The sequence below is a fragment of the Streptococcus suis genome (assembly GCF_902702775.1).
GTDB lineage: Bacteria > Bacillota > Bacilli > Lactobacillales > Streptococcaceae > Streptococcus > Streptococcus hashimotonensis.
In genome coordinates this window covers 980,414-1,038,084 of the sequence record NZ_LR738724.1, presented here as the reverse complement: position 1 = coordinate 1,038,084, position 57,671 = coordinate 980,414, and the positions used below count along the sequence as shown (strand labels likewise).

50 protein-coding genes and 6 pseudogenes (2 of these 56 running past the window's edge) are annotated in these 57,671 nt (G+C 36.9%); 4 read left to right on the top strand and 52 right to left on the bottom strand.

Features of this window, described 5'->3' with window-relative positions; genetic code table 11:
• The 21 genes from GPW69_RS05160 to GPW69_RS05060 all read right to left on the bottom strand — a co-directional run.
• A protein-coding gene (locus tag GPW69_RS05160; protein ID WP_074391124.1) for an FtsX-like permease family protein crosses the window boundary here: on the bottom strand, positions 1–1,445 show its 5' portion. Its footprint begins 526 nt before the window's first position; 1,445 of the gene's 1,971 nt are visible here — the first part of the coding sequence; it begins with the start codon at positions 1,443–1,445; its stop codon lies off the left edge, out of view.
• Positions 1,446–2,198 (bottom strand): ABC transporter ATP-binding protein, encoded by a 753-nt coding sequence (locus tag GPW69_RS05155; RefSeq protein ID WP_024407069.1) that lies wholly within the window; start codon positions 2,196–2,198, stop codon positions 1,446–1,448.
• A 2-nt stretch (positions 2,199–2,200) separates the two neighbouring features.
• A complete protein-coding gene (locus tag GPW69_RS05150; protein WP_074391123.1) occupies positions 2,201–2,596 on the bottom strand; it encodes a NisI/SpaI family lantibiotic immunity lipoprotein in 396 nt (131 codons plus the stop codon).
• A gap of 12 nt (positions 2,597–2,608) precedes the next feature.
• Positions 2,609–2,749 (bottom strand): hypothetical protein, encoded by a 141-nt coding sequence (locus GPW69_RS05145; protein WP_044683303.1) that lies wholly within the window; start codon positions 2,747–2,749, stop codon positions 2,609–2,611.
• A 140-nt stretch (positions 2,750–2,889) separates the two neighbouring features.
• Positions 2,890–4,056: an ATP-grasp domain-containing protein gene (locus GPW69_RS05140; protein WP_074391122.1), complete on the bottom strand. Its 1,167-nt coding sequence runs from the start codon at positions 4,054–4,056 to the stop codon at positions 2,890–2,892.
• 17 nt (positions 4,057–4,073) lie between these two features.
• Positions 4,074–4,820 (bottom strand): esterase family protein, encoded by a 747-nt coding sequence (locus tag GPW69_RS05135; RefSeq protein ID WP_024376612.1) that lies wholly within the window; start codon positions 4,818–4,820, stop codon positions 4,074–4,076.
• A 30-nt stretch (positions 4,821–4,850) separates the two neighbouring features.
• Positions 4,851–5,678, bottom strand: coding sequence for an alpha/beta hydrolase (locus GPW69_RS05130; RefSeq protein WP_024385230.1), 828 nt, complete (start codon positions 5,676–5,678; stop codon positions 4,851–4,853).
• Between the two features lie 113 nt (positions 5,679–5,791).
• Positions 5,792–6,796 (bottom strand): DNA glycosylase AlkZ-like family protein, encoded by a 1,005-nt coding sequence (locus GPW69_RS05125; protein ID WP_074391121.1) that lies wholly within the window; start codon positions 6,794–6,796, stop codon positions 5,792–5,794.
• 77 nt (positions 6,797–6,873) lie between these two features.
• On the bottom strand, positions 6,874–8,208 hold the full coding sequence (gene trmFO / locus GPW69_RS05120; RefSeq protein ID WP_074391120.1) for a methylenetetrahydrofolate--tRNA-(uracil(54)-C(5))-methyltransferase (FADH(2)-oxidizing) TrmFO: 1,335 nt from the start codon (positions 8,206–8,208) through the stop codon (positions 6,874–6,876).
• A gap of 195 nt (positions 8,209–8,403) precedes the next feature.
• On the bottom strand, positions 8,404–9,153 hold the full coding sequence (locus tag GPW69_RS05115) for an HAD family hydrolase (RefSeq protein WP_074391119.1): 750 nt from the start codon (positions 9,151–9,153) through the stop codon (positions 8,404–8,406).
• Between the two features lie 182 nt (positions 9,154–9,335).
• Complete coding sequence (locus GPW69_RS05110; protein WP_024401217.1) at positions 9,336–10,538, bottom strand: tyrosine-type recombinase/integrase; 1,203 nt, start codon at positions 10,536–10,538, stop codon at positions 9,336–9,338.
• Positions 10,539–10,560: 22 nt separating this feature from the next.
• A complete protein-coding gene (locus tag GPW69_RS05105; RefSeq protein WP_001258320.1) occupies positions 10,561–10,788 on the bottom strand; it encodes a DUF3173 family protein in 228 nt (75 codons plus the stop codon).
• 277 nt (positions 10,789–11,065) lie between these two features.
• The gene (locus tag GPW69_RS05100) at positions 11,066–11,290 is read right to left on the bottom strand and encodes a helix-turn-helix domain-containing protein (protein WP_002935042.1); all 225 of its coding nucleotides are present in this window, start codon (positions 11,288–11,290) and stop codon (positions 11,066–11,068) included.
• Between the two features lie 165 nt (positions 11,291–11,455).
• Positions 11,456–12,190 (bottom strand): ABC transporter permease, encoded by a 735-nt coding sequence (locus GPW69_RS05095; protein WP_002935043.1) that lies wholly within the window; start codon positions 12,188–12,190, stop codon positions 11,456–11,458.
• Entirely contained in the window at positions 12,174–12,938 is a 765-nt protein-coding gene (locus tag GPW69_RS05090) for an ABC transporter permease (RefSeq protein ID WP_024394868.1), read from the bottom strand. The genes GPW69_RS05095 and GPW69_RS05090 overlap by 17 nt, the downstream gene beginning before the upstream one ends.
• A gap of 1 nt (position 12,939) precedes the next feature.
• Positions 12,940–13,848: an ABC transporter ATP-binding protein gene (locus GPW69_RS05085; protein ID WP_074391118.1), complete on the bottom strand. Its 909-nt coding sequence runs from the start codon at positions 13,846–13,848 to the stop codon at positions 12,940–12,942.
• A gap of 109 nt (positions 13,849–13,957) precedes the next feature.
• Positions 13,958–16,030: a cysteine peptidase family C39 domain-containing protein gene (locus GPW69_RS05080; protein ID WP_024394870.1), complete on the bottom strand. Its 2,073-nt coding sequence runs from the start codon at positions 16,028–16,030 to the stop codon at positions 13,958–13,960.
• Between the two features lie 22 nt (positions 16,031–16,052).
• Entirely contained in the window at positions 16,053–18,833 is a 2,781-nt protein-coding gene (locus GPW69_RS05075; protein ID WP_024394871.1) for a type 2 lanthipeptide synthetase LanM family protein, read from the bottom strand.
• A gap of 18 nt (positions 18,834–18,851) precedes the next feature.
• Positions 18,852–19,019, bottom strand: a complete 168-nt coding sequence (locus GPW69_RS05070) for a lacticin 481 family lantibiotic (RefSeq protein ID WP_074391117.1) — start codon at positions 19,017–19,019, stop codon at positions 18,852–18,854.
• Positions 19,020–19,557: 538 nt separating this feature from the next.
• The gene (locus GPW69_RS05065) at positions 19,558–19,713 is read right to left on the bottom strand and encodes a lacticin 481 family lantibiotic (RefSeq protein ID WP_002935048.1); all 156 of its coding nucleotides are present in this window, start codon (positions 19,711–19,713) and stop codon (positions 19,558–19,560) included.
• 28 nt (positions 19,714–19,741) lie between these two features.
• Positions 19,742–19,897, bottom strand: coding sequence for a lacticin 481 family lantibiotic (locus GPW69_RS05060; protein WP_002935049.1), 156 nt, complete (start codon positions 19,895–19,897; stop codon positions 19,742–19,744).
• A 354-nt stretch (positions 19,898–20,251) separates the two neighbouring features.
• On the opposite strand from GPW69_RS05060, the gene GPW69_RS05055 reads away from it, so the two are divergent.
• Both GPW69_RS05055 and GPW69_RS05050 read left to right on the top strand, forming a co-directional pair.
• Positions 20,252–20,950, top strand: a complete 699-nt coding sequence (locus GPW69_RS05055) for a response regulator transcription factor (protein WP_002935052.1) — start codon at positions 20,252–20,254, stop codon at positions 20,948–20,950.
• A gap of 15 nt (positions 20,951–20,965) precedes the next feature.
• Positions 20,966–22,321 carry a sensor histidine kinase gene (locus GPW69_RS05050; protein WP_002935054.1) on the top strand — a complete coding sequence of 452 codons (1,356 nt, stop codon included), beginning with the start codon at positions 20,966–20,968 and terminating at the stop codon, positions 22,319–22,321.
• Positions 22,322–22,443: 122 nt separating this feature from the next.
• On the opposite strand, the gene GPW69_RS05045 is transcribed toward GPW69_RS05050, so the two are convergent.
• The 31 genes and pseudogenes from GPW69_RS05045 to GPW69_RS04890 form a co-directional block, all read right to left on the bottom strand.
• A complete protein-coding gene (locus tag GPW69_RS05045) occupies positions 22,444–24,303 on the bottom strand; it encodes an SAG1250 family conjugative relaxase (protein ID WP_024394872.1) in 1,860 nt (619 codons plus the stop codon).
• Positions 24,290–24,655, bottom strand: a complete 366-nt coding sequence (gene mobC / locus GPW69_RS05040; RefSeq protein ID WP_018163914.1) for a plasmid mobilization relaxosome protein MobC — start codon at positions 24,653–24,655, stop codon at positions 24,290–24,292. The genes GPW69_RS05045 and mobC overlap by 14 nt, the downstream gene beginning before the upstream one ends.
• A 9-nt stretch (positions 24,656–24,664) precedes the next feature.
• Positions 24,665–25,024 (bottom strand): SAG1252 family conjugative relaxosome accessory protein, encoded by a 360-nt coding sequence (locus GPW69_RS05035; RefSeq protein ID WP_002935059.1) that lies wholly within the window; start codon positions 25,022–25,024, stop codon positions 24,665–24,667.
• 334 nt (positions 25,025–25,358) lie between these two features.
• Positions 25,359–27,866: a Spaf_1101 family AAA-like ATPase gene (locus GPW69_RS05030; RefSeq protein ID WP_002935064.1), complete on the bottom strand. Its 2,508-nt coding sequence runs from the start codon at positions 27,864–27,866 to the stop codon at positions 25,359–25,361.
• 35 nt (positions 27,867–27,901) lie between these two features.
• Entirely contained in the window at positions 27,902–28,669 is a 768-nt protein-coding gene (pezT, locus tag GPW69_RS05025) for a type II toxin-antitoxin system toxin PezT (protein WP_074391115.1), read from the bottom strand.
• Positions 28,669–29,145: a type II toxin-antitoxin system antitoxin PezA gene (gene pezA / locus GPW69_RS05020; protein WP_074391114.1), complete on the bottom strand. Its 477-nt coding sequence runs from the start codon at positions 29,143–29,145 to the stop codon at positions 28,669–28,671. Before pezA ends, pezT begins: the two co-directional genes overlap by 1 nt.
• Positions 29,146–29,214: 69 nt before the next feature.
• Entirely contained in the window at positions 29,215–29,505 is a 291-nt protein-coding gene (locus GPW69_RS05015) for a hypothetical protein (protein WP_171841453.1), read from the bottom strand.
• Positions 29,506–29,554: 49 nt separating this feature from the next.
• Positions 29,555–29,944: a DUF5945 family protein gene (locus GPW69_RS05010; RefSeq protein WP_002935071.1), complete on the bottom strand. Its 390-nt coding sequence runs from the start codon at positions 29,942–29,944 to the stop codon at positions 29,555–29,557.
• Positions 29,941–30,168 carry a DUF5965 family protein gene (locus GPW69_RS05005; RefSeq protein WP_002935073.1) on the bottom strand — a complete coding sequence of 76 codons (228 nt, stop codon included), beginning with the start codon at positions 30,166–30,168 and terminating at the stop codon, positions 29,941–29,943. Before GPW69_RS05005 ends, GPW69_RS05010 begins: the two co-directional genes overlap by 4 nt.
• A gap of 53 nt (positions 30,169–30,221) precedes the next feature.
• A complete protein-coding gene (locus GPW69_RS05000; RefSeq protein ID WP_002943343.1) occupies positions 30,222–31,298 on the bottom strand; it encodes a toprim domain-containing protein in 1,077 nt (358 codons plus the stop codon).
• A 39-nt stretch (positions 31,299–31,337) separates the two neighbouring features.
• Positions 31,338–31,976, bottom strand: a complete 639-nt coding sequence (locus GPW69_RS04995; RefSeq protein WP_074391112.1) for a peptidylprolyl isomerase — start codon at positions 31,974–31,976, stop codon at positions 31,338–31,340.
• A gap of 95 nt (positions 31,977–32,071) precedes the next feature.
• Positions 32,072–32,362 carry a DUF5966 family protein gene (locus GPW69_RS04990; protein WP_074391111.1) on the bottom strand — a complete coding sequence of 97 codons (291 nt, stop codon included), beginning with the start codon at positions 32,360–32,362 and terminating at the stop codon, positions 32,072–32,074.
• A gap of 13 nt (positions 32,363–32,375) precedes the next feature.
• The gene (locus tag GPW69_RS04985) at positions 32,376–32,675 is read right to left on the bottom strand and encodes a DUF5962 family protein (RefSeq protein ID WP_024401832.1); all 300 of its coding nucleotides are present in this window, start codon (positions 32,673–32,675) and stop codon (positions 32,376–32,378) included.
• Positions 32,676–32,745: 70 nt separating this feature from the next.
• Positions 32,746–32,943 (bottom strand): annotated as a pseudogene (locus tag GPW69_RS10930) (helicase SNF2); the annotation flags it as partial.
• The gene (locus tag GPW69_RS04975; protein WP_074391109.1) at positions 32,931–33,119 is read right to left on the bottom strand and encodes a peptide-binding protein; all 189 of its coding nucleotides are present in this window, start codon (positions 33,117–33,119) and stop codon (positions 32,931–32,933) included. The pseudogene GPW69_RS10930 and the gene GPW69_RS04975, both read right to left, overlap by 13 nt.
• A 91-nt stretch (positions 33,120–33,210) precedes the next feature.
• Positions 33,211–34,107 carry a ParA family protein gene (locus GPW69_RS04970; protein ID WP_001809760.1) on the bottom strand — a complete coding sequence of 299 codons (897 nt, stop codon included), beginning with the start codon at positions 34,105–34,107 and terminating at the stop codon, positions 33,211–33,213.
• A gap of 74 nt (positions 34,108–34,181) precedes the next feature.
• Positions 34,182–34,442: pseudogene (locus tag GPW69_RS04965) on the bottom strand (topoisomerase DNA-binding C4 zinc finger domain-containing protein); the annotation flags it as partial.
• Positions 34,443–34,611: 169 nt separating this feature from the next.
• Positions 34,612–35,349: a 23S rRNA (adenine(2058)-N(6))-methyltransferase Erm(B) gene (erm(B), locus tag GPW69_RS04955; protein ID WP_001038796.1), complete on the bottom strand. Its 738-nt coding sequence runs from the start codon at positions 35,347–35,349 to the stop codon at positions 34,612–34,614.
• A 124-nt stretch (positions 35,350–35,473) separates the two neighbouring features.
• Positions 35,474–35,556 (bottom strand): annotated as a pseudogene (locus GPW69_RS04950) (23S rRNA methyltransferase attenuation leader peptide).
• Between the two features lie 48 nt (positions 35,557–35,604).
• Complete coding sequence (locus GPW69_RS04945; protein WP_000635249.1) at positions 35,605–35,844, bottom strand: peptide-binding protein; 240 nt, start codon at positions 35,842–35,844, stop codon at positions 35,605–35,607.
• 133 nt (positions 35,845–35,977) lie between these two features.
• Positions 35,978–38,122, bottom strand: coding sequence for a type IA DNA topoisomerase (locus tag GPW69_RS04940; RefSeq protein WP_074390962.1), 2,145 nt, complete (start codon positions 38,120–38,122; stop codon positions 35,978–35,980).
• Complete coding sequence (locus tag GPW69_RS04935; protein WP_002321671.1) at positions 38,122–38,739, bottom strand: recombinase family protein; 618 nt, start codon at positions 38,737–38,739, stop codon at positions 38,122–38,124. The genes GPW69_RS04940 and GPW69_RS04935 overlap by 1 nt, the downstream gene beginning before the upstream one ends.
• 379 nt (positions 38,740–39,118) lie before the next feature.
• Positions 39,119–39,308 (bottom strand): annotated as a pseudogene (locus GPW69_RS04930) (cysteine-rich KTR domain-containing protein).
• Between the two features lie 51 nt (positions 39,309–39,359).
• Positions 39,360–41,279 (bottom strand): tetracycline resistance ribosomal protection protein Tet(O), encoded by a 1,920-nt coding sequence (gene tet(O), locus GPW69_RS04925; RefSeq protein WP_000691759.1) that lies wholly within the window; start codon positions 41,277–41,279, stop codon positions 39,360–39,362.
• Positions 41,280–41,645: 366 nt separating this feature from the next.
• On the bottom strand, positions 41,646–42,020 hold the full coding sequence (locus GPW69_RS04920; RefSeq protein WP_001140406.1) for a TnpV protein: 375 nt from the start codon (positions 42,018–42,020) through the stop codon (positions 41,646–41,648).
• Positions 42,001–42,513 (bottom strand): annotated as a pseudogene (locus GPW69_RS04915) (hypothetical protein); the annotation flags it as partial. The gene GPW69_RS04920 and the pseudogene GPW69_RS04915, both read right to left, overlap by 20 nt.
• Before the next feature lie 92 nt (positions 42,514–42,605).
• The gene (locus GPW69_RS04910) at positions 42,606–44,384 is read right to left on the bottom strand and encodes a reverse transcriptase/maturase family protein (RefSeq protein WP_024402041.1); all 1,779 of its coding nucleotides are present in this window, start codon (positions 44,382–44,384) and stop codon (positions 42,606–42,608) included.
• A gap of 509 nt (positions 44,385–44,893) precedes the next feature.
• Positions 44,894–50,344, bottom strand: a pseudogene (locus tag GPW69_RS04905) (N-6 DNA methylase); the annotation flags it as partial.
• Positions 50,345–50,392: 48 nt separating this feature from the next.
• The gene (locus tag GPW69_RS04900) at positions 50,393–50,944 is read right to left on the bottom strand and encodes a hypothetical protein (RefSeq protein ID WP_074390959.1); all 552 of its coding nucleotides are present in this window, start codon (positions 50,942–50,944) and stop codon (positions 50,393–50,395) included.
• Positions 50,928–51,119 (bottom strand): calcium-binding protein, encoded by a 192-nt coding sequence (locus GPW69_RS04895; protein ID WP_074390958.1) that lies wholly within the window; start codon positions 51,117–51,119, stop codon positions 50,928–50,930. Before GPW69_RS04895 ends, GPW69_RS04900 begins: the two co-directional genes overlap by 17 nt.
• The gene (locus tag GPW69_RS04890; RefSeq protein ID WP_074390957.1) at positions 51,120–56,015 is read right to left on the bottom strand and encodes an SspB-related isopeptide-forming adhesin; all 4,896 of its coding nucleotides are present in this window, start codon (positions 56,013–56,015) and stop codon (positions 51,120–51,122) included.
• A gap of 280 nt (positions 56,016–56,295) precedes the next feature.
• Between GPW69_RS04890 and GPW69_RS04885 the strand changes: the two genes are divergently transcribed.
• Together GPW69_RS04885 and GPW69_RS04880 are read left to right on the top strand one after the other, a co-directional pair.
• Positions 56,296–56,886, top strand: a complete 591-nt coding sequence (locus GPW69_RS04885) for a type IV toxin-antitoxin system AbiEi family antitoxin domain-containing protein (RefSeq protein ID WP_074390956.1) — start codon at positions 56,296–56,298, stop codon at positions 56,884–56,886.
• On the top strand, positions 56,883–57,671 hold the 5' portion of the coding sequence (locus tag GPW69_RS04880; RefSeq protein WP_074390955.1) for a nucleotidyl transferase AbiEii/AbiGii toxin family protein. 57 nt of this gene lie beyond the right edge of the window; the window shows 789 of its 846 coding nt (coding positions 1–789); it begins with the start codon at positions 56,883–56,885; the stop codon falls past the right edge of the window. Before GPW69_RS04885 ends, GPW69_RS04880 begins: the two co-directional genes overlap by 4 nt.

Here is a 57,671-nt window from a genome sequence, read left to right as displayed (position 1 = left end):
ACACGGTAGTCCAGACTAACCTGATACCCTTTCGGATTGTTGGATTCATAGAAGCTACGAATGGTTTGTAAAACACTATCATCACTAACCACCATGACAGCAGCATTGAGCGTATTGGTGATGTCTGGGAAAATAGCTGTATCAAGATTGGCTACATTCTCAAAGCTACTATCACCCAAAGTGACTTTCTCTAGCGAAGGCTTTTCACTCGGACGCATAAAGGCAACTTGATTGGCAGCCAGCTCTGGCAAGTCATTGCCCAACTTCCTGAAATCATCTTGGGTGATGAAGTAGGTAAAGGCCATCTTGCTAAAGTCTGGATTGGCAATAATCTCTGGACTAACGACAATCTCTTTCCCACCATCATAGACCAGACCAGCTTGGTAGGTCAGATAGGTCAGGCTATCTTCCGCTTTTTCTGGAAAATGGCTGAGCACCGATTGCTGATAGGCTGCTTCACCTTGACTTCTATCCGCAACAGGATAGGTAATAGATGTTTCCTTTGGATAAAGTCCACTGGTCATATTTGCCATACCTGTATAGAGGGATGTCGTTGTCGCAATGGTCACAAAGGCCATGACCGCAAGCAATGTGATATTGGCCAAACCTGTTGCGTGTTGCTTCATCCGAAAAATCATCTGCGATGTAGTAATGAAATGTTCTGGCGTGTAAAAATAGCCTTTGTTTTTCCGCCGAGCCTTTAAATACCAAGTCATAAAACTGATATAGAACAAGTAGGTCCCCGCAATGACAAAGAGCACAGCGATAAAGAAACGATAGATAACAGCCAGACCTGCCGATTGAGACGAAAGTGACAGGTAGTATCCAACACCTAGGCTAAGGACACCGAGAGCAGCCAAGAGGAGATTCCCACGTGGCTCCTTCTCACCCTTTTCACTAGCTCGGAACAAAATCAGCGGACTGGTCTTGCCAATAGTCCGAATGGCCAGTAATTCCAAGATGAAGAAGATGCCTGCAAAGAGAAAGGCGGTCATGGCAAATGCCAGAGGTGAAATACTAAAGTGTAAGTCACTATAATTGGTCAAATTCACAAAAATCAAGTAGAGAACATTTGAAAATACACCTGCTAATGCAGAACCTAGCACAATAACCAAGAGGAAGATGAAAAACAACTCAATGCTGGCAACCAAGGCCACCTTCTTCTTGTTCATCCCTAGCATATTGTAAAGCCCGAACTCTCTAGTCCGTTGTTGCATGAGGAAATTAAAGCTGTATATTTCCATAATCAGCGAGAAAATGGTCAATACAACGACACCCAGCCCAATAGAGACCGCCCCAGTTCCCATGGTTTGCATAACTGGACTGAGCATGAGCAAGAACATGGAACAAATCAAGGTAAAGAGGACCAGACTGGCTAAAACAAAAGGAGCAAAGACACCCATAGATTTTCGGATATTTTGCCCAGCAAGTTTGAGGTAAAACATCTACTCACCCCCTAAAAGTGCAGACATATTGAGCGAAATTTCCTTGGCAAAGTCTTGATTGCTCTTGCCTGCCTTGTACAATTGGTGGAAAATCCGACCATCCTTGATAAAGAGAACCCGTTTGGCATGGCTGGCTGCATTGGCTGAGTGAGTTACCATGAGAATGGTTTGTCCATCTAGGTTGATGTCTTCAAACAAATTCAGCAAGTCTTCCGAATTGCGGTAATCTAGGGCAGCCGTCGGTTCGTCCGCTAGGACAATCTGTGGCTGTGTAATCAAACTACGGGCAATGGCCACGCGCTGCTTTTGTCCACCAGATAGTTCAAAAGGACGTTTTTTCAGCAAATCTTGAATCCGCAGTTTTGGCGCCAAAACCTTCAACCGTTTTTCCATTTCCTCATGACTGGTACGTGCCAATACCAGAGGTAAAAAGATATTGTCTTGGATGGACAGGGTGTCCAAGAGATTAAAATCTTGGAAGACAAAGCCTAGGTTACGCAAACGGAAATCTGCCAGCTTGCTTTCCTTGATTTTCGTAATATCCTGATTGTTTAAGATAACAGAGCCCCTTGTCGGCTTATCCAGGGTTGCTAGAATGTTGAGCAAAGTCGTCTTACCAGAACCACTTTCACCCATGATAGCGATAAACTCGCCCTCCTCTACCTTAAAATCCACATCTTGCAAGGCACGAGTTTCCTCTTTTGAAAAGCGCGTGCGGTAAACTTTTTCTAAATGATTGATTTCTAATAACATATTTACTCCTTATTGTTTTCTTTGGATAAATCAACTGCATCAAGTAATGCTTGATAGTCGATTCGGTCTGATTCAGCAATATTATCTTCTAAAACCACCTTATAATAACCATCCTGGACACCGATGGCCCAGTCATTGCTAGTGGTTATATAGAGATTATTCAAGGATACTGTCTTTTTCACTGCCCCTTCTTCTTTGACAACAGGCCATTCCATAAACTGAACTTCTGTTCCTTGAATACTATCCTCGGCAACTTCCTGTTTGCTAATGGCATAGTCTTTTCCCTTGTAACGGAAAGTTTGATAGCCCTCATCAAAGCTAAGGCTTGCTGAAGAAGAGGAACAAGCGGTTAGCATTATACTGCCCAAAGCCAGCATACCAAATACTTTCTTTTTCATAGTTTCCTCCCTCTAGTATGCCATAAATCTTATACTTTGCAAATCATGGGCGAGCTCTTCTAAGAATACGGCTTGTTCCAAGAGTTCAGCTTTCTCTTTTTCTGAGAATGCCTTTTCTTCGATTCTCTTTGCTTGTAAAAATTTGAATGACATATGATTTCCTTCTTTCTATTTCTTATGAGTCTATTATAGGAAATATTCCACCTGCACTCTCTTACAGTTCTGATTAAAAAACTTACAGCTTTGTAAGGAAAGCAAAAAAAGACACCATTTCTGGCATCTTTCAATCTAGGCTATTTTGTCTCCCCGATAAAGGCAATCATGTCGTCTAATTCCTCCTTGCTTTCCGTCACAAGGAGATAGGCGTCATTCCCTTGCAGTTCTGCAAAGGCATCTGGCATCCGTTTGACGGTCTTAATCTTGCCGGCAAATCGTTGATGAATATCATCTGCTGAGTGAACATATTCGGTCGTATCTCGGCGAGTTGCTACCAAGCAGTATTGATGTTCAAATCTACGCTCTTCAACTGTTCCACCTGTCACTACATTGGCATAATCACGGAAAAGGTCAATCGAATGCGCGTAATTGTAGGCTTCTACAGTGAAGCCACCTGCCATACGGTTATTGTACTCAATGGCGATGTAGTCTTTGCCATTCTTGAAAAATTCAATATGAAAGAAACGCTCCTTCATACCGAAGGCTTTGATAATTGCGCGACCATATTTTACTAATTTTGGATCTAGTTCTTTCTCGATGAAGTAGGCATTGTCTTTTCTAGACAACATCAGTTCCAGAGGAGTATGAACATAGGTCAGGCCTGTTTCAAAGACCACATTACCCTGGCTATCAACCAATCCATCATAGGTTGTAATAATGCTTGAATTGACAAATTTCTCAAAGAAATAAGCAGATTGTCCATCCCAGGCTTCTTTGAAGGTTTCTAGGTCAGCTTTTTTAGTTAATTTAAAGGTACCGGATGCCCCAACACCGTTGTCAGGCTTGGCAATCATTGGGAAACCAATTGTTTTCACGGCCTTTTCAATGTCCTTCTCCGATTTGACAACCATACCTGGAACCACAGGAACCCCTGCTTTGGAGAAATATTTCTTCATTTCAGACTTGAATTTTGTCTTTTTAAGATAACTTGGCTTAGCTCCAAAAATATTAAATTGTTCACGGAGTGCGGCGTCATTTTCCAACCAGTGCTCGTTGTGTGATTCCACTCGGTCGATTGGACCATGCTTGTAAATAAGAAAGGCTGCTGCACGCTTGACTTCATCAATATTTTCCAAATCTTCCACACGGAAGTATTCTGTAAGAGCATTACGAAGTTCTTCAGGCAATTGATCGTACGGTTCTTGTCCGATACCTAGAACCGTAACGCCTTCTTTTTTAGCCAATTCAATGGTGAATGGTTGAAAATTTTCTGGATAAAAAGGTGAAATAACGAGATAATTCATAGGTAGTCCTTTCTAGCTTAAAGTCCGATAGAATGAAGGAAGAATGGCATTTGCTTTCTCCACCAAACCCAGTCGTGGGCCACATCTGTACCCCAAGTATCAAACCAAGCTGGGATATTCTTCTCTTCAAAGGCACGTTTTAGGTTGTAGAATGAGTCCAGACCGTCTTGTTCCCAATCGCCCAAACCTGTGCAGACGATAATATCAGCCTGGCGGTATTTATCAATAAACCAGCCGTCGTTTTGGTTCCAAATGTAATCTGATGGTGAGTTTTGATAAACAGCATCGTCATTGCCATAGTCTTGATTGTTGTTGAAGAAACGAGCATCATAGACGCCTGAAAGGGCGATGACTTTTGTGAAAACATCCGGATGTTGCAGGAAGAAGTTTAAGGCATGGTAGGCTCCCATAGAGCAACCAGTCGTCATCATCCCATCGAACCAGCCTGTTTTATGTTTGATAAATGGAATCGCTTCTTCAATCACATAGCGTTCGTAGGCGCGGTGTGCTTCTGCTTTGTCATGAATAGACTTCCAGTCCGCCAACCAGCTTTCACTATCGTAACTCGTTAAGGTGAAAAATTGAACATGACCAGCTTCAATAGAGCCACGACAAGCTTCAATCATACCAAAATCAGCATATTCATTATAAGAACCGCCAGATGAGGCAAAGACAACAACAGGAATCCCTGCGTGACCATAACGATTTAGATTCATTTCTCGGCCAAGATTTCCAGACCAATGACTTAAAAATTCGACGTGCATAGTAAAGCCTCCTATTTAAATATTTTTGTTTTATGACCAATGTTCGCTTAGGAATCGTAGGCAAGCTGGCAAATAGAGCGCCCAAGCCTCCTCATTGTGAACAGCTCCCGAAACGACTTCTAAGGTTATGTTGTCCAATTTAACACCACCAGCAATCAACTGTCGATAATAGCTTAAAGACGAATTAATATAGGCTTGTTTGATATTGCCAGCCATCAGCGTTTTATCTGTATCATCTGCTTCTTCTGTCCCAACATAGATGTAGACACGTTGATCTGAATCTAATTGTTGACGTTCAATATAACGGTCGAAAGCATCTTGATGAAGCCAGTTGGCAGATGAAAAGACACCCAGACAGCCAATCTGGTTCTGATAAGCCAATCCCATAAACTGGGTGATATTGCCTCCCAACGATGAGCCAATCATTGCAGTGTGAACTTTATCAGATTTTGTCCGGTATTCTTGATCAATAAATGGTTTGACGACATCCATCACAAATTCGGCATACAAGGTTCCCTTACCACCGAACTGCACGCCAGGAATCCCCATCTCACTAAACTTCCAAGCAGCGTATTCATGCATGCGATCAGCACCATCATTATCAATAGCCACTACGATCATTTTTGCAATGTCTGGATTACGCTTAATAGTTGGGATGACTTTCCATGAATGACCTGAAAAAGCTTCCTTACTGTAGAGTACATTCTGCCCATCGTGGAAATAGACAACGGGATAGGTCTCTTCTGTATTTTCAGCATATCCTTTCGGCAATAAAACACGGACTCGACGTTTTCTTCCTGTAAATGGTACATCTAATTCATGAGTTCTCATGTCCAAATAAAAGTAAGACTTATTCATATCTATCTCTTCCTTACGTATTTTAAGTATTATATCATAGTTTTTCTGGAATATTCAGAAAATTTAGTTATTTATTTGCAATTTTCGGATTTTCCGAACATAGTTAGTTAATGTCACAGAATTTTCTCATACATTTGGCGGTAATGATCCAATTCTTTTTCTTCTTGTTGTGTGATGTCTTCAAAAATATCTAGCAAAATGGTACCTTTATCTCGTTTCCAGGTTGCCACAAATCGTCCTTTATAAAATACAACAGGTTTGACAATACCCGTCAAAGTATAGATATTACGGATGTATTTAGGATTAAAAAAGGGATTAGCTTTCTTTTCATAACCTAGTAAAAGTTGGTCAAATCCTGCAACGAAAAGGCAGTCAGGCAGTTCTGCTTCTTCTAATTCTCCAAGATAAAAGCGTTCTTCTCCTGCTACTTCAAGAGTTTTCAGGTCTAATTGCTTCATCCATTTTAGGACCGTAGATTTATTTTCCTTGAAATAGTAACGGGCATCAGCTAGGCTGACAGGTCCAAAACCTGAAAAATACCTTCGAGCGATTTCCAGCTCTGCTTTTTCCCGAGAAAGTGGCTGAAAGTCTGTCAGACGATGAAAACGCTTAGCACCGTACTCTTGATAGACTTCTCCACGCTCGACCATGTAGCGAAAGAGGCCGCCCCAGGCGTTAAAGACCAGCTTCTCCTCTTCTTGTGTCATCTTTTCCCCACGGCAAAGGACCTTGAGAGCCTCACGAGTCATAGGACCTTGTTCAAGGGCTTCTAAAATCAGCTGGTGGTACTTCTGCTTGGTCTGAGGGCTAAACCCGTCCCATCCTTCTGTCTTTAAGTATTCGGTGCTGGCCAGCCGCCCCTCGTGGATATAGAGAGGAATTTCCGACTTGAGATAGGCATGAACCGTTCGCCGAATGGACCACTGACGAGTCAGCTCCTCCTGCCAGCTACCCTCATGAAAATCCTCCGCTGTCATACGGTTACGAAATCCGACATGAACATAGGGCTGAAACTGAGCCTGCAAACCATTGAGATTTTGGCAGATTTGCTGAACAGACTGGGGTTCCAACAGACCTTGTTTCTGCAGAATAATTCCCTTCCAAGTATCGTGGTGCATCGTATTTCTCCTCCGCTTTTCTAATCCCAGTATAACACAAAAGACACCCGAAGGTGTCTGATGATAGTCTAAATATCTTAGTAACCCAAAAACTCTTCCAAGTCCTTGAGGGAACGCTCTGCTATTGCCTCATAACGCTCCTTCTTGTCGCGGATACGCGGTCCGTCCAGCTCCTTGATGATACCAAAGTTGACATTCATAGGCTGGAAGTGCTTGCTTTCGGTGTGGGTGATGTAGAATGGCAGAGCTCCGATGGCTGTGGTCTGTGGGAAGATGACTGGCTCTTCGCCACGGAAACGGCGAACAGCGTTGATTCCAGCCACCAAGCCAGAGGCAGCAGACTCGACATAGCCTTCTACTCCTGTCATTTGACCTGCAAAGAAAAGATTAGGATTTTTCTTGGTCGCAAAGGTCTGTTCCAATAAGTTTGGCGAATCCATGTAGGAATTGCGGTGCATAACGCCGTAGCGGACAAACTCAGCATTTTCAAGTCCTGGAATCATCTGGAAGACCCGCTTCTGCTCCCCCCACTTGAGATGGGTCTGGAAGCCAACAATATTGTAAAGGCTACCTGCTGCGTTATCCTGACGGAGCTGGACAACTGCGTACGGTGTCTTGTATTCGCCGTCACGAGGTCCCTTGTAGTCTTCTGGGTATTCCAGACCAACTGGCTTCATTGGGCCATAGAGCATGGTTTTGATGCCACGTTTGGCCATGACCTCAATGGGCATACAGCCTTCAAAGTATTTTTCTTTTTCAAAGGAGTTAAGCGGTGCTTCTTCGGCTGAAATCAAGGCCTCATAGAAAGCGGTGAACTGCTCCTTGTTCATCGGTGCATTGAGATAGGCAGCCTCTCCCTTGTCGTAACGGGACTTGAGATAAACCAAGTCCATGTTAATGGTCGAGCTGTCCACAATCGGTGCTGCCGCATCGTAGAAGTAAAAACCGTCGCCACCGTTGAGGGCGTGAATCTTCTCCGCCAAGGCGTCAGACGTCAAAGGCCCCGTCGCGATAACTGTAATAGCATCTTCAGGAATCTCTGTAATCTCGCCACGAATGACCTCAATTAGCGGGTGGTTGTGAATCTCATCTGTGACTGCTTGAGAGAAATTTTCACGGTCCATGGCCATAGCACCGCCAGCAGGCACACGGTGAGCCTCACCAGCTCGCATTATAATGGAATCCAAACGACGCATTTCTTCCTTGAGCAGACCAACAGCGTTGGTCAAACTATCGCCGCGGAATGAGTTGGAACAAACCAACTCAGCAAACTTGTCCGTCTTGTGCTGAGGGGTCGGTTTGACACCTCGCATCTCGTAAAGTTTGACAGGAATGCCACGTTTGGCAATCTGATAAGCAGCTTCTGAGCCAGCCAAGCCAGCTCCGATAACATTAATGTGGGTTTGAGACATGAAACTAATACCTCTAGCCAGAAGATCTGACTACTGTTTGGGAATACCCCAAAACAGAACCTTTCTAAATTTTATACCTATCTAGTATACCAGAAAATGGCTAGAAAAGACAAAACTACCTTCATTGAAATGAAAGTAGCTCCGATTTTTTACATAATATATTTTATGTATATCATTTGCTATTCTATAGCTTATTTACAATAGCTCCGCTATATCTCCAACAACCTCAAAGTTCCAACCAAGTCTCCTATAAGAGTCGATTTCTTCCTGACTATACGGGAAAGTATTCAGCAAAATGGAATCCATTCCCAATTCATGAGCAATAGCTATATCGGATGTCAAATCATTACCAATCATAACCGTTTCCTCAACATCAAGATTATTTTCCTCTAAAACCAGTTGAAGAAATGCTGGTTCAGGCTTCTTCATCTTAAAGTCGGAAGAGATATAAATTTTTTCCATCAAATCAGCACAACCTGTCTGTTCAATTTCTGCCTGAGTAAAAATTCGTTGAGCATTGGAGAGAATAAATAATCGCGCTTCTCTATCCTTTAATGTCTGTAGACTAGTTAGAGTATTTTCATAAGCCTCTAACTTTTCACGTGAAAGTACGCGGAAAATCGCGGCTACTACTTGTCCAAAAGTCTCTAAATCAGTCGGTTTATTGGTACTTTGGTTTTCATTTGGTACATCCGTTAATAGACGAATGAAGATTGTTTCTAAATCAATTTCGACATACTGATAACTCACTGTTTCCGCGAGAGATCTCTCCGCCTCTTCTACAAAACGATGATAGGCATTTTTCAACTGGCGCGGCCGATAGGAACAACCAAAAGCATTGTAAATCTGTGTTAGCTGATTCCAGACCTCTAGTTTATTTTCATCTGTACGAATATCAACCAATGTACCATAAAAATCGAAGATATAGTTTTTGTAACTTTTCATGTCTTTCTCCTAATCTTTAGACAGCATTTTTTATATTATACCCCACAACGAAAACGTTTGCAACAATAGAACGAAAAAACCTACCACATTAAGTGATAGGTTTTTATTTTGATTGGAAACTCTATTATTTAAGAGTAACAATTGCACAACCTGTTAAATGTGCAGTATCAAGGGGTTTGAGTTCATAAATTTGAAGTTTGGCAGGAATTTTGGCATAAAATTGAATCCAGTCCTGCACTTTTAATATTTTGTGTGATTTCTTCAGAAACTGTTTTATCTAAAGCATTAAACCAATGACTATATGTGTTCAAAGTTGTTGATTTATCAGCATGTCCCATTCGTCTTGCCACATATAAAATATCTTTTTTCAGAACATTTATTAGATAAGAAGCATGACTATGTCTAAGACCTTTACCTGTAATAACAGGAACTCCTACTTGTTGTGCCTTACGTTTGATGATGCGACAAATGGTTGATTTACAAAAAGGATCTCCAAATCTTGAAATGATAAAATCTGTATCTTGATTTGCAAACTGATTTTTTCGCCAAACTTGAAGTACTTCAATAGTTATATCATCCAATTCAATAAGTCGTTCACCTGCTGGAGTCTTTGTTTGGTCTTTACGATACCAATTTCCATTTTCATCTTTCTCCAAGGTTGTATGCACCTTTAGAAATTTTTTATCAAAATCAATATCCTCCCAACATAAAGATAAACCTTCACTCACTCGTACACCTGTCATATAATATAACCAGATGGCAGTAAATCGTTGTAATTCTTCATAATCATGTAAGTCAAATGATTTGATAAATGTCTGAAACTCCGCATAGGTCCAAAATGGAGTTTCTGGATGCTTACCTCTAGGATTATCTAATGCTTTACAAGGCATATCTGAAATATAGCCAAGTCTTTCTGCATAACCCATACAAGCTTTAAACCTTGACCATAAATTTTTCGCATAGTTTTCAGAATAATTTTCTATGATATGCAATCTAAAAGCCTCGCAATCTCTAGGAGTTATTGCTTTTAATGGCTTTGAACCAAAATATTGAATAAAAAGTTTATGATGAGGAAGAGCCGTCTTATATGTCACAGACTGAACTTTTTGCTTATACGCTCTTAAATAAATTTTGTTCATATAGTTTTCAAAAGTCATATTGTAATTTTCTAAACTGACTTTGTTGGCAAATTCATATTTTATACGAACTAATTCGTCATATGCTTCTTTCATTGTTTCAAAGGTTTTACCATATTGATTTTTTCTAGCTTTCTTTTGTACCCTTTTGCCAGTTACTGGGTCGATTCCAAGATCAATCTGATAAAATATCTTTCCCTTATTATCACAATAAACACCTTTGTATTTTTTACTACTTTTTGTTACCATTTGGATTCTCACTTTCTAAATGTTATTTAGATAGTGGAATCCCTATTAATTGTTCCACAATTTCTGCTGGTGCGATACCTAGTCTTCGATTGTCAAAGGGCGATTTACTTAATTGTACCGCATTATGGTCAACTTTGCGAGCTTCTTCAAACTTTTTTACAGCAATTCTTTTAGCTTCTCGAATAATGTCTCTAGAGGTATGTTCAGGAAATCCTAAATTCATTAAATCTTTATATGTAGCAGTTCTCATACACTTTTCTCCTCAAATCACTAAGTTTTTTTACACGCTAGATGAGATTTGAATGGTTAGTTCAATCATGGGAATTTCACCCGCTGTCCTTTTACGATGGCAGCCTGAACGGTCAGAAGTATCATTATCATTATTTGTGTCATGGCAGATAGGTTACCATCCTATTTTTGAATAAATGATTTTCGCTCATTTCCTGGCGCATTACATTCTATTGCTCAACAAATAAATAAAGTCCCACCTAGAATTATTCAATTGTCAATGAACAAATCAGGAGGGACTATTTTAAATTATTCTTTATTCGGTGGGGAAAGTCAGTTTGCCCCAACAAATAATCTGTACTGACGTTGTAAAGATTCGAGAGTTGTATTAGCACTTCAGCCGATAATGTATGTTCACCTCGCTCAATCTTTGCGTATGCTGAACGTGTAATACTAAGATAATCGGATACATTCTGCTGAGTTAAGTCATGATCCTCTCGTATATCTCTTATTCGCCGATACATTAAGCTTTCTCCTAAGAAAAAGTATACTGTACAAATTATAAAAAGACGGAAAATGGTCCAGCTTGGACCAAACAGATTATTAAAAAAGAGGAGTACCTCTCCTCTTTTTTAACTCCTATAAAAGCCTAGTGACTTGTATGTTATATAGAAGCGATTTATTTAAAACTAATTATTTTTTTCCAAAACATCTACTGTTAATTTATAAAAAAGGATAGAAAATATACTATTTACTACCAGAAAAATAGATAAATTACCAAAAGACATATCTGTTAATGCTCTACTTCGGAGTGCAACCATTGGCTGAGAATAAGGGAAAAATTTTGTTAAATCTTCATTGATAAAGATAAGTACAAAATTCAATACACTTCCAACTGTCGCAATTCCAATACTTTTACTGAAATTTCTTGTTTTCACTGTTATATACGATTGAAGAATAATTATTGGAACAGATGCTAAAAGTGACAATAATAGCCATTTAATATACGTCTGTAAACTCAAATCCAGAATAATTCCATCAGCATGAATTGCTATAATAAAAATAATTAATAATACTAGTTGAACTGGAAGAATAATGAAAAAACTACACAATAATTTACCAAAATACAATTTCCACATTGAGACTTGGTTTGCTTTCAACATTTCAAGGTTTTTTCGTTCAAATTCAGGTATAATCAGTAAACCAGCAATAATAGCAAGCATCGGAGGATAGAGCAAGGTGCTATTATAAAATGTTAATTGTCCCCATAAAACCAGTGATTGTGTTCCTTCAACTAAAACATCCCTATTAGAAAAATATATTCCTAACCCAATAAAACTAGAAAAAGTCAGAAAAGCCATTCCAATCAACAAAAGTTGGATTTTTCTAGCTTTTTTCCATTCTGCCTTAAAATAACTTCCCATCTTTATTCCCTCTCTTTCTCAAAACGAGATTGGCTATAGCATACAACAATAAACAATAAACAGAATAAATTATCAACTTCCAAAATAATTGACTATCAAAAATGTATGCAAACTCCCCGCCACCAAGAGACTGATATTTATAGGGTGCTAAGCTACCAAATCCTGTTATAGGATTAATCAAACTACTGAAGCCATAACTTCTTGGAGTCAAAACAATGCCTAAAAAACCACCTAACAAACCTAATGCCAATAATAGACCCTGTTTTTCTACTACTATAGCTAAGAATAAATAGATACAAATCAAAGAATATACTGAAAGAAATTGGGCAAAAAGTTGAAATAAAATAACTGAGAACGGGATTCTGATGCCTACTTGTTGACCAAAAATACAAATAGCAATGACTTCTAGAATTGACATGAAGCTAAAGATAATAACCATAAATAAGAATTTATTGGCAAAAATAGTTAGAAGATTATGACCATTTGAAAATTGCAACTTAAAAGTCTGACCCTCACGCTCATTCCATACAATGCGAGCAGCAAATACACAAACTGCTATAGGAAGCATGAGGAGGTTGACATTTTGATTGCTAAATAAAATTTCTACCCCTTTTAATTCTGGATGGGAAGAGAATGCAGAATTAAACGTAACGATATTCCATAGTGTCGCAACAATAATCAAAATAGTTACTATTGAAAAAGATTTTGTTCGTTTACTTTTTAACCATTCAATGTATATACCTCTCATGCTACACCTCCTTGGTTAACTCTAGAAAAATATCTTCTAGTGTTTCACTCTCTCTGGCCACTCTAAAAATGCGATAACCACTCTTGGTTAAATAACTTACTACATCTGCTAATTTATCATTATCAATATCGCTTATTTTGACATAACTTGCAGTTGCACCTAATACTTCTACTGAACCGAACTCAACCAAACTCTGAACTATATTATTCTGAGAAAAATCTCCACCAATCTCCACCCACCTATTAGCTTTAATAGCTTCGATTTCTCCTTCATAAACCAAACGTCCGTGATTGATAATTCCAACTCTGTCTGCAATATACTCAATCTCTGTAAGAATATGACTAGAAATAAATACTGTCAATCCCTCTTCTTTAGCTAATTTAACAATTAATTCTCGAATTTCATGAATGCCGGCTGGATCAAGACCATTGGTCGGCTCATCAAGTAAAAGAATTTTGGGTTTCTTAACCAACGCAAAAGCAAGTGCTAGTCTTTGTTTCATACCAAGTGAATAATCCCTCACAAGTTTTTTCCGATTTTTTTCTTCTGACAATCCCACTAACTCTAATGTTGGCCAAATATTTTCTTTTGCGAATCCTACCATCTTCTGAAAGACCATTAAATTTTCATAACCTGTAAGATTAGGATAATAAGAAGGTTCCTCAATCATTGACCCAATTTGTTTTAGATAGCCTTTGCCATTTTGTATATTAGAGCCAGTTACTATGATTTCTCCCGAAGTAGGACTAATCAGAGACAATATCATTTTCATAGTTGTTGTTTTACCTGCCCCATTTGGTCCAAGAAAACCGTAAATTTCACCCTCTCGGACGGTAATCTTTTCTAAGTCTACCGTGGTAATATCTTTATACACTTTTGATAGTCTACGCAATTCAATTACATTTTTCATCTCTACATACCTAATATAAGCCTACTCTTAGGGCTCTTCCTCTCTTTTTTATTTCACTACTATTGTACTGTCACAAGTTAAAGATAACATTAAGAGAACTGGGGTTTACTTAAAAACTAGAACAAATAAATTTTCCATAATTTACATTTGTTTCCATGAGATTCTTATGACTATCTTTAATCACTTCACCAGACTCCTCATCAATGAATATAACATTGTCAACAAAATTCACAATATCTAAATGGTGACTTACAATCAGCATTGTTTTATCCGAATACCTAGAAGACTGTAATACATTTTCATAAATTCTATTTTTACTGTGTTCATCCAAATTACTAAACGCCTCATCCCAAAAAACAATGCCGTTATCTTTTATCAATGATTTTGCTATAAGTAATTTCTGAATTTGTCCACCTGATAAATTTTTCCCCTGTTTTAACAATTTAGAATATATTTTGTTAGGTAGCTGAGAGATTACTTCATCCGCTGCCGTATCTTTCAATATTTGATAAAGAGGAGATAAATCATTAGAAGTCCATTCAAGATTTTCTAAAATACTTCCTTTTCTAAGCGTCATATTCTGTAAAACCACACTTATATAATCCTCAAATCCTACGATTCCATATCTAATAGAGCCATTATAACGAAGCATGCCTGCTAGAAGTAACAGTAATGTAGATTTACCACTCCCCGATTTTCCTACAATAGCAATTTTTTCTCCTTTTTTGACTGTAAGATTAATATTTTTATAGATTGGTTTATTACCATAAGAAAAGTTTAAGTTATCAGTCTGTATTAAATAATCGTTTGATTCTGAACTCGGTACAGTAATTGGTGCTGAGTCTTTCAACAAATCACTTTGCTTTTCAGCGTAAATCTCCAATCGAAGTATTTCGAAAATTGCTCCTTTCACCTGTTCAATTGCCGAAATCAATAATGAAATGCTAGTTTGATATACAAGTAAGTCCGAAAGTGATACTTCTATATAGTTATTGTAATAAACTGATATAACTATAATAGAAGATAAACTGATGTAGTTAAATATAGTTCCAATCAATTGAGATAGATTTTCAATTCTCAAAATTTGAGAGTATTTTGTTGTGACTTTATTATTGACTGTCACCCAAGAATTGAAAATTTTATCTTCTTTTCTCATTATCTTTATATAGTCAATATCGTCCAAATCGGTTTGTAATTCCGAATTAAAATCGATAAGATATTGCAAATACGTTTGATTGTATTCGCTTTGTTTATAATATAACAGTATCGAAAATATACTATAGACAGAGATCATCACAACTAAAATCACTGTTAATTTTACAGAGATTGTCATTAAATAGATAAAAATTACCAAGGCTGAAATTAAACTTATAAACGACGGTATAATTTTTAATGTAACATTATCTCTTAATATTGATTTTAGATTAATCTTTTCAGAAACCCCACCACTTAAATGATTGCGAAAATATAACAAAGGCTTCTTTAAAAGCCTTATAAATAACTCTTTACTATAATATTTGTCAAAATCCCTATTATACTTATTCAGCGCCTTATTTTTTACAAAATATCCAAGCAGTTGAAAAACAAGAACAAAACTTAGTAAAAATAAATTTGCACTGAATTTGAACTCATCTGTTAGCATTTGTCTTAAATTTATTGAAAACAATAGTACACTTGCTTGAATAAATAACAAAGATAAAATAAATAAGGAAATGGGTTTGACCTGAAGTGTCTTCTTAAAATAACTCCAAAAAATGGGGTTATATCTTTCTGGCTTAAACTCGTTACCTTTATTTACCATAATCATCGTTCCAGAATAATGTTCCATAAACTCACTTTTATGGTATCTAATTCGGCCAATTGCAGGATCTACAATTAGGACTCGGTCAGTTTTAATTTTTTCTAGAACTACAAAATGATCGTTATTCCAGTGAATAATCATTCTTCTTTTGGTTTCTTCGTAAATTTTCAATAAATCATCAAATGAAGTTCGATAAGCATTTATAGTCACTCCAAATCTATCATTTAAAGTTAGTAGATAAGATAAACTTAGACCATCTGCTGGTAATGAATCTTTATTACAGACTTCATGTAAAGGGATTCGGTGTCCAAGGTCATTCAACATCATAGTATAACAAGCTAGAAGACAATCTTCTTCATTGTTTTGCAAAATAATCTTCATCGTCTTTCTTCCTTTCTGTAACTCATACGCTAGGAATAAGAATATCAAGCGATTTATCTTCTTTTAGATATTTAGCTGTAGAAAACAAAATTCCTGGAATCCCAGTCATTAAGCCATAAACATTATATTTTGTATTAAAGCTGCACATCCAGCCTTTTTCTAAACCAAATGAATGTAACTTTTTGTATTCTCGATCTACAATACCTTTGAGTTTTTTGGACTGGCAATTCTCCATATAATTTAAATAATAACTGAGAGCTAATAAATTTCCACTGGTACCATGGCACAGCGAAAAATTAGTCATATCAAAACCAATTTCAATAATTTGTTTTACAGCATGCTCTACATCTCTTCTCAATTCTTCTACCTCAGAATCAGATAAAATATTATATTTATCATTTAATTGCAGCTGTGCCAACCTTGCAACTAATACCCCTGTAGAACCGTGGCACCAATTCGCACTTGTTTCACCATTCCTTTTATCAATCCAGCCTTCACCTAGTTTTTGTTGATTTTCAAAAGTTCTAGCCTTATTAAATAGATCTAAGGCCTCTGAACGATTAGATTTATATGCTAAAAACAACAAGGCTACTTCTACTCCTAAATTCCCATGGGCAAGGCTGACATTATTTGCTTCTAATCGATTCCAACATATATAATCATTGTTATTGACACCTAATTCTTTAAGTTTAACTAGTGATTGAGCTAGATTCTCTATATTTGTGTCTGTATTCCTGAATGCAACAATTTCATTCGGAAAACTTGATAAAAAATCAGCTTGCGATGTATTTAAATTTAAACAATATTGATCTCTAATTTTAAATATATCATCTGGAAGTCTCTGACCTGTAATCAAGCTAATTCTAGAAATAGCAGAAAAAACTCCTAATTTTCCAACGAAGTATGTTGGATTTTCTATTTTAGTATATAAATTTAATAAAGTTGATAGTATTCGCTTCAAACAATCCATAATTCTCTCTTGTCTAGAAGGATCAACTAAATCATAAGCTTCAGATAAAGCAATAGCCATGCCAGCGATTCCTTCGTATACTGAATTATCCATTGGAACTAATTCAAAAGCGTCGTGATCATTAACTTTTAAAGTTAACCAATTTGTACTATCATCTTCCAATGAATATTTCTCATCATCCAAGATGATATCTACTAACGCATTAATACCTTCATTTAATATACCGTCATCAACACTAGTACAGTCATATTTTCTATATTCTTCTTGAAGCTCTGTACTATACAAAGCTTGTGTAGTTTTTAGTGAAAATTCTATCAAATCAATCTGTTCCTCAATTAATTCATCACTAAGCCTCTCTAACTTTTTAAGAGCCGTATTTAACGCTGAGATTTTTAATTTCCAAATTTTTCTCTCTCCATCTGTAATATCACAGCTATTAATGCTTGTGCTAAAATATGGAATATCCATGTTTAATAGCTGATTTTTTTCTGACTGGATTAACATATCACAGTCATATTCATTTAGTTTATTTGACATTTTTTCAAATAGCACTTTCGACTTATCGCAGTATACGGGAGATATTAGTAATTGTCGTATTAAACTATAATCCTTAGTGTTTCGAAATAAAATTCTAGTCTGAATATCGCTATGATTTAAATAAAGATTTTTAAGGTATTGTTTTTCCTTGACAAAAAAATTCCCCAATTCTCGGAATCCCTCTTTAATGAATTCAATATATTCTACCGCATTAAGATAATGCTTCTCTCCTCCTGAATTAAGAAAATAGGGTAAATGTTCTTGATTTTTTATCTGATATTTTTTCTTTTCGATACGGATGTCATCCCGATTATGATTAACAACAACTTTTACTTCCCCAAAGAATGTTCCCCCAAGAACTCCACTAGTATCCCCGCCAAAAACATCATCTGAGTCAGCAATTGGAAGAAGACCAGTGGAAAGTACGGAGTCTCTACTTTTTTCTATAATATGAAATGTTGCTTTATTACCAACCAACGTATCAAATGGTGAGATAGAAAAAATTGTTTCGACATCAACCAAAATAGGTGTAAGATTTGAAGAGATTAAATTTTCAAAATGTAAGTCTGAAATATTTAAAATGTAGGAATATCCTAATAAATAACCGATTCTACGATAAAATTCCTCAGCTTCATTTTTTGAATTAATAGGCTTACTAATTACGAATTTTTCCCAAAAATAATTTCCTTTATTCAAAAAACTAGGAATAAAATGAATTTCTTTATCTAGATAAGCACTGACTCTAGAATCTAATCGAGCCAAAAGTATGTTTGGTTTAGCTGATTTCTTTTTTAATACAACCTTTTGTCCTCGGTAAGATACAATACATACTCCGTCACCATTGTGAATATCTCCAGTAACATTAAGTTTGATATCACTTATGTTAGGAGTCACGCACGTACTATTAATGTACTTTTTTGCTACTAATTCTGAAAAGTCAGAAATAAATGTATTTTTTACAAATTCAACCAAACTTAAATATTTTTGAATACTGAGTACAACGCGATGATTTATTTCTGGGAAACGTTGCTCAATCTCATCCAATATTATACCTTTCCTACATAAGACATTATTAAAAAAGTCATAACGAATCTCTGGTGTAGACCCTACTAGACTTCCTTCAATCCGCTTCTCATTTATTAAATAAATTAGCGTCGGACGATAATAATCTAAAATCTTTTTCCCAATCTCATCAATGATATCACCATCCTCCAGTAATAGTTCTGGAAAGTATCTTTCAAGAACTACTTTTTGAAAAGTATTAAATTGGTTGTACAAAATTTCGCTACCCACCATACTGTTCCCCTCCAAAAACTAACAACATGTGAAGATTGCCTGTAAACTATTCCAACGACATTCCGCAGAAATAGTATTAACACCATGACCTGCTCCTCCTAAAAGAATATCCAGATCATCGATTTTTACTTCTTGTAGTGTAGCAACTGCTTCATAATTTATTTCTTTATTAGTTTTCGCATTCATAATTTTTTACCTTCTTTTTAATATTAGTTTAGTCAGTGCACTTCTCTATATGATAATTTTAGTACTCTTACTTAAAGATAAGTTTAAGAAATAATAAATTTTAAATAAATTTATACATTACAAAATATTCGTCACTTCTATGGCAACGATCAACTTCACATGAGACCTCTAGGGATAAGTCCTGCATCTTTCCTCGTTTACACAAGATATGAGCTCCCTAACTCTCACATTGCTAGGTAGGTTTCTAGGTATTTAGAATTTTTGGTCTTCTCATCCTCCATATATACCTTACATAACATTTCTGTTCAGAGAACCACCATTTCACTATTCCTCCCTATCCTTGCCACCTCATAATAGTCAGCATTTTGAGTCCTATTGGGTTACTCGCTAGCAGGTGTCCCCAGAGTACTTTCATCTTAAATGTAGCCATGCCCAGCGTTATCAAAAAAAGACAGACCAAAATAATTTTGAGTCTGTCTGTAAATTGTCAGAGGAAATCCTCCATTACGTAACTTCAAAGATATCTAAATGTATATATTTATGAACAACACGTAAATAGGAATTGCCATGAATTCATATGACATTCATGCGAAATAGTTTTAAAAACCCCATTTTTTCCAGCACCAATAATTTGATCCAACTCTTCAAGACTTACTTCTTGAATCGTACTCATTAATTCAATATCTTTTTTCATTTTAGTCGCCTCTCTTTGAAAAATTTTTTTACGAGCAACATGTGAATAAAAACTGCCATGAATTCATGTGACATTCATGTGAGATAGTTTTAAAAACTCCATTTTTTCCAGCACCAATAATCTGATCCAACTCTTCAAGACTTACTTCTTGAATCGTATTCATTAATTCATAGTTATCTTTCATAACATTTTCCTCTTTCTATTTTTTATTACCGACAATATCGATATCTTCTTTGTTACAAGTTCATCTTACAGGAGTATCTTAAAGTCTGTATAAAGAAAACATAAATTTAACTTTAAGATTTTTAATCTCCAAATATTTTAATTTAGTTAGTGAGGCCCTTGAAATAATATATTTTTATCTATAACTTGTTTTATTTTTCGAATTACAACATTAAATATTATTTCAATCTTTATTATATGATTGTCAAGTCATAAAATATTTGTATGCTTATTATATTTTCATTCTGAGTAAGGCTAAATAAACCCGATAACTTTATTGTATGATATAATTTATATAAACATTGGAGGTAAAAGTATGGGTTTTGAAATACAATTGTTGAATAAACATATACTAATTGTGGATGATGACATCGCATTAAGCGAATCAATCAAAGAAGTGCTCATGAGTCGTGGCTTCAAAAATATTAGTTTTGCTTATAGTATTAGCGAAGGTATTGATATTTTTTCAGTATCTCAAATTGATTTAATTATTCTAGATGTCATGTTACCAGATGGTGAAGGCTATTTACTTTCCAAATATGTAAGAAAGACATCTGATGTCCCAATTCTATTCTTAACTGCTAAAAATAATCCTGATGATGAAATAAATGGGCTTGACTCAGGAGGAGATGACTATGTTACAAAGCCATTTTTACCTAAATCTTTAACTTACCGTATAATGGCATTGTTGAGAAGAGCTTACCGAGATGAATCTGAACTCATTGAATTAACAGATTGCACAATTGACTTGAATAATGCAAGCGTAAAAAAAAGTAATCAAAATTTTTCACTGACCCCTACTGAAATTCAAATTCTTAGAAAGCTATTTACCAACAAAAATTACATCGTTTCCACAGAGACAATATGTGATACTATTTGGGGATTAGATAGCTTTGGATATGAAAAATCCTTAATGGTCCATATACGCAATATTCGAGAAAAAATCGAAATTATACCTTCCAAGCCAAAGCATCTAATTACCGTTAAAGGGCTTGGATATAAACTTGCTATTTAAACAATAAGAGATCTTATGAATATTTTCAAAAAGAATATATTAAAATTTATTTTATCGTTTATTTTCATCATAATGGTTGATATAGTACTTCTAACTGTAGCAGCAAACTATATACGTAGCCAACAGTCTGCCTCCAACATTATAGAAACAGTATCATCAGAAATTGTTTTATCTGATGGTAATTATACTGTCAGTCAAAAAGCCAAAGAATTAATCGATAATAATAACTTATGGATTATGATTATTGACAAAAATAGTGGAAAAGAAAAATTTAATATTGATAAACCTAAAGATATAGCTAATCAATTTGATTTTGCAGATGTTATTCGTTTCTCCAGATTTTATTTAAAAGACTATCCTGTATTTACTCAAATAAAAGAAAATGATCAGGATATATATATTATTGCATTCCCGAAAGATAGTATTATTCGCTATAGTAATAATTATTTTGATTTGAGCAGGATTCAAATTTTTCCCATCATTATCCTATCAATTATTTTTGCTAACATATTATTTTGCTTAATTTTATACATTTATAGTATTACTTTTCTAGATAGAAATATCAAGCCAATTATTTCTGCAATTGTAAAATTACCGAACGGTGTAAATACACAAGTTAAATCAGTAAAAGAACTAGATAAATTAACATTCGCCATTAATTCTGCCAATCAGAAACTTCGTGAAAATGAAGAGTTTAAAGAAGATTGGATTTCTGGAATTGCACACGACATAAAAACTCCTCTTTCAGTTATTGTATCCAACATATCTTTAGCCATTGAGAAAACTGATAACGACACTCTACTCAAATATTTAACTCCTACTTTAGTTGAAAGTCATTATATCCAGAACCTTCTCAATGACCTAAATATATTTGCTAGATTAACAAACGGAAATCTGATATTGAAACAAGAAATTATTTATATTATTCCATTTTTTAAAGATATAATCATTCAAATTATTAATCAAGAAATTTGGCACGATTTCAATTTTGAATTTACTGCCGATGAAAATTTATATAACAAAAAAATGTATGTCGAAAAATCTCTTGTTTCTAGGATAATCCATAATTTGATTTACAATTCTGTTTTACATAACCCCTCTGGATGTGATATTCAGATTATTCTTAAATCTCTGACCAATGACAGATTTTCAATTACTATACTAGATAATGGAGTGGGAACATCTGTGGATAGACTTAACAATATCAATAAAATTGAAGAATTTAATTTTGATATTTCTGGAGTTCGTAGGAGTGGTATAGGCTTAAAAATTACTAAGCAAATTGTTGATTTGCATGGTGGTGATATGTTTATATCTAGTCAACAGGGAGAATACTTCCAAACTACTATTACTTTAGATAGTATTGGTTGAAGATATTTTTGAGGATACCTTTATCAATCGCCCAATTATCAATTCTTTCGATAGATTTCTTCCTTATTTTTTATAGCAAAAACTCTCCTTGATTTTTATTAATTAAACCTATAGGTAATAGTTTATTCTAGTGAGACATTCTCTTGGAATTTCAAGTCTATATCTGTATTAAGAATTTTTACAAACCTTTCTATTCTACTTACCAGCCCTTCATACTCATCCAGATATAAGCTAAATTTTTCTTGTAATAGCTTAATTTCTTCAGTCACTTGTTCTAGTGTAATTGATTCTGTCAAATTTAGTTTTGAAAAGTCATACCTTGCTAGTTTTCGACTATTCGGATCATCACTCTTTAGGTTGATAAGCACTTCCGCCATCTTATTCAAGGTGGCGATTTTTTCATTGGTTTGATTTAGTTTGACATCTAGCTCTGCTATTTCTGCGACCAGTTCGTCTTTAACGTCTTGGTATCTTTTGTCTGTCTCTGTTAACTCAATCAAGAGGTTAATCTCAGTAATCTTTTCTTGAAGTCTTTCAACAGTCGGTCGTCTGTATGGTATTGCTCGACTATCGTTGGTTAGCTGTCTAATCAAGGTTCGTCCTTTTATATACTGATTCTTATCCGAATGTTCTTTGTTATAGATAAAGTATGAGGTTGTCTCACGGATATAGACTTTATATTTTGTCTGATTCTCTTCTTCAAGAATATCTAATTGATAGTTAGGAATGAAAATAAAACCGCTCTGCTTTACACCAAAAGACACCTTGATATAAACGCCCTCATCAACTAACTTCTCTATTTGGTGTCCTGCAAGTTCCACTTCAAATTCGTGAACGGCATCTCGTGTTTCCTTAAATGTCTCAAAGGCTTCCTCAATCTCTTTAGTGGATACCTTATCCTTATCTCGTTCTTCTTGAAAAGCATGGTACTGCTCCTTTAAATTCTCTAATCCTCCTGAATCACCTACTTCCTTATTTTTAAAGTAATCTTGAAAAAAATTGACATCATATAATTTCTTGTCACTTATTTTTTTATGATTCAGACATATCTGCTTTCCATTTTTTTCAAGTATGAAGGTTACATTCTTTTGTTTTAAGTCAATGGTTAGATTCAATTCTTTCGCTTTTGTCAGTAACTTTTCCAAAGAATTAACACGGTTCAACAAAAATTCTAATCGATTTTCAATCTCTAGCTTGGCAAAATATGTACGGAAAAAGTCTTCATCATATAGCTCTCGTTTACTGAGTTGGCGTCCTCGAATTGGCTTTGTCATGGATCTATCTGTCATCATGAATCGACTATGCTTCTGACTAAAATCAATATGAACATGTAGCTGCTCTGCTTTTTCTAAAAAATCATCAAAGGACTTTGACTGTTGCATCAAAAAATAAAGGCGCTGCTTCAATTCAAATTTATGACTAATCTTCCTATATTTTTGGTAGTCACGGTAAGAGAAACGCTTCTCAATAATTTTCGCTCCAGCCATTTTAGAAATGCGATCTGAAATCATGCGAAGGTTTCGTTCCAAGGCATAATTCCATATCAACTTTTTATCTGAATTGCGGTCAATAGCATTGATTAGGATGTGATTATGAACATGATCTTTGTCTGTATGAGTCGCTACGATGAAACGAAAACGACCTCCTGTTAATTCCATCATGGTCTCATAACCAATGCGGTTAATTTCTTCAGGTGTCAGATTATCCTCGGGAGAAAATGATTGTATGAGGTGATGGGCATGAATATTTTGTTGGTGTTTTTCTTGTCGGTCATTTCTAGATTCGTACAACTTGTCGTTATTGGTAAAGTTGACATTGTACATTTCTACCATTTCTTCATAGCTAGGAAAGTCTAAGTAATTGCTCATGCCAAAATCAGATACCAATTTCAAATTGTCTGTTTTACCGGGATTGAGGATATACTTAATCAGACGCCTACGGTATTTTTTCCCGTGCGTTGCAAAGTGTTTAGTGACTACCATGAAACTCCCTCAGTCTCTTCACTTCCACTTGAAATTCTTTCTCCACTCCAGTAATCAACTCACTAACTCCTTTACTTAATTCTTGTAACTGTTCTTGAGAAATCAGATGACTTTGATTAATCGCACGCGCAATTTGATTAATGTTATTTCCAATCCGTCTCAATTCAAATACTAACTGGTCATAGGTATCCGTGTTAATGGTGACAAATGACATATTGGGATTCAGCAACACTTTTCTAGCATATACTGAGAAATTTTGACAATGACTCTTAGCAATCCGTTCATTCAATTGATGTAATTCTGAATCTGTTAGAAATACTTTTTTGAGATTGGTACGATAACGATAAACCATAGTAGCCCCCTATCTCATATATTTTTCACGAAACTCACGACTGAGTGGCTGTACTTGATTGACTTCCGCAATCAATTCTTGAACGCAGGTCAATAAGATTGAAACGTGTTCTTGCGTCACTTGGTGATTTTCTCTTGCGACAACTAGAACTTCATGCACATCTCGACTAATTTGTTCAAACTTTTGAGACTGCCAAAGGGAAAACCAACTTTCAAAAATTCTATCCTGATAATTCTTTTTCAACAAATTTTGACGAAGAAATTCTGAGAAACTACCCACTTTTTGTTCCCTCATCATTTCTTTTATCTGTTTTTCTTCTTGTCTCGTGATTCTAAATTGCTTACGGATTAACTTAATTTCTTGTCCCATCCTACTATCCTTTCAACATGATATTTGTCTGACAATGTAAGGCTGCCTCACATTGTCAGTACGCTTCCTAAAGACTTCACTCTCTCCTTGTTCGGTCTTTGCGAGCTCAGATATTGTGTCCACAATATCCCCAAAATCATATCGCCAGCTGACCAAAACCTTTGAGTTTTGATAGCTGACGATAAGATAACTTGGTGGCTTCGCCCCCAAACCCCCAGTAGAAAATCAACACTTGATTTTCTTAGGAATGATATTAGGATAATAGAGGTGATTTGGAAAAAGTATCACAAAACAAAAAGTAGGATATTTCTAACCTACTTTTCATTTCCTTATATTATTCAGAAAGAGCTGTCTCATATATGGACATCTTATGTTTAAATGAGTCTCTTCCACCTTCCAATTGATTGATAATATGGTTTTTTATAAATTTTTCACTAACATATCCCTGTGATTCAATCCAAGCATGAGCCCCATCTGATTCCATAATTACCACTTGATCGGTCATGGAATTTGTTACAATTGTCGCATTATGGGTTGCTAAAATAATTTGTCGTTGAGCTTTCACGTCTCTAAACTGTTGAACTAAATGTCTGTATATATAGCGGTTATCCAAATTATCTTCAGGTTGATCAATAATTAATGGTCTGAAATCCTTTGAATAATCACTATATGCTAGTAAAAAATCTAACATCGCTACAACTTTTTGACCCAAACTTAATACACTAACTTCTTTATAAAGAATGTCAAGATGTTGAGATGTTTCTTTTGAGTTAATGTTAAACTCCAAAAAAAGTCTTTCATTGGCTACATGTTCTTTTAGCACTCTCTTTAACTCATCTAGTAAACTACTATTTGCGATTAAAGAATAAATACTAGTTTTTAAATAGGGTATGTTAGAATCATTAATCTCGGAATTATTTCTCCACTTATTCTCATGTTTTGCAAAATTCTCCTCAGAAATATTTTTTAATAATATAAAATACCTATTAGGAATATTTTGTTTCAAAATAACGTTAACAAATCCTTTTATTCCTAACTCCTGATAAACAAGGTATAGAATATCTGCAACATCCCGCTTACTAATTCTATAATTTTCAAATGAGAAATTGAGAGTTGAATTACTTTTGAAAAGAGTGCTTTCAAAATCTGGTACTTCCCATCTATCAATTTGCTCATAACAGATTCTTAACTTACCAACTTGAGTTTGATTGAAATCATCAATTATTTTGAGTATTGAATCCTTACGAACTCTCCTATATTTATCAAGTTCCTGTAGTTTAGCTTCGAATGATTCTAGAGTCTGAGTTCTTAAACCATAGTTTGGTCTCGGTAAATTTTTATTTTTTAGCATTAAGTCGGAAATAAATTCTGTAATTTTTTCTCCATCCGCTGTTCTAACCAACTCATTAACAGAATATCTCCTATCAAACATTTTTTCTAATATTCTAGTTTTATCAACTAATTTGAAAAATTTTCCCTCAACTTTGTATACTTTCGTATATTGAGAGCGTGTCCACTCTTTGATAGAGTCAGAATTGTAGTTATAAGGATATCCATACCTATTCTCACGATTTTGCCCATAATATTGTAAGATATTGTCCTTATTTTCCTGCAAGACATCTGGCAAACTAACCTCAATGATATATTCAGCATCCTCTAAAACATAGAGTACAAAAGCATTTGCATGGTTACATAGGAATTCTAATTTACTCTGCTTGTCGCAATCCTGAGAAAGTACAAATTGTAACATATCTATTAGTGTACTTTTCCCTGTACCTCTCCCTCCAATTAAACAGTTCATAGATGGTGAGAATGTTAAAAAGAAGTCTCTATCTTTTTCTAACTTATCACCTGTAAGAAAACTTCTATCGCCTCCACGACTTTGAATGTATAAACCTTTTATGTAAGACTTTTGTTCAAAATTTGGTTCAAATAAACTTACTGATACAGTGTAATCAAGCAAAGCTTCTTGGAACATTTTAAAAGAAATCTTTCCACCTTTTATCCACATATTATTCTTTCCGACTGAATCAATATCATGTGAATCATTATCTAATAAAAAATTTGGTTCACAATTAAAATCTGTCAATAAACGATTTTTCGATCCTTCAACAGAATTTATATTTTTTACACCAATAAATCGTGTATTTTCTTTTGTAAAAACTTGTCTCTTATATGCACCCGACAAGTGAGAACCTTTTTTCAAAATATTATAACTATTGAAATGAGCAATGTAGTTAATTATGTTTTGATTATTAAAATCTTTCATGATAGTCAACGAATGCTGATAACTTCCATCTTTTTCACTTATAATATTTTCACATAACCATTGATTAACCCAAGATTCTTTTTCATGATCGTATATACAAACAATATGTAACTTATCTGCTGCACTAATTTCTACTCCATGTAAAATATGAGGATGTATATTATAAGTCGGATAGGTTCTCGTTATAATTGAAACTGCTGTTTGAAGTTTTTTAATACCTTTGGTAGTATTATGATCAGTTACTACAACTATTTCTATTTCATTTTTTAAGATAGCTTCTGCTAACAAAAGAAAACTAATGTACTCTTTTGGGCTAGAAAAGACAACTTTATCAAAGCTACTAAAAAATTTTGTTTTATCAACTTTGATTTTCTTATTTTTGAAAAATATATCAAATAATTCATCTTCTGTACTTTTTCTATATTTCGTTGAAGTCCAGCTCGAAAATAGCTTATAATCATAAGAAACAGGTGTATGTAAATGAATCAAGGTCTTATGAAAACTACCGAATTTCTCTTTGGTATTTGTTAATTCTCGATAAACAGATTTTATCTTATTATTAAATCCTCGCAATTCTAACCCCCAAAAAATATTATCTTTAAAATCAATTATTTATTTTTCTCAAGTAATTCATTAAGTAGGAGTTCACTCTCCTTCACCATCTCCTCCTCTACCTTGCTCCATTTTCCAAAGAGACACTCTTGTAACACTTCTGCTGCGGAGCCTTCATCAATTGCAGAATCATAAATGCAAGTCCTGTCTCTTTGATAAATCTGAATCTGGTCAAAGAGTTGCTCTCTTTCTAACTCCCTTAGGTTATCAACCAAGTTCTCAACAATCCCATCATGGTGTTCTTTTGGTGTTGCTCTGGCCTGATTGGGATCAATGGCATAAAGCTCTTCGTAACGAATCAAGGTGCTGAGATAAGAAAGCTCTGGTTTAGTACCAATGACAGCTAAAGAAACTTGGTATCCTTTCGAAGCTAAGAATTGAGCAGTCTGACGAGGAACTTGAGTGGTACGCAAAGTCCCTTCAATCAGCAAATGATAACCTTGTGTGCTAAGTTCATCAACCAGATGCTCTACCATTTTTCCTGCAAATCCCTTGGTATAGTCCACGCTGTCTTTGCCATACTTTTCTTGCAGGGCTAAGTAATTGGGATGCTGAGAACGGTAGCTGTCACCATCGATGATAATGATATTACCTTGAAATTCTTTTTGCTTGATACGATGAATAGTCGTCTTACCTGCTCCGCTTTGTCCACCAAGTAAGATAGCTTTCGGTTGATCTGGAATCGTCTTTCCTCGGGTTAAAGCCCGAATGGTTCGCTGCAAGGCCTTCTGAAAGTCAGCCTCACTAAATTCTTCCAACCTCATTAAGCCACCACCCGATGATGTACCATATCTAACATCCGCTCAATACCGTCTAAATAGCCATTGTAACGCTCAATTTCATCGAAAGTCTCGACAAGGTAAATTTTTGTGTTAATCAATTCGGCCAAGTCATCACTCATCAAAATCCAAGGGTTGGATTCATCATCAAAAGCAATATCTTGACTATCCTGGTATCTATAAAGCTGTGATAAAATGGCAGCTCCACGTTCTTTTATCACTTCTACTTTTAAAGTCAGTTGGTAATCTTCAACAGGTGTTAACATCTTATCCTCCCCTACAATATCGACATAAGAAACGTTAAATTTCTGACAAATACGGTCGATGAGTTCAGTTGAAACTGTACTAGTCCCATTTTCATAACGACTTAAGCTATTGCGTGAAATACCAACCATTTTCGCAAATTCTGGTTGTGTTAAATCATGTGTTCGGCGTAGCGACTTGATATTGTCTCCAATCATAGATAAAGACCTCCTCATATTTGCTTTCATTATACCATAAAAAACGGATAACGCACCAAATATGGTGCGTTATCCGTTTTTAGGTTTCTTCGCCTGCTTAAACTGTTCGATTCGTTTCTCCAGTTGTTCCGTCTTAAGTTTATTTTTCGCTTCTTGGATCGACTTATCACGACTTTGTTCCTCATCGGTTATAACGCTTTGAGATAATTCAACGTTCTTATCAGGCTTAAAATTTGTATCAAAAACCACATCTAGGAGTTGTTCTACTTTGGTTAGTTCAGTATCTGACATCTCAGATAGTCGATGAATCAGTCGTTTAAATTGATCCTGGTTCTGTTTTTTCTTTTGAAAAAATTTCATTATCTTCTCCTTCAATTGTAAAAAGGTAGCCTTCATAGGACTACCTGACTTATAAATCATCAATGGCTACTGAAATAGCCTGCAACTTTTTATTTTGGATTTTCTTTTCATCAATCAATTGATGAAGTTCTTCAATTTGCTTCTGACAGGCGGAAATATCCTTGTTGTTTTGTGCAATGGTATCAGCCAAGTGTTGTTTATAGTCACTTGTGATATTTACCTTCTTCGGCTGACTTTGTTTAACGGTTGATGCGAGCGTTTGTACATCTTTAGATTCTGACTCCTTTTGTTGCTGTTCAAAAGCAGCCACATAATCTACTTCTTCAATTGGTTTTTCATCCTGTTTATGGAAAAGTGCTGCAATTTTTGCTCGTTCTTCATGGGAAGATGTTGGTTTCACATCATCTAGTGGCTGATCAAAATTCCAAGTTTTACTCATTTTATATCCTCATTTCTGTAATCTGAGTGTAGTGTGGTTTCTTTACCAAAGGCTTGCTCTAGTGCTTCATGAAATGACAACTGACTAGATTGTTGCCGTTTGATAAAGGTACTGTACATAGCTGTTTGTAGTTGGTCTCGATAGTGTTCCAATTTCTCAGTCTCACGTGAGACTTTTTCTTCTTGTCTAGCTACTTTTTCAGCCAGACGTTCAATCACACTCATAGGGTGTCCTCCTTGTCACTTTCTAGATTATGATAGTGGACTTGATTTTGTTATCACAATTCCATAGCACGCTCTCGTTTAGGTGGAGGATGATTCTTATTAACTTGTGCTTGGGCTGTTTGGATACAATCACTTAAGGATAGTTCACTCTGCTGTTTCACAATATCATTCCAATCTGACTTTGTTTCAAGTCCTTGCAATGGTGGTAAATCTTGAGAAAGCGGAAGTCCTTTATCTGACAGTTTCTGACAAAATTCTCTTCCTGCCTCATCGTTATCAACAGCCAATGTTAATGCATTTGAATGAGTTTGGTAGAAGGTTGTCGTCTCTTGTATTGCCTGAAGATAATGACTAAGTCTGCTTGGATTTACTGTATCTAGAAATGCCAATTTCCCCTGTTCCTCTGCTGCTAGACGCAAGGTCTGATAAGCAATCACAGAAAGTTTTAAACCTTCCATTGAAATCAGGCGAACATCGGATAATTGCTTTTGGTAAAGCTGATAATAACTCATCATATCGATAACTGATTCACAAAAAATGAGTCGCTTAGGATTCCCAATATCGAAACTAATACCGACATAGCCATGAGATCCTTTCATGATTTTTTTGAGATAACCTCGATCGTGTTTTTCTTCATTTTTGACGAGACCTTGAAGGCTTGCGGCCTGTAAGGTCCCGTTGTGGTCATAGCTTTTTAACACTAATACGGGCTCCGATTGATAAGTAGCTTGAGCAAGCAATCCTTGTCTACCAAAGGTATTGATAGTCTGATCACTTAGGCCACGGATGTCTTTTAAGTAAATACGTGCTTGCTGAAAGGGTTCTTCATGCAAATAATATTGAAACGGTTGATAAGTTTCTTCTATCAACTTAGCTTGTTCAAAATCCCCAGTTTCAAGATAGGATACAGCCTCTTTGAAAGTAACGCCTGCCACTAATTGAACAAAGTCTATCACATCCCCTTGTATATCTCTTGAAAACCATTTGAAAGTATTGGTATCCGCAAAAATCCGAAAGGAATCATGGTCTGGGTGTTCATAAATGTGTCCTGATAAACGTCTGAAGGAATAACCCAGACTTTCAGCCACATCTAAAATGGCCTTTTGTTTTACTGCTTTAATTCGTGTCATCTTGTCTCCCTATCAAAAAAAGCAGAAGACTGTCTCCTGCTAGTTGTTCTCACTTGTTGTAGTTCCTTGGATCGTTGGTATGCTGGAATTAGCACCATTTGTGGCTTCTTTCATGTCCTCCAGTTTCCCATTCCAAATAGTCAACTGATTAACCAGGAGCTTGTCGGAAACTTTGGAGTAGGATAATATAACTGTCTTGGTTTCTGTCTGAGTTGTTCGCTGTTGTTGCTCACTCAAATCAGAAACATAAGTCACTTGATAGGAAACTTCCGCAAGTGCAACATTGCTTTCTGTATTGACATAGATACTGGCTGATTCAAATCGATAGTCAAGCATATAGTCTTTATAAACTTGATTGATCGCTTTATTCTGATTTGCTTCCTCTTCTGAAAATGCCGAGTCCGTCATGTAGGGCTTGATACGAGTGTTATTTTCTCCTAGTTGGACCTTGGTGAAATATTGTGTGAGAAATTCTTTGACAAGCTCATCTGATAGGACTGTCGCTCTTTCCTCTTGCTTTTCCTTTGTCACAAGTTTATTGGCTTCTGCTCGTATTTGGTGCTCAGTTTGTTTTGAAACGGATTGTGAGCCAATCGTATAGCCAATCATGACCATAAAACTGACTGCGATTAAACCTCCTACTCCAATCAGAAATCGAGCTTTCACTTTATTTAACATGGCTTACTCCTTTATTAGTGATAGCCAAATCATAACAAGATTATCTTGGAAAATTTATCACAAGAAAAAGGACTACCAATCGGTAATCCTCCGTGTTAAACTATTCTATTTCTCCACCACTTTATAATAAAGCTTAAAACGAGAAATAGATTCAAAGCAATAAAAAATCCTGTAAAACTCCAAACTCCATTAGTTGCTAAATCTTCTGAATAGAGGTATCTCTCAGTAAAGAAGAGGTAAACTCCATAGATTTCAATAAAGACTAATCCACTGATGAGTCCGATAAGAAATAAAGCACCTGAAACTTTCACAATCCGATAAAGGACAAACAACATCAGTCCTATTGCTGCGATAATCAAAAGGCTTTGTAGAATTTTCTCCAACATCTTACACCTCTTTCTAGGCTAATTGCTTGCGATAGTAGTCAGCCTGTCTCTTGTCTAAATCATCAAGTTGGGCAACCAAATCAAGGTATTCTGCCTTCGTCACCTTATCTAAGCTTGGAAAATCATTCTCACGATTTGTGATGATGATTTCCAGCTGTCCAGTAATTTCACGCCTTGAAAAACTGTAATCAAAGGTCTCATCTTCATACTGTTCCTTTAAAGTTTGGTAGTTTGCCCTATCTTCTGAACTCGTAAAGCCTTGTGACAACCATTCTTCAAGTTGATAACGCATTTCTTCTACTGTTTTGGTCATGGTCTGTTCTCCTTTTGTGATTTCTTGACTTCATTTTACCGCGTTCAAAAATATTTGTCAGCCTTTTTTCTTATATCTCGAGTGCTAGTTGTTGCTTCTTTTGGGCTGTTGTATCTTCACTAAACTTGGCCAAAGCTGCATCTATCTCTTCAATCTCTGCTTCTTTTTCAACCAAGGGAGCCAAGACATCATACTTAGCCTTTACAAGCTGATATTCCTCTTCCTTGGGAAAGATTTTCTCAACTTCAACTTTGGCTACTTGTAGCTTAAGGCTTTATCCATAACTTCTTTTACGTTTCCGCCATTCTTTGCTGTTTCGATTTTTATAATATGGTGCAAGTCAGCACGAATACGAACCGTCTTATCCCCCATAATATCTTTTTTTGCACTGATTGGTGTATCATTTCGTTTTGCTTTTTGTGCGCCTAAATTTCCCACAACCACTCACTTCTTTCTATTTCTTCTTACTCTTATTTTATCATCAACAATCACAAATCACAAGTGATTTGTGATTAATCACTTGTGATTTGTGATTCTATTCTTTTTCGTTTTCTAATTGAATGATTCGCTCAAGCATTTCAAAAAATACGTTCTCATACATAGATAAAACTTTTTTGTCATAGCCTTTGTGTTCTGTAATGCCGTTTTTAGACCAGGTACTTACTTTATTACTTCGCTTGATAATATTTTGGAAAACCAAGTTATCTTCTTTATGTTGCTTGTACAGTTCTTCCAGGTTTGATTTTATCGTTGTGCTGTCCGTATCAACTAAATAAGGAACAAAACCGATCATATCTAGTCCAGGGTTAAACTGTTCTTGTAAATCAATCAAATAGGAAATATAGTTTTGAATGTTGTTTGTACTTTCTTCTTCTGCTTGTAAAGGGATCATGACGTAATCACTTGCCACGATTGCATTATTTGTATAAACGCTTGGCGTTGGTACAGTATCAATAATAATGAGATCATAGTCACTTTTTAAAGGTGCTAAAAGAGTAGCAAGCAATCTACTTTCATTTTCAAAAGTCCATGAGCGAGTTAATTTTGGCAGTAACATCAAATCAAACGTGCCAGGGATCAAGTCTAAATTATCAGTCAAATGAACAATAGAAGAAGCCAAGTTTCCATTTTTCAGTCCTTCATAAAAATTAACACGTGGCAATTCTACCTTAAATGTTTTTGCTAAGTCTTTTGTCAATGTTGCTTGTAAGTCCTTATCGATCATTAAAACTTTTAAATTAAATTTGTCTGTCAAGTAAGCAAACATAGTCGATAATTTTGACTTTCCAACACCACCTTTAAAATAATTGTTTAAGATAACAATCGCTTCATTTTTACTGTTTAAAATACGTCTTAATTCTTCAAGTATTTTGAGTTCTTCCTTCTCCATAACTACGCCCCATTCTTTTTTTGTATAGTAATATTGTATCATTAGGAATCACTTGTGATTTGTGATAAGTGATTTGTGATTAATATATAAAAGCCCTCTTTAAAGGGCTTTTATGCTTATTTTGAAAAAGAGATAAAATCAATATATCCCTTTTCTCCGATTTTTACAACGGCATTGTAGGACTTTCTATCTTTCGTTTTGATTCCTTTTACCAGGGTTTCTTTTCCCTCTAGTAATTCTTTTACATTTGTTTTGGTGAGTTTTTTCTTTCTAAAATGTTCAGCTAAAGTGAAGGTACATTCAGGATAATTTGAACAACCATAAAACGATTTTTTTAATACAATATTGTTGCCACACTTAGGACATTTTCCTACAAGGGGTCCCGAGCGCTTAGTGGGAATTTGTACCCCTTATCGATACAAATTCCCCGTAGGCGCTAGGGACCTCTTTAGCTTCTTGGAAGCTGTCAGTAGTATACCTAATAATTTATCTACATTCCCTTTAGTAACGTGTAACTTTCCAAATTTACAAAAGCGACTCATAGAATTATTTCCTCCCGTTAAATAATAGATAACTATTAAAAATAGACAATACTTGCTCATAAGTAACGGTACTTAAATTGTTTACTTTGGCGTGTTTCATTGCTTGATGAAACTGATTTTTAGTAAACAGTTGACGATATTCTCGATTGACCCATTTTGAAACAAAGTACGTATATAGCTTCCAATATTTATCTGGAACATCTGTGGTATGGCGGGTAAGTTTTATTAAGACACTGTTTACTTTTGGTTTAGGATGAAAGCATTCCGCTGGCAGCTTAAGCAATTGCTGAATCGAGACTTGAGTGTGCAAGAGCAACCCTAGTGTTCGGTGAATATCCAAGGTACGCTTGTAGAATCCTTCTTCAACAATCAGATAGATGTCAGACGCACGGCTTTCAAAAACCACTTTTTTAATAATTTGTGTGCTTAAATGGTAAGGAATATTCCCAACAATTTTATACCTCTGTTTGTTAGGGAATTGAAACTGTAGAATATCTTGGTGAATTAAAGTGACACGAGTATTCAGTTTTAATTTTTCTGACGATAAGTTGAATAGATGACTGTCTAATTCAATAGACGTTACCTGTTTACTTATTTTAGCCAGTTTCGTCGTTAAATGCCCTTTACCTGTTCCAATTTCGTAAACGGTATCGGTTTCTTTTAAATTCAATTGTTTTATTATTTGGTTGAGTACTTTTTCACTCGTTAAAAAGTTTTGAGAATATTTTATATTTTTGTTCATGTAATCTCTCCTGAAGTGATTACATCTATAAACAAATACAGAAGTTAAACGATTTGTTTGTAATTTTAGTTATCTGTTTAAAAAGTCATAAGATTAGTCACTGGTAGGAATTAATCTAACGTATTTATTTATCTGCGTAATCACTGTTTTTAGTCTGTTTCAAAACAGTAGATGTTTTATCTACATTAGCATTTGGAATACCAACATGACGAATCCCTCCTTCTTAATTACAAATTTTTAGCATCTAATTTAACTTCAATTCCTATTATACAAAATTTTAAGATAATGCACTATCAACACACTCTTAAGTTTGCTTCTAAGTCTTATTTCCATAACTTCTTTTACGTTTCCGCCATTCTTTGCTGTTTCGATTTTTATGATATGGTGCAAGTCAGCACGAACACGAACCGTCTTATCTCCCATTATATCTTTTTTTGCACTGATTGGTGTATCATTTCGTTTTTCTTTTTGTGCGCCTAAATTTCCCACAATCACTCACTTCTTTCTATTTCTTCTTATTCTTATTTTATCATCAACAATCACAAATCACTTGTGATTTGTGATAAGTGATTTGTGATAAGTGATTTGTGATTAATATATAAAAGCCCTCTTTAAAGGGCTTTTATGTTTATTTTGAGAAAGATATAAAATCAATATATCCCTTTTCCCCAATTTTTACAACGGCATTGTAGGGCTTTTTCTCTTTGTTTTTGATTCCTTTTACCAGGGTTTCTTTTCCCTCCAGTAATTCTTTTACATTCGTTTTGGTTAGTTTTTTCTTTCTAAAATGTTCAGCTAAAGTAAACTTACATTCAGGATAATTTGAACAACCATAAAACGATTTTTTTAATACAATATTGTTGCCACACTTAGGACATTTTCCTACAATACTTTTTTCTGCTTCTTTTTCTTTCTGTTCCTGGTAATCAGAAAAATTTAGTTTTTCTATATCGTTAGGTACAGCTTCCAGTAAATGAACAATGAATTTTTTGATATTCGTAATAAAGTTCTCTTGATTGCCTTCTCTTTTACCGATTTTTTTTAAATACGTTTCCCATTTAGCCGTCATTTCAGCACTCGTTAAAAGGTGCTGACTTTCAACTGCCTGGCACAATAATTTTCCTTTTTCAGTTACAACAAGCTTATTCTTAATCACTTGGATATATTCTTTTTGTTTTAACGCTTCAATAATACTTGCTCTTGTCGCTTCTGTTCCAATCCCCTCAACTTCTTGTAAAATCTTGATTGCTTCTTCATCATCAACCGTTTTATTCGCCGTTTTCATAGCAGTTAATAATGTACCCTCTGTAAAAGCTTTTGGCGGTTGCGTTTCTTTTTCAACACTCTTAACACCAACTTCGGCACGTTCGCCAATGATAACGAGTGGTAACGTTTGAACGTCCTCTTTTTCTTCTTTGGTTTGTTGTTTGAAAAGAATTTTCCACCCTTCTTGCTTTGGTGTCTTTCCGATCGATTGAAACAGCAAATCAGCTACTTTCGTTTGTATCTTGGTTTCTTCATACAAGTAATCAGGTAAAAACATGGCAACGGTCGTTTTAACGACTAAAGCATATATTTTTCGTTGTAAATCGTCCATTTTCGCTAATGCAGATTCGGTAGGTACTTGTTTTGTTGGGATAATGGCGTGGTGTTCCTGTACCTTACTACCGTCCACATAACGCTTTCTAGGCTCTGTTTGAACCATTTCAAGATCAAGTCCTAAAAAACCGCTATATTTGCCAAAATTCGCTTTTAAATAAGCAAATTCGTTCTCTGTAATAAATGGTGTATCTGTTCTTGGATAACTCAATAATTTTGCTTCATACAGTCCTTGCATAGCTTTTAAAGTTTGGCTCGCTGTCGCTTTATAAAGCTGATTAACTTTTGATTGCAAACTACTTAAAGAAAACAAACTCGGACTATTCGTTTTCTTCTCTTTGGTTTGAACATCAGCAATTATCCCCTCTTGATTGCCTATTTTAGCTTGTTCAGAAGAAACAAAAGCTAAAAGCTCCTCTTGGGTTTTAAAGCGCTGTGTGGGGCTTATAACGCCCTTAAATGACCCTTGGTTTACTTTTATACTAGCTTCCACCTCGAAAAAAGGTTCTTTTCTAAAGTTTTCTATGGCTTCCTGGCGCTGAAAAATAAGATATAAGGTGGGCGTTTGAACACGTCCTAGTGAAAATGTACCTTGTACGCCCTTCTGCTGTAAATTTAACGTATACAAAGGGCTTGCATTCATGCCGATCAACCAATCGGCAATTTGGCGTGTTTGCGCTTCTTGATAAAAGGGATAGTAATTCATTCCTGGTTGCAAATTTTGAAAACCGCTACGGATCACATCTTTTTCTAAACTATTGATCCATAGTCTTTTATACGTTTTATCTTTAGAAAAGGCATTTGCTTTATGAATGATCGACCAGGCAATGTTTTCGCCTTCTCTGTCGCTATCTGTTGCGACAATGATTGTATTTGCTTGTTTTAAAAGTTCAGCAACAATTTTAAACTGCTTTTTTTTATCTGTTGCCACTTCAAAATCGTATCGATCAGGAAAAATCGGCAATGATTCAAGTTTCCAATTTTGCCACTTTTCGTCATAATGACCTGGTTCTGCTAACTCGACTAAATGCCCAAAACCAAACGTGATAAACGTTTCATCTGCAAAGATTGGGTCTTTGATCTCAAAATAACCGTCTTTTTTGGTGCTTTGTTTTAAAGCACTTGCATAGGCTAATGCCTGGCTTGGTTTTTCAGCTAAAATAACCGTACTCATTAACTATCCCTCTTTTCATTGTTTTTTCTTTGATCGACTGTCACGTTGTATCTTGATCGATACCTTCTAAACGTTCGGCGATTAATTCCAGTTTGTTCTTCAACTTCTTTATCGGATAAACCGTTCAAAAACAAATCGAAAGCGTGTTGTAAACGTGGATCATTTTCTTTGAATTTCAGTTGTCGCCCTTTGAATTTTCCTTTTTTCTTAGCAATTTCAATTCCTTGGGCTTGGCGTTCTTTAATTCGTTTGCGTTCAGATTCCGCTTGGTACTTATACAATTCAATCACTAAATTATTAATCAGCCGTCTTAAATTTTCATCTTCAATACCATTCATTGAGGGTAAATTTAAGACTTCCAGGGTTGCCCCCTTAATTTGAATTTGATTCATCAATTCTGTTAATTCTTTATTATTTCGTCCTAATCGATCTAATTCAGTAACAACAACTATATCCCCTTCACGAATATAGTTAAGCATAGCTTGTAATTGTGGGCGTTCGACCGATTGACCGCTTGCTTTGTCTGAAAAGACCTTAGAAACGCCCTCTAACGCTTTCAGTTGTCTATCTAAGTTCTGTTCTTTGCTACTGACACGTGCATACCCTACTTTAGTCATGTTAAAAAACACCTCCCTTGTTAAGAAAAAAATAAATTGGATATGAATTCTATTTAATCACTTTGACTAGCAAATACTAACAACAAGACACACACACCAAAAATCAAAAATTCACTACTTTTAGTTAAAAACCACGTAACCACAAGAACTAATCCAATCCATGTAATCGGGTTCTTCAAATATTTCTCCAAGATTTTCCTCCTCTAATATGCTCAACTTAAATGACCTATTCAATAAATCTATTATGCTGCTAAATAGTTTATAGGACAAATAAGTATAACAAAATAACCCACCCGAATATCGTTTTTTTTATTTGGTGAGTTTGTTCTTTCAAATACGAAACAAAAAGAGCCGATGATTCGTGAATTGTTCCACAATTTCATCGGCTCTGCGTCTTAAGCGTCTGGCTCTTTGATGACAGTTATCTTCAAGTTGTCAACTTTAATCAAGCTTTCTTGTCTGCATTTTGGACAATAAAGGGGATAATTCTCCAAAACAGTGTCCTTCCTAATTTTATTACGGGTTTTGCTCCCACAAACAGGACACAATATCCATTCGCATTTCATCATAATTAGTCTCTAATCCTTTCAAATCTCATTTTATATGACTTTTGCAAGCTGTTAAGCTAACTTGTGGAACATATGCCGAACCTTATCTATACGGCTATTCGGGCGGCGGGGTTGGCAAATAAATTTACCAATAGCTGGCTGGTATCCTTTTAACTCTGTCAAGCAGACTCCCTGCCCATTTGTGAAATAAGTTAAATCGTTCCTGTATTCTTGAATACATCTGGCAGGGATTTCTCCTTTCAGAATGACCTCGTCATTCTTTACCTGAGTACTTACAATATCTGCACAATACCTTGGGGCATCATGATACGCCCGTGAGAGATATTCCTGCGGTGCATAAATTTCAAAGTGGAGATATGGCTCTAATAGTTCTGTCCCTGCTTTTTTTAAAGCCTGCTCCAATACGATAGGGGAAAGCAGCCGAAAGTCTGCGGGGGTACTTACAGGACTATAATACAATCCATATTCAAAACAGATTTTACAGTCTGTCACTTTCCATCCATACAGCCCCTGCTCGCAGCCATAAAGAACCCCCTCCATAACCGCATTTTGGAACGATTGGTTTAAATATCCAAGTGAAACTCTGCTTTCATACTGCACTCCGCTTCCAATAGGGAGCGGCTCTATGGACAACCCGACAGAAGCCCAGAAAGGATTTGGCGGGACTTCTATGTGGATGGTATATTCTGCTTTTCTAAGCGGTCTTTCCATATATATAACAGTAGGCTCTTTTATTTCTGCCTCCACATGGTATTTTTCCTCAAGGATGGCACAAATGACTTCCATCTGCACATTCCCCAAAAAAGAAAGTATAATCTCATGCGTTGTAGTATCCACATAATATTTTAAAAGAGGGTCGCCATCTGAAATTTCTGTAAGTGCCCCAAGCAATATTTCCCGCTGTTCAGATTTCTTTACTGCAATCGTTGTTTGGAGCATAGGGAGAGGATTTTCAATAAATTTTCTCTGCGGCAACAGCATTTCGTTCCCCAAAATACTGTTTAGCTGCAAAACATCATTTGGTAAAATTACAATATCACCAGAGCAGGCTGTATCGGATGAATATAATTCACCGTTTGTCGGAACACACATCTCTGTGATTTTTATTTTCTCTTTTTCAGATATTTTAATAACATCCCTCAAATGCAATGTTCCGCTATATATACGCACATAAACAAAACGCCGCCTTTTCTCTGAATATTCAATCTTAAAAACCTGCCCGCATAGTTCAGATTGACCTTCAGGCGTTGATGAATAAAACTTACTGGCAATCACTTCTATAAGCTGCCGAATCCCCAGATTGTTTTTAGCACTTCCGTGATAAACGGGAAATAACGTTCCGTTTTGGAATCTCCTGTTTTCTTCCTGTTCCAGTTCTGACATTTTAAACGGTTTCCCTGACATATATTTCTCTAATAGTTCATCGTTTCCCATAATTACCGCATCCCACTGTTCCATATCGTCATTGTCCGTTACATTTATATGGGGATGCTGCCCAACCTTTTGCTTCACTATAATTTCCGAAGAAAGCTTTGCTTTCATTTCTTGATATACCATTGGCAAATCAATCCCCTCTTGGTCAATTTTATTGATGAAAAAAATTGTCGGAATCTTCATTGTCTGTAGTGCATGAAACAGTATACGGGTCTGTGCCTGTATGCCATCCTTTGCAGAAACTAATAATACTGCTCCGTCTAATACGGATAAAGAACGGTATACTTCCGCCAAAAAATCCATATGGCCTGGCGTATCTATAATGTTGACTTTTACATCCTCCCACTGAAAAGATGTCACTGCTGTCTGGATAGTGATTCCCCTTTGACGCTCCAAATTCATTGTATCTGTCCTTGTTGTGCCTTTATCTACGCTCCCTGGTTCTGCAATTGCACCACTGGTATACAATAAACTCTCCGTTAATGTTGTCTTTCCTGCGTCAACGTGAGCCAGAATGCCTAAGTTAATTATTTTCATGTGATTTTCCTCCTATCAACACCCAAAAAAGGGCATAAAAATACCCAGTGATAAATACTCCTATCACTGGGTAAATAACTCCAATAGCCCCAAAACACTTATATGTTTTCGGGCATATAAAATTACATGATAAAAGTATTCTTAAACTGGGTACAAAAAACTAAGCCCCATATTAAAAGTGAAACGGGACTGCTACTTTTTGTTCCCACTATCAAATTGACAGTTTATTTAAGAATACCTTGCCGCATATTTATTAACTCCTTGTATAATACTGAATCTAATTATATTCCTTAACCCTTTATTTGTCAAGCTGACAAACTAAAGCAGAAAAAGCGGCAGGATTTCCCCCTGCCACTAATCATCTGTTTATGCAAAAATAATTTCCTTTTCCACAATCTCCCTCGCACAAGCCCTTATGTTATTGAGGCATCCTGTCCATTCTAAGGCGTTTTCTGCCTTTAGCTGTTCCGTTATGCCCTGTGCCTGTTTCATACCCTCTATGAGCCTTTCAAAGCGTTCCTGTGCCTGTCTGTCAATGTCGGCAAGGTAAGCGTTAAGTCTGCCGCTTGTAAGAAGATTGGTGTATGTAACTTTGCAGTGATGCTTCAGATAATCCAAATGCCGCTGTCCCCAGATGCCTATCGGCTGTTCTTCTTCGGCGGGTACAGTTAAGCACGGTATTAAATAATCGCCTTGCCTTTCGTATTTGCCGCCCATTTCCTCAAAAATTGTCTTTGCCATTGTCTGTTACCTCCACATTCTTTTTTATTTTGAATGTCCGCAAAATCCGTCCTACATCTGAGGGCCTCCAGGGAACGTCTAAATGGTGGACAGCTTTCATGCGAGACTGGACGTTTAATCCTGTTCCCCCTTTTTCTGTCGAAGCCATGAGAATCCGTACTTCTCCACTATTGACCTTGCGTGACAGAGAGTTTTTCTTGTCATCCGTATTAGCGTCATGGACAAAGGCTATTGCTTCTTTGGGAATCCCTCTATCCACTAAAAGGTCTTTCAATTCATTGTAAACATCAAAGCCTTCTTCCTTACTCTTAGGCGTTCCAATATCTGAGAAAATCATCTGGGTAGCTTTCTCATTTTCTCCCTCACGGTAAATGCGTTCCACATTGTCCACTACTTGAAGAATCTTCTGATTGTCAGACAAGGTGTAAACAGGATCAATGAGACGCATGTCAATGGCTAGTTTTCTGGCTTCACCTGTGTAGGGTAGGATACTAGCGAGGTAGTCATTGCGACCCCTTTTCCATCATCCCCCCACCGAACCGGACATGATACTTTCGCATCATCCGGCTCTCCAGTAATTTCATTTCATAAACGTGTATTTATTGAACCATTATGTATTGCATGGTGACAATCCCGACAAGTCACTAGCGTTTTTCGACATCTTGCTGACATGATTTCTTTCCACTTTGGAACTAATTTCCCATTGTGTTTGTTCAAGTCTGCTAATTTTCTGATATGATGTACCTCTATGTTCTCCTCACTTCCACATAGCTCACACTTATTTGCGAGTAATCGCTTGATAAGCTCTGTTCGACCACCATAAACTTGATACGGAGCATCTTCTATTACAGCTTTCTTTTTATAAGAAAGTGAAATGCCACCCCACGTTGCAACTAGAGGAGGTTTATCTTCTCGAGGCACAACTACCTGTAAACACGGCACAGTTCGGCCATTCGTGCTAGTTGTGGTAGTCTTATATTTAGCTAACATTTTATTAATGGATGACTTATGTTTAAATGCTAATGTTTTAAGGAGTGATGTTTCCATATACCAATAGACTTTTGAGAACCATGACAAATTTTGTGCCAATATATAATATTGAACCAGCCCTCTATATTCTTGTTGGTAAGTTTGAACGATACTAAAGTCATCATCATGTAATAAGTTATTACGATGAATAGCTTTACCATTTTTCATGTATTGGCGGCATTTGCTTTCAATAACCGATGCAGGTACAAATAATGCGATAACACCATTGGCACTCCGTCTCCCTTTGTTATCAATATAATCATTGACACGTTGTGCTTTTATCTCATATCCCAGAAATTTAGCTGATTCTCCAGTCGCATGGGTAATCAAAGTCTTTTCTTGAGAAAGTTCCAAAGATAACTTAGTATTTAAAAAGTCTCCAATTTGCTTCTTTATAGCCTTTGCCTCAGCTTTTGAACCTGTAAAGCCTAGAATAAAGTCATCCGCATACCGAACATATCTTAATCTCCGATAGCTGGTATCATAAGTATCGACTGAAGGGAGATTTCTTCTCTCAACAATTAACTGATGAGCTTTTTTATAATCTCCTTTATCCTGATAGCATTTAATTCTTCTACTCAAACGATTATAGGCTGAGTTTGCTTTCTGCTTTTTACCTCTTGTATATTGAGGTATCAGTTCTTCACCGACCCACTTATCAAATTGATGTAAATAGATATTAGCTAATAAAGGACTAATAACTCCACCTTGCGGTGTTCCACTAATAGTCTTGTGAAACTTCCAATCATCAAGACATCCTGCCTCAAGCATATTTTTGATAAGCCTAATAAACCGACCATCCTGAATTTGTCTAGACAACATAGTGATTAATACATCGTGGTCAATCGTGTCAAAATAACTAGAGATATCTCCTTCTATGAACCAACGTGTCCCTTTCCAGGTCTGAATTTCTTGTAAAGCTGTATGACACCCTCTTTTTGGTCTAAAACCATGAGAATGTTCACTAAATTGTGGCTCATAATAGGCTTCTAATATCATGCGAATCACTTCCTGAAGAAGTTTATCACTCCATACTGGTATTCCCAAAGGACGGTGTTTTCCATTCTTTTTAGGAATGTACTCTCTCCTAGCTGGTCTCCAGTAATAGGTTTCTTGTCTTAATTGTTCAATAATCATATCTATTTTTTGAATAGACATTCCATCAATCGTTTCCTCTGTAACACCCTTTGTCATTGCTCCATTATTCGGGTATAACTTTGCATAGGCTATCAGATAGAGTTCACGATTAAATAGTAACTTATAAACCCTTTCGAGTGGTTTATCTTGTTTTCCACGTTCATGAATGACCGTTAAGATAGTTTTGGCTGTACGCATCCCACGCACCTAATCCTTTCTAACTAATCGAAATTACCTGTCACCCTTCGCCATGTACAAGGATTTCCCTTGCTCGGACTACTACGGTGACTCCGTTACCATAAGGGTCTCCCCTCTTAGGCAATCCTGCTATTCGTTAAAAATGTACGTTCTAGTAACCCTTAGGTTCCTCACTCATTCCTTTATTCATACTTATCGTATGCTCTTTTACTGTAGAAAGTTATTCGTCCAAAATCACAACAACGAATATACAGTAACATCGGTCTCAGTTACTTTCCGATGGGCGATGCTTTGCACCTAGTCAGAATTGAGGTTCAAGCAGTTTAGCCTTAACCATAGGTTACGGAACTTGCGGCACATCAAAGCGTTGTAACTCGCTCCTTATCCGCTTTACTAACATGCTATTGTCCCCTTTGGGTTTCCCCGCTAGGTTAGTTAGTTGTTCCTATTATTTACTTTCAATAATATCCCTCTGTGAGGGAGATACATTTTTACGCTTAACAGCGCACTATCTTAAGCATGTTATCTCTACTTGGAGCAACACTACCTGACTTGATAGCGTCTGAACGCTCTACCAGCTCTTCTAAATAGTATTTCTGAGCTTGCGTTAACTCGCTTTCCACCGCAATAATCTTAGCTTCAGGTACAGGTAAGTCGAGCATATCTGAGGTCTGAATATCGGCAGTTTCCTTATAGATTCGCATGAGTTCAGGCAAGTTGACAAATTTCTTAAACCGTTTCTTAGGTTGGTATTTATCACCTGTCGGGGCTAGTTCCATGGAGTTTTCAATATTCCCAAAAGCCCCAACCCATGAATCAAAATTGGATACCTGGTATCGCTCTAAAACATCAGGTTGAATGTAATTCATCATGGTGAAAAGTTCACTAATAGAGTTAGAAACTGGCGTTCCTGTCGCAAAAACGACATTTCTATCTCCATGTTCTGCCTGAACCTGTCTCACCTTCATCTCCATGTCTACGTTCTTTTTTGAAGTAGTATTGGTGATTCCCGCGACATTCCCAAGTCCAGTGATTGGACGGATATTCTTGAAGTGATGAGCCTCATACACAAAAAGAAAATCAATTCCAAGATTTTCAAATTCAATAAAGGTATCTCGCTCTAGTTTTTGGAGTTCTTCCAACTGGTGTTCCAATCCCTTAATCGAACGTTCCGCTTCTTTCACCGTGTAATCAGAGTCACTTCCTAGTTTAATTTCTCTGAGTTGCTCAAGTTTGTCATTGATATAGGTGACCTGTTTTTCACGACTCATCGGTATTTTCTCAAACTGGGAATCCCCAATGACAATGGCATCATAGTCCCCTGTAATAATCCGAGACACAAACTGCTTACGTTTGGCTTTGGCAAAGTCTTTCTTAGTAGTCACATAGACTTTCTTGGTAGGGAAAAATTTCATGATTTCTTGACCAAACTGGGCAGTCAAACTAGAAGGAACCACATAGAGAGGTTTATGCACCATCCCTAATTCTTTCAACTTGAAACCAGCTCCAAGCATGGTCAAGGTTTTTCCTGACCCTACCTCGTGGGCTAGTAGGGCACGTTTTTCCTCCACAATTCGTTGAATGGCATTCTTTTGGTGAGGACGTAAGGAGATATTCTGGGCAAGTCCATCAATGGTTAAATGACTACCATCATAGGTCTTTGATACTGTACGATTATAGAGACTGTTATAGGTGTCTTCAATCATCTGTTGGACTTCTGGATACCTTGCTACAAAATCTTGAAAGAATTCCTGTAGGTGTGTTTCCTTGGCACGCAGGACCGTTGTTTTCTCTACATCCGTCACATTCTTTTTCTTATCCCCTTCAACAATTTGTTTTGTGATCGTTGGTTGATTGGAATTCAGGAGATTTTCGAAGATTTTTCGACCACTATCATAGCGTGAAGCAGGGACACCTAAACTCCTATCCATTGCGTTGGAATAGGTGTAGGCAAACTTAGATTGGTAAGTGATAACCCCGTCAATGGGACTGACTTCTAGGACTGTCGCTACTTCTTGGTCCGATAATTCATAGGCATTCCCCATAAAGGTTTCTTGGGCAAATTTTCCATAAACAGACAAAGGAATCCAGCGTGAACCGATTCGATAATCAATGTCTGCCAAAGTAATACGGGCTGGTTTGATAGCTTCTAGAAGTCCCGCATAATGTGACCAGTTAAAGTCCTGATTGTCTTGTTTGACGAATAGGTCCACCACTTCTAACTTGGTAACGACATCACCTGACAGAAAGTCTAGGCGAGAAACATAGGTCAGCTCCCCATTCAAATACTTCTCAGGATCAGGCATAATGAGGTCACCTAACTCCTCAATCAAGTTCATCTTCGATTCAACCTGATAGATAGACATCATATAATCGAAATCAACACCTCGACCATCAGCCAAGCTCGAATTTAAGGCATCAAGGGCAGTATGTACCTTTTTAACCTCTTTTTTAGGACGCACCAGAGCCTTTTCAAAAGCAAGGGACTTGGTGTAGATAACGGAGTTTCCACTTGGAACCGGACTTTCATCTTCCAAACTAGCAAGAAGCGAATACTTGTCATCACTATCAAAAAGATTGCGGTTCACAGCACTATTCAAATACCCATAGCGTTTGACAAAGCTATCATAGCTACGATTGAGTTTACCTAACAAGTGGTTAAAGGTCTTCTTATCATAGTCATAATAGCGTTGAATGGCAATGACTTCTTGGTAAGCATTGCGAATATCGACCATTCCTTTGATTCGTGCCACTTCTTTATCAGACAAAGGAGCTTCATAGAAAACTGTCTTTTTATAATATCCCTTAAACTGACCACGTTTGGCTGCATCATCTGTCACATAGACATCCAGAGCAGTGTTATCAGTCACTTCTAAGGCATTAAAGCGATCAATCTGCTTTTGAGAATGTTTGGTGTCCCATGCTTTGAAGTTGCCCTCTTCATCGACATAGTAACTGATTTCTTCCGTCTTGGTTCCGACTCGAATGCCTTTATTATCTCGATAGTAAACTGTAGAACCCTGGTAACCAAAACTGTACTGACCCAGATTCTCCCTCATTTCAGCTGGAATGGAGGTATCAATGACTTGTTTGATCAACACATCTGGATTAATGATGACCTCATTTCTATCAATCTCTCTTGGGGCTTTTACTTGATGTAGAGCTGCTTCAACACTTGCAATCAAGTCATCACTAGTCCCCTTAACAGAAAGTGTTCCTCCGTTAAAATTCCTGACCTCGTAGGTTCCTAGCACTTGGCTATTGTATTCTCCATCAAAGTAAAGATTGAGCCAAATGCGACTATCCTTGTCATAGCGAATGGAACCTGAAAAGGCTGAGTCGTCTGCCACATATTCCTTGTTCAGGTGTTTCTGGAAGAATAACATATCCGTTGTGACACTCGTTCCCGCAATGGCCTTAAAGGCAGAATCAGGCAGTCGAACCCCACCAAGAAATTCAGTTGTCTCACGAATATCTTGTAAAATATTTTCTGTTCGCTTATCCATAGTTCCTGTGGAAGAGATAATCGCTACTTGTCCACCATCATGGACCAAATCAAGTGACTTTTTGACAAAGTAGTCATGAATCATGTAAGGCTTATCGTACCTGTTATCCGCAATTCGTATATTGGCAAACGGCACATTTGAAATCACCAAATCAAAACTATTGTCGTTAAAAGCTACCGTCTCAAAGCCCTTAATTTCAATGTGACTATTGGGATGAAGGTGTTTGGCTATAGCTCCTGTGATGGTGTCTAACTCTACACCATATAACTCACTCTTTTCTCTTAAGTGTTTGGGCATTGCTGCAAAAAAATTCCCTGTTCCCATGGAAGGATCTAGGATTTTGCCACCTGTAAAGCCATCTCTTTCCAACTTATCCCACATCTGACGGATCAGGGCTGGGTCTGTGTAATAGGCTGTCAGAGAGGACTGTTTCATATCCGAATACTCTTTATCTGTGACTATGCTTTTCAGTTCTTCTCGTTCCTTAGAAAATTTTGGATTATAGTCATCAAAGAAATCATTGGCTAGTCCACCCCAGCCCACATACTTGGCAAGGAGTTCTTGTTCACTTGTACTTGCCTGACGGCGTCCCGTTTCAAGTGTTTTAACCAAACGAATGGCCGCAATGTTTGTCTCAACCTTATCTCTAGCAGTCTTAGGATAAAAGTCCGTCATATCTTCTGGAAAATAAAAGTCCGTTACTGGAATCTCTGGAATTGTTTCGACGACTTCCTCTTCAGGAATTTGATTATCTGTTTCTTCAAGATCAGTATCGTTATGACCATTTTCTGAATCATCTGGTTCCAATAGTCCAATACTCTGAACTGGCTCCTCTTCCAGAAATGAGAATAGGTTTAATTCTTGGTCCGCTTCTTCTAACTCTGTTTGTGGTTCTGCCTTTGGCTGATGAAGTGCCTGACTGACTTCTTCCCATGTCCTCAAATAAAGAACTGGATTTTGTTCAATGATATCCGAAAAATCATTGACTAACTCAATCCGAATCAAATCATTCAATCGAGCATCGCTGACCGACACGACCTCAAAGTCCTGTCCCTTATAGGAAACCAATGACCCCAGAGGATAAGTGTCCAATACTCTCTGGACTAGTGGATTTTCCGCGAATTCTTCATCAGCTACTTCTTTTCCCTCAACTTTCTCTAGCTTGTTCTTCCAATCTCTGAGGGTTAAATCTGGCTGATTGCCCTTATCCTTTTCAAATTGTTCCGCATCTTCTCTACTGAGTTCTTGGTGTAAAAAGGCGTAGGCAATTTGTCGCAGCTCTTCAAGGGAAAGCTGGCTACCAAAGAAAAATTCAACCTTTTCATGACTTAGTCCCATTTGGAGTAGTTCTGTCGCAAGGGCTAGTTGAGTTACCGAGGCTTTGGGATAGCCACCTAGTAAAGCTAGGTCCGCATTTTTCAAACGAAAACGACCTGCTGCATCCAATAAAATACCGACTCGGTCTGGGTCAAACTGAGATAAATCAATCCCTAGCTGAGTCAATTTTTCTTGATTTTCTATCCTAATAGCTTGTCCAATTTTTTCTAATTCCTTTTCTTCGACTGTAGTCAGCGTTCGTTTCAGCTCATAGGGACTACCATCAGCCTCTAGATAGGTAAGTAACTCCTCGCCATCAAAGATTGGTGTCATTTCCATCTCAGTGTCAAAATCACCTCGTCTAAAACTTGGGACTTTTGAACGTTCATTTCGAATTTGGTCAAAATATGTTAGAATCTCAAATTTACGTCGTAATGACAACTCTTCATAGGCAGGCAGATGACTGGTTTTTCCAGTTCGGATATCCAAATGAGACAAATCTACATCCAAACTAGCAATAATTAGCGATCCCTCTTCTCTAAATGATATTACTTGATGAACACTTGTTTTGTGCTCATCAACAGTTTCTTCATTTTCTAGAACAGTTTCATCAGCTCTTGTTTCAAGCTCAGGCTCGTAAGTTAAGAGAAACTGTTCAATATCTCGGCTGATCCGATCCGCTAAATTATTAGCCACACGATAAACATTGACCAAATTAGCTCCCCTACTCTTTTGTAATAGAGAATCTGGTGAAATAGTTTGGTAGTGTCCATTTGAGTCTAATAGTTGAAAACGAGTGGCCAGATTGAACAAGGCCACTTCAATCACCAAGTCTTTTTCAGACGGCGATAGTTTGTCGAGTTTTTGGAGACCACTTTGCCCGAAAACTTGTGTATAGGTCAATAGATCATGAGCAGTATCATAAGGACTAGCCTGGACAAAAGCTGAAACATCTGTCTCAAAGTGAAGTACCTGAACAGATCTTTTGATTCCCTGCCTATTGGTCATAAACTGACGAATAAGACTATCCCACTCCTCATCAAAATGCTCTGCTTGGTAATATAAAAATGCCTCAAGCAGGGCTCTATCACGAGGAATGGTGGCTCTCATCATTTGTAGTAAGACTTCTTGATTCATTTTCCCTCCCATTTTAAAAGGGCTGAGAGTGTTTCTCAGCCCTTTGCGTTAATCTAGGACCAAGGCTCGTTGGTCTCTTTCTTGTGGAATACCTTCCATTACAGTTGCCACATAGTGTTGTAAGAAATGACTTTTCTGGTCTAGTAAATCTTTTTGCAAGGCAAGGTGAACCAAATCTCCAAAATAATCCAGACTGGAAATAGCCAAGTCCTGTTGAATCATGACCTGTAAGGTTTCAAGGCTAAGTGGTGAATAATCGTCACTATCCAAAACCTCATACTGTTCCAAGGTGTCTGAGAGACTATTTGAGGACATTAAATCCATAATAAAACTAGAGCCTTCCCCTGTTCGGTACAACTTTTCCAGAATGTCAGTCATATCTGCCTGTACTTCATCCTGATAACTATCCACTTTAACTCGTAGCTCATCACTAATCAAGGATAGGTCATCCTCATCCATATAATCTTGATAAACCTGATTGAGGATTGTTCTATTAGAAATACTTAATTCCAAAGAGAGAAAGGCTTTGATAAACTCTTGGTAATCGACCTTCTCCATTTCAGACAAAGCCTCTTTCATGGTGTCAAAGTTCCAAGTCATCGTACAACTCCTTTTGTGGGACTAATGGTGAATGTCCAGATTGTAGCTCCTCTAAATCAGCTTGACCATCACCATCTGTGTCAACAGACTGCGGATTGGTTCCCAAAGCTAGTTCCTGAGCATCTGTCAGACCATCCTGGTCTGAATCCTTTTCATAAATGCTTTTTGGATTCATCTACTTCTCCTCCTTTCTCTTCAGTCCATAAGCCGTACCAAGTAGAATACCAGCTCCAATCAAGCCCAAAAGGGATTCCTGTTCCCCTGTATTTGGCAAAACGCTTGCTGGAACAGGTGGTTCAAGAGACTCAATCGGTGGTTGAGGTGGAGTGGGTTGATTTGGACTTGGTTCTTCAGGTTGAGGTGTATGTGTTACAACTGTATTTGAACTGATGACATAGCCATTCACTGTATGGAGATAGGTATTCTCCACCTGACCAGCCGCAATCCGTTTCATTTGAAGGTAAACATCTGCCTGAAAGGCTGAATCATCGGAGATAGTCTCTAAGAAGGATTTATCAAATGAAATTGACACTAGGCCATTTTCTGTATCCACTTGTTGCAAGGTATATTTCGTGACTTCTGTCCCCTCTTTTAAGACAGAACCGTCTTTGAGGATGACATCCGTCATCAGATAGCTGCGATAAACACCATTATACTCATCATGCTTTTCATCATAGTTATCTTCAAAACCATATTCAAATAAATCTGTTGCACGATTGCTTGGAATCAAAGCTCCAACCAAACGATAGTTAAAGGTTTGTTGCAAGGCCACTTCTTTCCCATCAAGGCTCTCATCTTTATGAGACAAGTCAATTACCACATCTTTTTGTGGGTCTAGTTTGGGAACATTATTGACCACTGTTTCCGTGACATAGGCCAAGCCAAAATCAATCTGATAGGCTGTATTTTCATACTGACCACCTGTTTTGGTCAACTCATTTTTAACAGTCATCGGAAGCGTGACAACTAAGGTTTGACCAGTTTTCACATAAGTCTCATAAAAGTTTTTGGGATCATCGCTACTAAGGACCTGAATGGCTCCTTTAGGTGTAAACTGACGTTTAGCCATGGCATCTTGGACGACTTTCGGAGCTTCTGACAAACTCGCGTAGGTGCTGACAGAGATACCAGATACACGATTGCCATCCTTATCCAAAACTTGAATGCCATCAGGATTTAGGGTAAGAGCTTCTTCTGGGTAATCGTCTACCATGTAAAATCCCTTGGCAAGAACATCATCCGTCACGACCATGTCCTTGTATTGACTGTAATCCAAGACAATTTTGTAATAATTGACCGTATTCGGAAGAATAGTCTTTCCATCAATTGAAATGCCTTCTTGATTGGTGTTAGCCTTGTGTGGAGTTACTTTAGGGACAAAATTGGTCACCGTGTTGGTTTCATAGGCTTGCCCAAAGTCCACCTGATAAGCCACGTTTTCATAAGACTTCCCTGAATTAAGCATGGTTTCCAAAACCGTCATCGGAGTGACAATGGTAATATTCTCCCCCTTGGTCACATAAGATTCAAAAAAGGCTTGTGGGTCCTCAGGCATAAAAACTTGAAAAGCTCCTTTAGGCTGAATTTTTTGTTTCGAAAGGGCTGCTTGTAGCGTTTTAGGAGCTTCTGATAATTGAGAATAAGACTTCACCGTGATTCCTGAAACTGTTTTGCCACCAGAAGTGACAAACTGAATAGCTGCTTCATCCGGCAATAAAGCTTCTTCTGGATAATCATCCACAAAGTAAAAACCTTGTGCAATCTGAGAGTTGTCTGCTTTAATCCCTCGGTATTGGTCCAAGTCCCATGAAAGAGTATAGTGATTTTGACTTCCCACTAGCACGGGCTTCCCATTGATATCCACTTTATCCTTGTTTAGATTTTGTTTCTTGGGTTCTGGAGAAACAAGCGTGTTAGTCACTTCCTTGGTTTCATAGCCATTTCCAAAATCAACTTGGTAAGCCTTGTTTGTATAGGTCTTAGTTTGACCATAGAGACTATCTTTCACCGTCATTTTGGTCAAAAGAGCTAAAGAAGTTCCTGTTTGAACATACTGGTCATAAAAGGCTTGGTTGTCATCCGGCAAAAAGACTTGAAAGGCACCTGTCGGTGAAATCTTAGCACGAGCTAATTTATCTTGAAGGTCTTTAGGAGCTTCATTTAGTGAAGCATAGATTTTAACCGTTATTCCGGATACCTTCTGACCGTCAAGGGTTGTGATAGCCGTGCCATTTTCCACCACATCGAGCACTTCCTCTGGGTAATCGTCCACAAAGAAGAAGCCTCGTGCAATTGTCTCTTTTGCAGAACGATCTCCCTTATACTGGTCCAAATCCCAAATCAATCGGTAGTGGTTGGTTGTGCCAAAGGCTACGACCGTGTCATTAATGAGGACACCATCCGCATTTTCATTGTTTTTATCTGGTGTAATGAGTGTGGTTGTCTCCCCATCACCTGGTGTACGAACCGTTACAACATTTGAAGTGACTGTGTAAGCATTGGTTGTACCCTTGTTCAAAAGGAGTTTATAACTATTGGAATAGGTTGCCCCATCATTTTGAACAGAACCATAGAGTTTTGGAGCGTTCAGTTGATAAACCTTGGTTAAATCTTTATTTACCTCCTGCAACAAGTTTTCCTTTGCGGTCAAGGTCACAAAATTCTTAGTCTCATCAAAGCTAAGGACATAGTTTCCATTCTCTTTTTGTGTTGTTTCCTTATCAAATAGGTAACCAGCAGGCAAGTAGTCCTCAAAAATGAGACTAGTCGTTTGGGCACGATTGGGCGATAAGGCATCGATTGTTAAGGGATAAATCACCGTTGAATCTTTTGCGACAGTTTTCTCATGAAGATTAGCTTGGTCACTATTGACCACTTCTTTCATAATCTCTGGAGTTGTCGTCAAACGGTATGCATGATAATGGACTGTCGGTACTTGAGGTGGCGTTGGAAGTTCTTTTGGAATAGGTTTGACAGGTAAGGTTACTTTGGTCAAGGACAGACTAGGCTGCACTACTTCTTCCAAAGGCTTTGGCGTGAAGGTCACAGGCTTTTCTGGTGTAAATGTTTTAGGAGTAAAGACATCTGGTGTTACCGTAATAGGTTCTGGAATGGGTTCAAGTTCCACCGTTACATGAGGTTTGGGACTATACGGTGTTACTGTACGTGCAACTGGTAGGGTATTTAAAGCGAACCAGTATGACAAGCCAACATTCTGTGGCATATCGCCTTGCCCAAAGGTTACTGTGTAGGTATTGCCTGATGTAACTGTTGAGACAATAGCTCCTTTATAAGCATAACGGCTTGATGTGGTATCCCATTCCTCAGGTAAATTCAAATCACTTGCACGGTTGGAACCCAAAGAACGTGCTAGACCTTCATTAGTCACTTGAACGGTTGAACCATTAATCGGAATAAATTTCCCAGATGAATCTTTAACATATTCTAAACCAATGTCATTATGATTGAGGGAAGAGTGTGTGAAGACTCCTGGCTTTTCTTTGGAGAAGGTAACTTGTGAACCGTCTTCCAAGAAATACTTAGCAACTACACGAAACTCCATCTTGTCTGTTCGCCAGTCACCATTTCCATCATTTCGATAGGCAATGAAGCCCTCGGTAGGATCATTTGGCACAACTAGTTTCACAGCATCGGTTCCAGCTGGCGATACAAGGTTGGTAATATCGTAAGTCACTCGACTAATCTTTTTACCATTAAATCGTGCATTTTGAAGATTTTGATAGTTAAAACTAAGGGTCTCACCTGTTTTGAAGCTATCATAGACAAAGAATCCAGTTGAATCCAAAATTCTTGAGTAGCCACCCAGCATAGCATCACCAGTTGAAATGATTTGATTAGGATTTCGGGTAATGGCTCCATGTTGTGCTTGTGGCTCACCGTTATTGAGATTGAGGGCTTGAGCAAGGGCTTCAGAAATATAACCTTCTTCACCTTTTGAAATCTCGGCTAAGTCACGTCGATAGCGTTCCATTTCTTTGGCATTGTAGGCATCAATCGCTTCATTTTCTTTTCTGGCTGCAGCTTCTTTTTCTTGATTGCGTTTTGTAATAGCTTCAATCTCGGCTGCTCGATCTGAAACTAATTGTTGTTTCTCCTTATTAGCTTTATCTACTGCGGCTTGACCTGCACGGTTTTCAGCATCAACAGCTGCTTGACCTGCCTGATTCCGCTTCTCAATGGCTTCGTTATCTGCCTTTGCCTTAGCAAGTCCAGCTTCATTTTCTTTTTGAATGGCTTGGTTTTTCGCAACAATATCATCTGCCTTAGTTTTCTTTGTTAGATAATCCGCTACAGCTTGCTCGTTAGTTGATTGAATGGTTTCAACAGTCTTGCCATAGTTTGTATAGTCAAGTACAGATGTCCCATTCCCTGCTGAAACTATTTGTTCATTTACTGTCACATCAGCATCTGCATACCGAGTTTTTAGGTCATTGACTTTAGTATCAACCCAAGTATTTGTCTCTTTACCAGTTTGATTGGCCCCTTCGTAGGCCTGTGACAGCTCCTTATTTTCCTGTTCAATGCGGGCTTTATTCGATTCGTATGTCGCTTTGTCAGCTTTGTAGGTTTCAGTAACTTCATTGATAGCCTCAACTTGGTTTTGGGCATCTTCTTCTGCTTTTGAAATTTGTTGGTTGGTTTCTGCCGCAGAAGTTGTATTTCCTAAATCCATTGGACTATCTTCAACCGTAGAAACACCTTCAGCCTTTGCCTCTTCAACCACTTGCGTTACCGTATCATGTGGTACGGTGACAGCAATCGCTCCATTAGATTGTCCAGTTAACGCTAAACTTTCAGTTTGTTCAGATACAGGATTTGGCTGTGCTTCTGGTAAATTCGTAGCTGGATTCTCCGTTCGTTGAATGGTGGTATCAACTGAAGTTGTAACTTCATCAGCATGTGCAACCGTTCCTCCCCAAGCAACAACAGCCGTCACCATGGTTCCAAGGGCAACGGAACATAAAGTACGATATTTTTTACTCTTGCGAAAGACGTGTTTCTCGCCTTTTTCCTGATTGACAAGAAAGTGATGATTACATGTTTTGGTCATAAATAGTCCTTCTTTTATTTTTTCTATAGCAACAAACTGTCACTCTTTATTGGATACGAGGGCGTTAAGCGAGCACGACAAAAATAGGAGTTTTGACGAAGAAATTTACGTTCTAGGAGAAACTCTCTTTTTTGTACAGCTCGTAGCCCAAGTTCAATACCATCATAAAAAAGAAGGCTTGATTTTGTTATCACAATACATTAATGTAAAAGAAAATGTTGCTTTTGCACTACAAATATTGTAAAATTGTAGTGCAAAAGCAACATTGGAAGGAGTAAGTATGTCAAAAAAAGAGATTCTACTTGAATTTATAGAAAACCACAATGGCATTATCACCTATAAAGATTGTAAAGCTCTAAAGATTCCAACAATATATTTGACAAGACTAGAAAAAGAAGGGATTCTATACCGCGTCGAAAAAGGAATTTTCCTAACCCAGAATGGAGACTACGACGAATACTACTTCTTTCAGTACCGTTATCCCAAGGCTATTTTCTCTTATATCTCAGCGCTTTACCTGCAACAATTTACAGATGAAATTCCTCAATATTTTGACGTAACCATTCCTAGAGGCTACCGTTTTAATACTCCTCCAGCAAATCTGAACATTCATTCCGTTTCTAAGGAATATAGCGAACTAGGAATTACACTTGTAAAAACCCCTATGGGAAACGAGGTAAGAGTGTATGATTTAGAACGTATTATCTGTGATTTTGTGATTCATCGAGAAAAAATAGATACTGAGCTTTTTGTCAAAACACTTCAACATTACGGAAACTATTCTAAAAAAAATCTTACAAAACTCTATGAATATGCGACAAAAATGAACACCTTGGACAAGGTCAAACAAACTCTGGAGGTCCTAGTATGAATAAAGCTAAGCTAACAGCACTCTGTCATAAAATATCAAAGAATACTGGATTAACCTTTAATTCCGTGATGACCTATTACTTTCTTGAAGTGATTTTGAAAAAATTAAGTCAGAGTACCTATTCAAATCACTATATCTTCAAAGGAGGATTCCTACTGTCAAATGTTATCGGAGTTGAATCACGTAGCACGGTTGATATTGATTTTTTGTTCCATCAAATAACACTCTCAGAAGATACTGTGAAGCAGCAACTCAAGGAAATTTTAGCAGATTCCGAAGAAGGTATATCTTTTGTGATTCAATCAATCACAGCTATTAAAGAAAGTGATGACTATGGTGGCTATCGAGCAACAATTTCGTGCCAGCTTGAGAATATTAAACAAGTTATCCATTTGGATATTGCGACAGGTGATGTTGTAACTCCTCAGCCGATTACATACGACTATAAAGCTATTTTTGATGAAGACAATTTTCCAATCATTGCTTATACAATTGAAACAATTCTAGCTGAAAAACTTCAAACCATCTATTCACGTAACTTCTTGAACAGTAGAAGCAAAGATTTTTACGATGTTTATATTCTTTCAAAACTGAAGAAAGAAGACATTGACTTCATTCAGTTGAGAAATGCCTGTCAGAGAACATTTTCATATCGCGAAACAGAACTCGATTTTGTAAAGATTATTGAACTACTCGAGAGGTTCAAATCTGACCCTATTCAGAATAAACAATGGCAAAATTATTCAAAAAAATATAGCTATACAAAAGGGATTTCACTTGCAGAT

What these genes read in the sequence shown, in the direction of transcription:
- GPW69_RS05155 (WP_024407069.1), bottom strand. Translation starts at nt 2,198, where the DNA reads ATGTTATTAGAAATCAATCATTTAGAAAAAGTTTACCGCACGCGCTTT.
- GPW69_RS05150 (WP_074391123.1), bottom strand. Translation starts at nt 2,596, where the DNA reads ATGAAAAAGAAAGTATTTGGTATGCTGGCTTTGGGCAGTATAATGCTA.
- GPW69_RS05145 (WP_044683303.1), bottom strand. Translation starts at nt 2,749, where the DNA reads ATGTCATTCAAATTTTTACAAGCAAAGAGAATCGAAGAAAAGGCATTC.
- GPW69_RS05140 (WP_074391122.1), bottom strand. Translation starts at nt 4,056, where the DNA reads ATGAATTATCTCGTTATTTCACCTTTTTATCCAGAAAATTTTCAACCA.
- GPW69_RS05135 (WP_024376612.1), bottom strand. Translation starts at nt 4,820, where the DNA reads ATGCACGTCGAATTTTTAAGTCATTGGTCTGGAAATCTTGGCCGAGAA.
- GPW69_RS05130 (WP_024385230.1), bottom strand. Translation starts at nt 5,678, where the DNA reads ATGAATAAGTCTTACTTTTATTTGGACATGAGAACTCATGAATTAGAT.
- GPW69_RS05125 (WP_074391121.1), bottom strand. Translation starts at nt 6,796, where the DNA reads ATGCACCACGATACTTGGAAGGGAATTATTCTGCAGAAACAAGGTCTG.
- trmFO (WP_074391120.1), bottom strand. Translation starts at nt 8,208, where the DNA reads ATGTCTCAAACCCACATTAATGTTATCGGAGCTGGCTTGGCTGGCTCA.
- GPW69_RS05115 (WP_074391119.1), bottom strand. Translation starts at nt 9,153, where the DNA reads ATGAAAAGTTACAAAAACTATATCTTCGATTTTTATGGTACATTGGTT.
- GPW69_RS05110 (WP_024401217.1), bottom strand. Translation starts at nt 10,538, where the DNA reads ATGGTAACAAAAAGTAGTAAAAAATACAAAGGTGTTTATTGTGATAAT.
- GPW69_RS05105 (WP_001258320.1), bottom strand. Translation starts at nt 10,788, where the DNA reads ATGAGAACTGCTACATATAAAGATTTAATGAATTTAGGATTTCCTGAA.
- GPW69_RS05100 (WP_002935042.1), bottom strand. Translation starts at nt 11,290, where the DNA reads ATGTATCGGCGAATAAGAGATATACGAGAGGATCATGACTTAACTCAG.
- GPW69_RS05095 (WP_002935043.1), bottom strand. Translation starts at nt 12,190, where the DNA reads ATGGGAAGTTATTTTAAGGCAGAATGGAAAAAAGCTAGAAAAATCCAA.
- GPW69_RS05090 (WP_024394868.1), bottom strand. Translation starts at nt 12,938, where the DNA reads ATGAGAGGTATATACATTGAATGGTTAAAAAGTAAACGAACAAAATCT.
- GPW69_RS05085 (WP_074391118.1), bottom strand. Translation starts at nt 13,848, where the DNA reads ATGAAAAATGTAATTGAATTGCGTAGACTATCAAAAGTGTATAAAGAT.
- GPW69_RS05080 (WP_024394870.1), bottom strand. Translation starts at nt 16,030, where the DNA reads ATGAAGATTATTTTGCAAAACAATGAAGAAGATTGTCTTCTAGCTTGT.
- GPW69_RS05075 (WP_024394871.1), bottom strand. Translation starts at nt 18,833, where the DNA reads ATGGTGGGTAGCGAAATTTTGTACAACCAATTTAATACTTTTCAAAAA.
- GPW69_RS05070 (WP_074391117.1), bottom strand. Translation starts at nt 19,019, where the DNA reads ATGAATGCGAAAACTAATAAAGAAATAAATTATGAAGCAGTTGCTACA.
- GPW69_RS05065 (WP_002935048.1), bottom strand. Translation starts at nt 19,713, where the DNA reads ATGAAAAAAGATATTGAATTAATGAGTACGATTCAAGAAGTAAGTCTT.
- GPW69_RS05060 (WP_002935049.1), bottom strand. Translation starts at nt 19,897, where the DNA reads ATGAAAGATAACTATGAATTAATGAATACGATTCAAGAAGTAAGTCTT.
- GPW69_RS05055 (WP_002935052.1), top strand. Translation starts at nt 20,252, where the DNA reads ATGGGTTTTGAAATACAATTGTTGAATAAACATATACTAATTGTGGAT.
- GPW69_RS05050 (WP_002935054.1), top strand. Translation starts at nt 20,966, where the DNA reads ATGAATATTTTCAAAAAGAATATATTAAAATTTATTTTATCGTTTATT.
- GPW69_RS05045 (WP_024394872.1), bottom strand. Translation starts at nt 24,303, where the DNA reads ATGGTAGTCACTAAACACTTTGCAACGCACGGGAAAAAATACCGTAGG.
- mobC (WP_018163914.1), bottom strand. Translation starts at nt 24,655, where the DNA reads ATGGTTTATCGTTATCGTACCAATCTCAAAAAAGTATTTCTAACAGAT.
- GPW69_RS05035 (WP_002935059.1), bottom strand. Translation starts at nt 25,024, where the DNA reads ATGGGACAAGAAATTAAGTTAATCCGTAAGCAATTTAGAATCACGAGA.
- pezT (WP_074391115.1), bottom strand. Translation starts at nt 28,669, where the DNA reads ATGAGGTTGGAAGAATTTAGTGAGGCTGACTTTCAGAAGGCCTTGCAG.
- pezA (WP_074391114.1), bottom strand. Translation starts at nt 29,145, where the DNA reads ATGATTGGAGACAATATCAAGTCGCTACGCCGAACACATGATTTAACA.
- GPW69_RS05015 (WP_171841453.1), bottom strand. Translation starts at nt 29,505, where the DNA reads ATGAAATTTTTTCAAAAGAAAAAACAGAACCAGGATCAATTTAAACGA.
- GPW69_RS05010 (WP_002935071.1), bottom strand. Translation starts at nt 29,944, where the DNA reads ATGAGTAAAACTTGGAATTTTGATCAGCCACTAGATGATGTGAAACCA.
- GPW69_RS05005 (WP_002935073.1), bottom strand. Translation starts at nt 30,168, where the DNA reads ATGAGTGTGATTGAACGTCTGGCTGAAAAAGTAGCTAGACAAGAAGAA.
- GPW69_RS05000 (WP_002943343.1), bottom strand. Translation starts at nt 31,298, where the DNA reads ATGACACGAATTAAAGCAGTAAAACAAAAGGCCATTTTAGATGTGGCT.
- GPW69_RS04995 (WP_074391112.1), bottom strand. Translation starts at nt 31,976, where the DNA reads ATGTTAAATAAAGTGAAAGCTCGATTTCTGATTGGAGTAGGAGGTTTA.
- GPW69_RS04990 (WP_074391111.1), bottom strand. Translation starts at nt 32,362, where the DNA reads ATGTTGGAGAAAATTCTACAAAGCCTTTTGATTATCGCAGCAATAGGA.
- GPW69_RS04985 (WP_024401832.1), bottom strand. Translation starts at nt 32,675, where the DNA reads ATGACCAAAACAGTAGAAGAAATGCGTTATCAACTTGAAGAATGGTTG.
- GPW69_RS04970 (WP_001809760.1), bottom strand. Translation starts at nt 34,107, where the DNA reads ATGATACAATATTACTATACAAAAAAAGAATGGGGCGTAGTTATGGAG.
- GPW69_RS04940 (WP_074390962.1), bottom strand. Translation starts at nt 38,122, where the DNA reads ATGAGTACGGTTATTTTAGCTGAAAAACCAAGCCAGGCATTAGCCTAT.
- GPW69_RS04935 (WP_002321671.1), bottom strand. Translation starts at nt 38,739, where the DNA reads ATGACTAAAGTAGGGTATGCACGTGTCAGTAGCAAAGAACAGAACTTA.
- GPW69_RS04920 (WP_001140406.1), bottom strand. Translation starts at nt 42,020, where the DNA reads ATGGCAAAGACAATTTTTGAGGAAATGGGCGGCAAATACGAAAGGCAA.
- GPW69_RS04910 (WP_024402041.1), bottom strand. Translation starts at nt 44,384, where the DNA reads ATGCGTACAGCCAAAACTATCTTAACGGTCATTCATGAACGTGGAAAA.
- GPW69_RS04900 (WP_074390959.1), bottom strand. Translation starts at nt 50,944, where the DNA reads ATGACTTGGAACTTTGACACCATGAAAGAGGCTTTGTCTGAAATGGAG.
- GPW69_RS04895 (WP_074390958.1), bottom strand. Translation starts at nt 51,119, where the DNA reads ATGAATCCAAAAAGCATTTATGAAAAGGATTCAGACCAGGATGGTCTG.
- GPW69_RS04890 (WP_074390957.1), bottom strand. Translation starts at nt 56,015, where the DNA reads ATGACCAAAACATGTAATCATCACTTTCTTGTCAATCAGGAAAAAGGC.
- GPW69_RS04885 (WP_074390956.1), top strand. Translation starts at nt 56,296, where the DNA reads ATGTCAAAAAAAGAGATTCTACTTGAATTTATAGAAAACCACAATGGC.